The organism is Winogradskyella sp. 4-2091, from assembly GCF_045765065.1.
Classification (GTDB): Bacteria; Bacteroidota; Bacteroidia; order Flavobacteriales; family Flavobacteriaceae; genus Winogradskyella.
In genome coordinates, this window is record NZ_JBJKOD010000003.1 from 57,672 (window position 1) to 114,762 (window position 57,091).

The window sequence follows — 57,091 nt, forward strand, 5'->3', positions numbered from 1 at the left end:
TATAAGCATTACTTTATTCAATGTTCCAGCCATAATATTGTAGTTTTAAGTAGCAAAGTTACTCAATTGAGCAATCACTACTTTAAAAGTAGTAAAAAAATGTGATTTCTTTAGGGTTCTAAAAATTGAATTTTTCTATAAACTCACTAATAAGTACTGGTGTAGGTAATTTTTTTAATGATTTAATTGAGACAGCATCGTTTGGTAGTTCCTTAACATTTATAATCCAAAACTTAGTATAAAGATGTTGATGCGATAATTTGTGTACAATATCTTCATCATTATATAATGAGTAATCAAAATCAATATGATTTAAAATAGTGTCTGTTAGATCTAAAACATCAAAATCACTTGAAGAAAGACTTTTTTTAGATTCAATCAACGGAAACTGGTAGAGGTTTTGCCAAATGCCCTTATGGGTTCGTTTTTCAAAAAGCGTTTTACCGTTATTGTCTATATACACTAAAAAGTTAAAATGCTTAACGGACACTTTGGTTTTCTTTAACTTTATAGGAAGTGTATCAACCTTTTTTTTCTGAAGAGCAATACAGCTTTCATTAATAGGGCAAGAATTGCAATCTGGATTTTTAGGTTTGCATTGCAACGCGCCAAACTCCATAATGGCTTGGTTATAGGTGTCAGGTTCCTCCTTATCTATTAAAGTAGAAGCTAAAGTTTTAAATTCTTTAATTCCTAAAGTTGAGTTTATTGGTGTGTCAATACCAAAGTAGCGCGATAAAACTCTGTATACATTACCATCAACAACAGCGGCAACTTCTTTAAATGCAATTGATGAAATAGCACTAGCTGTATAATCGCCAATACCTTTTAATTTTAATAAATCTTTATAGTTGTTAGGAAAAACACCATTAAAGGTATTTACAATATGTTTTGCAGTGGCATGAAGGTTCCTTGCTCTAGAGTAATATCCCAAACCTTGCCATAATTTTAGTACCTCAGTTTCAGAGGCAGATGCAAGGTCAAATATTGTTGGGTATTTTGCGACGAAATTTTCATAATATGGAAGACCTTGTTTTACTTGAGTTTGCTGTAAAATAATTTCTGAAAGCCAAATATAATATGGATTCTTAGTCTCTCGCCAAGGCAGTTTTCTCTTGTTATCTGAGTACCAGTTAATTAATTTGTATTTGAAATCCATTTTTCATTTTAAGTGTTAAAGCAAAATTAAATGTTTATCATCTTAAATTTTAATTAATTACGTTTGAAATATTGAAATTAAATTACATATATTTGCAATCCCTTAGAATTAAAAAGTAACCCTAAAACTAATAGTAATGACAAAAGCCGATTTGGTAGCAAAAATATCTGATAAGTTAGGTATTGAAAAAGGAGACGTTCAAGCGACAGTTGAAACTTTTATGGAAGAAGTAAAAACATCTTTAGAAAGTGGAGATAACGTTTATTTAAGAGGTTTCGGAAGTTTCATCATTAAAACAAGAGCTGAAAAAACAGGTCGTAATATTTCAAAGAATACTACAATAAAAATTCCAGCTCACAACATACCAGCATTTAAGCCTGCAAAAGTATTTTTAGAAGGTGTTAAATCTAATGTTGAGGTTAACTAGAAAAAATTTAAACTAAATATTAATTAAAAAGCATTATTTATTATGCCAAGTGGTAAAAAAAGAAAAAGACACAAGGTAGCGACGCATAAGCGTAAAAAACGTAGACGCGCTAATCGTCATAAAAAGAAATAAATTGTTAAAAGTAGTTTTAGAACTACTTTTTTCATTTTTAAAGAAACGTTCTTTGATATAGAATTGACAACATTTAATAGAGTGTTGTATAATTTGTTGGATATTAATCCTGTGTCAAATAATTTAGTAAAATCCATCTACCTCAATGAAGAGTTAGATATAAATTAACATTATGAACAAAGAATTAATCGTAAGATCGAGTTCAGATATTGTTGATTTTGCCTTATTAAAAGATGGAAAACTTATTGAATTACATAAAGACGAAGAGGATAATGACTTTGCTGTTGGTGATATTTTTATTGCCAAAATACGCAAAGTTATGTCTGGTCTAAACGCTGCGTTTGTTAACGTTGGCTACGAGAAAGATGGTTTTTTACACTATCATGATCTAGGACCACAATTACCTTCGCTTATGAAATTCATTAAACGTGTAAGCACAGGGAAATTAAGGGATTACACCCTTAAAGACTTTCCTATGGAGAAAGATTTAGATAAAAATGGCACTATTGCTAATGCTATTAAATCTAATCAATCCATATTAGTACAAGTAGTAAAAGAACCAATCTCAACTAAAGGACCTCGCATTAGCTCAGAATTGTCTATTGCAGGTAGATACATTGTCTTAGTACCTTTTTCTAATCGTATTTCAATCTCTCAAAAAATTGAATCGCAAGAAGAAAAAGATCGCTTAAAAAGACTTGTTAAAAGTATTACACCTAAGGGATTTGGAGTTATTATACGTACAGTAGCAGAAGGCAAAAAAGTTGCCGAGCTCGATAGTGATTTACAAAATTTGCTGGATCGATGGACAGCAATGTGTAAAAAATTGTATAAAGCACATCACCCAACTAAAGTATTGGGAGAAATGAACAAAGCATCCTCAATTTTGAGAGATATATTTAATGATTCATTCTCTGGTATTGTTGTAGATGATGAAGAATTGTACATACAAGTAAAAGATTATGTGCAGCAAATTGCACCAAACAAAGAGTCCATAGTAAAATACTATAAAAATGGTGTTCCTATTTTCGAAAAATTTGGCATTGAACGCCAAATAAAAACATCATTCGGACGAACCGTATCTATGGCAAAAGGCGCTTATTTGGTTATTGAACACACCGAAGCCCTTCATGTTGTAGATGTAAACAGTGGTAATCGCTCTAACAAAGAGAAGAACCAAGAAGATACTGCTTTAGAAGTCAATATGATTTCTGCCCAAGAAATTGCTCGCCAATTGCGCTTACGTGATATGGGAGGAATAATTGTTATCGATTTTATTGATATGGGTAAAGCAGAGAACAGAAAAAAGCTTTTCAATTATCTTAGAGATGAGATGAAGGATGACAAAGCAAAGCACAAAATATTGCCGCCGAGTAAGTTTGGATTAGTGCAAATAACCAGACAACGCGTTAGGCCAGAGCGCAATATTAAAACAAAAGAAGAAAACCCAAACCTTGTAGGAGGTGATGAAATCGAAGCACCAATAAAAGTGGTAGAACGAATAAATCAAGACCTAGAGCGTGTTTTCAAAAAAGACTATAAAAAGGTAACACTCAATACACACCCTTTTATAGCAGCCTTTTTAACCAAAGGGTTTCCATCAGTACGTTCAAAGTGGTTTGTTGAACACAAAAAATGGGTAAAAGTTTTACCTAGAGATGCTTACACTTATCTTGAATACCATTTTTATGATAAAGATGGTAACAAAATCAAATAATATCTATTAACAAAGCCCAATTGAATTTTCAATTGGGCTTTTTGTTTTTAAAGTAATTTCTATACTTATTTAAAACGTCGTTTAGTATTCCATACCATAGAACTAGCATTTCCAAATTTTAATGTCTTAGTTCCTACTTTACTTTCTACAACTACTCTGTTATTTGTTTTCATAATCTAATTGTTTATTCCTTTGTTTGGGGTTAAATAAATTCGGGTGCAAATTTATGAATGATGTAAGCTTTAGAAAACAATAGAATTGACAAGATTGTGTGTTATTTTAACTTTTATATCGGTTTTTTGCTTGTTTTGGGTTAAAATAAAATATTTATAGAAAAAGCCCAACTAATATTTTTAGTTGGGCTTTTATATATTTTTGGATTTCTATTTTAATCTCTAGACATAAATATTCTAAGAATGTACCAAAACAACAACATTAAAGAAGCAAATAAGCCTAATGCTGCAGGTATATAATCCTCAACACCATACGTGTTTACTAAATTAGATGTTTGGTATAAAATAGAACCTCCTGCGAGTAAACACATACCAACAGAGAACCATAAACCTAAATTAAATCCGAAAAGTGATCCTGCTATAATTAAACCAATAGCAATAAAGAAACCAATGGTTAAGCCTGTTTTTAAGAACGAAAAATCAGTTTTGGTTAGTAAAACTGCGGCAGATAAGCCTGTGAATAGTGCTAAAGTAACTATTGCGGCTTGCTGAAGGATTTCTGGTCCAGATTCCATATATCCTGCGGCTATTGCAATCATAGGAATAAAAATTAAGGCTTCAAAAAATATATAAATACCATAGGCTAAGTACTGTATATTTTTATCGGTAGTTTTCATAGCCATACTTTCCGCATAGTTTGTTGCTAGCATAAAGCCACCTAACATTAATAGCCATTTATAACCTTCGGTCATAGAAAACATAAAGTTTACTATAGTGTCACTTTGAAGTAATAAGTATTCAAATAATACAAAAACAAGTACACCGCCCGCAACATGAGCATAAGTTTTTTTATAAAATGCAGCACGCTCTACGTCTGAAAGGTGCCCAATCAGAACTTTTCCAGTTGGATGGTTTGGGATTTGATTTTCCATAAATTTATTTGTTTAGGTAAGAATTGATATAAATGTAGGTGTTTTCGGTATTGAAAACAAAATAAAAGCTTTGAAAAAATCAAAGCTTTTAAAGATATTATTAATATTTAAATTGATTTTTTTTAAACCATTATCTTCTGTTTAAAAATATACTTACAAAGTAGAGTAGTGTTGCCAAAGAGCCTAATGCGGCTACTAAATATGTTCTTGCGGCCCATCTAAGTGCATCTTCAGAACCTTTATATTCTTCTGGTGTAACCATGTTTTTGTTCTTTAGCCAAGCTAAAGCTCTGTTACTAGCATCGTATTCTACGGGTAAAGTAATAAATGTAAACAACGTAGTAACACCAAACAATACAATACCAATTAAGAACACTGTACTTCCAAATACAGTACCAGAGGCAGATAAAAATAAACCAGCCATAATCACAATGTTAGAGAGTTTACTACTAATACCAACTGCAGGTACAATAGCAGATCTCATTTTTAACCAGTTATAAGCTGTTGCGTGTTGTACAGCGTGACCAACCTCATGAGCAGCAACGGCTGCAGCAGAAGCATTACGTTGATTATATACAACTTCACTTAAGTTAACGGTTTTATTTGCAGGATTGTAATGATCTGTAAGTTGACCAGGAGTAGAAATTACCTCTACATCATAAATGCCATTATCAGCAAGCATTTTTTCTGCTATTTCTCTACCACTAAGTCCATTTCTAAGACTTACTTTAGAGTAATACTCAAACTTACTTTTTAATTTTCTACTTACAAAAGTACTTACTAAGAAGATAACTCCTGCAATGATATAATAACCCATCATAATTTTAATCGAATTTTGAATTTACAATTGTAAAGATAACAAATAGTAAGCCAAATTTGAGTTAGGTAATATTGTCAGTTAAAATTATGACAGGATAAATTTATTACATAGCGTCTACTGACCAGTTAAAAGCTTCTGCGATCTCTTCATATACTATTTTGCCATCAACGATATTTAATCCTTTTGCTAACATGGCATCTTTTTCACAAGCCTGCTTCCAACCTTGGTTGGCTAAACGAAGCACATAAGGTAAAGTTACATTAGTTAAGGCTAATGTTGATGTGTAAGGTACAGCACCTGGCATGTTTGCCACACAATAATGTACAACATCATCAATGATATAAGTTGGATCTTCATGTGTCGTCGCTTTCGTAGTTTCCATACAACCACCTTGGTCAACGGCAACATCTACCAAAACAGTTCCTGGTCGCATATCTTTAAGCATATCTCTCGATATCAATTTAGGCGCTTTTGCACCTTTAAGTAAAACACCACCAACAATTAAATCGTGGTCTTTAATACGTTTTCTTATATTGTATTCACTAGAAAATTCCGTAACTACATGACTAGGCATTACGTCATTTACATAACGTAATTGTTTCATGTTAATATCCATAACGGTTACATGTGCTCCTAATCCTGCCGCCATTTTTGCAGCTTGGATGCCAACAACACCAGCTCCTAAAACTAATACACGTCCTGGAGGTACACCAGGAACACCTCCTAATAATACACCACGACCTTTAATTGGTTTTTCTAAATATTTTGCACCTTGTTGTATGGCCATTCTTCCGGCAACTTCAGACATTGGTGTTAATAATGGTAAAGAACCATCTTCATCTTCTACAGTTTCATAGGCAATACAAACGGCTTTGCTTTTTAACATAGCCTTTGTTAACGGTTCGCTAGAGGCAAAATGAAAATATGTAAACACGACATGGTGTGATTGTATTAAAGGATACTCTTCAGCAATAGGTTCTTTTACTTTTACAATCATATCACTAGATGCGTAAACGTCTTCAATAGTGTCTAAGACAATAGCACCTGCATCAATATAGTCTAAGTCTGAAAAGCCACTGCCAAAACCAGCACTTTTTTGAACATAAACAACATGTTTGTTTTTTGTTAATTCAAAAACACCAGCTGGTGTCATACCAACTCTGTTTTCATTGTTTTTAATTTCTTTTGGGACTCCAATTTTCATTTTTGTAGATTTTAATAGATTAATAGCTTTTGAAAATTACTATTAAATAAGGCGTATTTCCAAATTTGAGTATGAATTTGATTCCATTTTTACGAAATTAGTATTATTGTGTTAATATTTTAGAGACTTCTAAAAACCGTGTAGATTTTTAGTGTAAAGTGATATTCGACCAAAGTTAAAAAGTTTCGATTACCGTAAAAGTGCTCATATTGAGTTAGTTAGTGCTTGGTAATAATAAGACCTTGATAACCTTGTTATTTTGAAAGATTAAACTAAGCATTGCGGTTTGGTCGTTAGAAACTTTAAGACCTGTACCGATATAATAATTATATTGCTTGTTTGTAGAAGAATTTAATATTCTGGGTTGCCCTAATTTAGAAATCACGACTTGTTTAGAATCATTTATAAAAAGATCTCGATCGATAATATCATCTACCATTTGGTAGCGTTTCATAGGACTTTGTTTCCAACTTTTTTCAGAAAAGCGTTCGTCAAATACATATATGAGCGAACTGCTTATTATAAAAGATATAAATAAAATGAGACCTACTTGATTAATTTGACTGTTGCCATATTCAAAATAATCTTTGAAACTTTTTCGTTTTTTTTTAATTGGTGATTCTTCTTCCGAGGGTTTGTCTAAATACATAACATTACGCTTTTATAAGTTCAGCGTAACTCAGAAAATAGTGATCTTCGCAAGGCGTCATTGCATGCGGATAATTCGGTATAAGAATAACACCTTCTGAGGTTAAATTCCATGTCTTGTATTGCCAATAACTGTCGTCTACAAAAGTTTCACACTCTTCATCTGCAACATCATTTTCAGAATCTTGATATTTGTCTTTTAATTTCTGAAAGAAATCAACCTTTGGATATAAAGATTCTACGTCCTCAAGGACCTCTAATGTTTTAAGGTTAAAATTATAACCTACGTTGCCATGCGAAGGATGTGCTCCACCACAATAGACACTGTATTGTTTTAAATAACTTATAAATTTATCATTGACGAGGTTGATTTCGTATGAAATCTCAAACCAAGAATTACAGTCTAAATTATCTTTAGCATCTTCAAGGTGAATAGCATCTAAAATAGGATTGAACTTAGCTCTTTGTGCTTTTGTAAAACCGTTGCCTAATCTAAATAATGGTAATTTTGAATATTTCTCTGTAAACCAAACCAACTGTTTGTCCTTGAAATTAACAACACTATCTTTTACAAAAGTTAGTTTAGGATTTCTAAAATCTTCTAATGGTTCTTGTTCTGTTTCGGTTAAAATGACTTTATAAGTATCATCTTTTAAAGTGAAATTGCCTATAAGTTGATTGCCTTTTTTTGTTAAGTCAAAAACTTCGTCGGCATCAAAAACCTTTTCATGTGAGAAGTAATATCCATCAATTAAAGCGACACTTTCTTTATTAAAACGACCACAAATAGGAATACTTATTAATTTAGAATCGTAAAAATAATAACCTTCTAATTCGCCAGAGGTTGAGTCTTTTTCATGTGGATAAACGTTGACTTCTAAATGAATAGGATAATTACCAATAGTACCAACATAACTTTGAGACCAACCTATAATTGGTAACAAAGTTATGATGATATGTTTTATCAGTTTACCCAACAATATTTACAATTTTACCAGGCACTACGATGACCTTTTTAGGTGTTCTGCCATCTAATTGCGCTATGGTTTTCTCGTGTGCCATAACGGTTTTTTCGATATCGTCTTTGCTCATATCCATTGGTAACTCTAAAGTAAAACGCATTTTACCATTAAATGAAATAGGATATTTTTTACTGCTTTCTACTAAATGACTGGCTTCAAATTCCGGAAAATCTACAGTGGATATAGAGCCTTCATGTCCTAATTGCGACCATAATTCTTCAGCAATATGCGGTGCATAAGGCGAAATTAAAACCAATACTGGTTCTAATATATCTTTACTTGTACACTTTTGAGCCGTTAATTCGTTTACAGCAATCATAAAGGTAGAAACAGAGGTGTTAAAAGAGAAATTCTCAATATCTTCTTGTACTTTCTTTATGGTTTTATGTAAGGTCTTTAAGTTGTCTTTTGTTGGTTCTGCATCGTTAACTTTTAAACCATCTTCGCTAACATATAATTTCCATAGTTTCTTAAGGAAACCGTGAACTCCTGTAATACCAGCCGTATTCCAAGGTTTGTATTGTTCTAATGGACCAAGGAACATTTCATAAAGTCTTAGGCTGTCTGCGCCATAATCTGCTACAATATCATCTGGATTAACGACGTTGTATTTTGATTTCGACATTTTTTCAACGTCTCTTCCAACTTTGTAAACACCGTCTTCAAGAATAAATTCAGCATCAGCATAATCGTCTCCGAATTCAGAATCTTGTTTTAACCCTTCAATATCTAATTCATCTGAAGCGTTGATGTATTTAACCTTTACATGAATTGGAAGCACATTTTTATCTTCAGTTAATCCTTTAGATAAGTATGTATTTGTGTTTTCTTCTCTATAAACAAAAGCACTAGTCCCCAAAATCATTCCTTGGTTAATTAGCTTTTTAAAAGGTTCTTCAACATTTACAAAACCTCTATCTTTCAATAATTTTACCCAAAAACGAGAGTACAATAAATGACCTGTTGCATGTTCGCTTCCTCCAATGTATAAGTCTACATTTTCCCAATACTTTAAGGCTTCTTCACTTGCAAAAACGCCATCTCTATTGGCTGCATCTTCCATATAACGGAAAAAATACCAAGAACTTCCTGCCCAACCTGGCATGGTGTTGAGTTCTAAAGGATGAATAGTTGTATGGTTTATCTTATCATTAGAAACCACAGCATTATTTTCTGTATCCCAAGCCCAAACGTCTGCACGTCCTAAAGGTGGTTCGCCTTCTTCTGTTGGTAAATATTTTTCAACTTCTGGCAATACAATTGGTAAATGTGCTTTATCAATCATTTGAGGCATGCCATCAACATAATATACTGGGAACGGTTCGCCCCAATAACGTTGACGAGAAAATACTGCATCTCGTAAACGGTAATTGGTTTTACCTTCGCCTTGTCCTAATTGCTCAAGTTCATAGATAGCTCGTTTGCTTGCTTTTTTATAGTTCATTCCGTTAAGGAAATCGCTATTGGCAATTTTTACATTGTCTTTAGAAGCAAAGGCTTCTTCAGAAATATCTACACCTTCAAATATATTTGGTATTGCTATGTCAAAATGTTTTGCAAAATCAAAATCGCGTTGGTCGCCACAAGGTACAGCCATAACTGCTCCTGTTCCGTAGCTGGCTAAGACGTAATCGCCAATCCAGATTGGAATAGGTTCTTTAGAAAACGGATGCTCTGCATAAGCGCCTGTAAATACACCAGAAATGGTTTTTACATCTGCCATACGATCGCGTTCGCTTCGTTTTGCTGTTTTTTCTATGTAAGCTTCAACTTCTGCTTTTTGTGCTTCGGTTGTAATTTTTGATACTAATTCGTGCTCTGGTGCTAAGGTCATAAATGATACTCCAAAAATGGTATCTGGTCTTGTGGTAAATACGTCTATGGTATCATCATGACCATTCACATTAAAAGTAACAGAGGCTCCAACTGATTTTCCTATCCAGTTTTTCTGAATGTCTTTTAAAGCATCTGTCCAGTCAATAGTATCTAAACCTTGCAATAAACGTTCTGCGTAAGCTGAAATTCGCATGCTCCATTGTGTCATTTTTTTACGCACAACAGGATGTCCTCCTCGTTCTGAAACTCCGTTTACAATTTCGTCATTGGCTAAAACGGTTCCTAATTCTGGGCACCAGTTAACTTCAGTTTCTGCTAAATAGGTTAATCTGTATTTTAAAAGAATGTTTTGTTTTTCAACTTCAGAAAAAGCGTTCCATGCTTCAGCAGTGAACGGTTCTATATTTTCATCGCAAGCAGCATTTACTGTGGTATTACCTTCAGCTTCAAATTTTGAAATTAAAGTTTTTATGTCTTCAGCTTTATTTGATTCGTTGTTGTACCAAGATTCAAATAATTGAATAAAAATCCACTGCGTCCATTTGTAATATTCAGGATTACTAGTTCTTACTTCTCGGCTCCAATCAAAAGAAAAACCAATTTGGTCTAACTGTCTTCTGTAAGTTGCAATATTAGCCTCTGTTGTTACTGCAGGATGCTGACCAGTTTGAATGGCATATTGCTCTGCTGGCAACCCAAAACTATCGTAACCTTGTGGATGTAAGACGTTAAATCCTTTATGGCGTTTATAACGTGCATAGATATCACTAGCAATATAACCTAAGGGATGACCAACGTGTAAACCTGCACCAGAAGGATAAGGAAACATATCTAATACGTAGTATTTTGGTTTGTCGCTTGTATTTGAAGCTTTAAACGTTTGGTTTTTTGCCCAATGGTCTTGCCATTTTTTTTCAATGGTATTGAAATCGTACATCATTATATTTTGCCTTGTATTGAAGTCGCAAATTTAAACTTATTGACTGATAATTAAAGGGAGAAGCGTAAAAATTATAGTATCGATTTCATTCAAAATTATAGAGATTATTACTTGCGTGGCTATAATATTTATTAATTTCGTGGTACGTAACCTTAGCGCATAAAAATGAGCGAAAAATTTGAATCTATTCTTTTAGAGCACGAGACTCTAAACAAGCTTATCACGGAAAAAGACCTGAATACGTTTGTGAAATTTCCATCTTTTGATACGTTTAGTACAGAATTTATTGATTGGCTAAGCCCTAAATATTATGAGGCTTTTGTTGAAATATACAACACGCATTTAGGTACAAAGAAAGAAGCAAAGGTTGTTAAGCTTATTAATTCTACTTGGTTTTGTAATGCAGAAACAACAAATCGAATTGTAGAATTTTTATCTGAGCGTTTAGATGCTACGGTAGAATTATCAAAACAATTAAATAAAAAAATTACAGGAAATAAAAACCTTGAAGACATTATTAATGTCAGTGCAGCAATGGTAAACGATGTTTTAAATTACATTAATAAGGCCATTTTTGAAAAAAACCTTCCTGTAATTACAAAGAAAAAGGATGAAATTTTAGATAATAGTTTGGCTGTTTGTGAAGAACTAAAACAATATAAAGCATCGAGGGAAGTAGAATTTCAGATGTTTAATGGTATTTTGGATAGACTAAAAAGTATTAAACTAAACCCAGAACAACAAGTGCGTTATGATGCATGTATTTCTAAATCGAAATCATCATCTAATAAATACGTAATAATAACCGTTATTCTTGTAATTCTATTTATAGTTAGAATGATTGCGAGGTTTGCGAATTAAATAATAAAATTTACAGAATAAAAATATGGCATCATCTTTTGACAAATATCAAAAACGTAAACTTATATCTTCTTACATATCTGTGGTAATTAGTATTGCTTTGGTATTGTTTCTTTTAGGTTGTTTAGGCCTTTTAGTAATTAATTCTAAAAAAGTAGCAGATCACTTTAAAGAGCAGGTGATAATGACGATTTACTTAAACGATACAGCAAAAGAGGTCGAGGTAAATCAGCTAAAAAAGAGTTTAGCGATGGCAGATTATACTAAAGATGCCCTTTATGTCTCAAAAGAAGAAGCTGCCGAGTTTATGAAAGCTGAAACTGGTGAAGATTTTATGGATTTTGTAGGATACAATCCATTAAAGAATTCAATAGACGTGCATTTAAAAGCCGATTTTGTAACCACAGAACAATTAACAGAAATTACAGAGAGTTTATCTAATAAAGCTTTTATTGAAGAAATTAGATATGATAATGATTTGGTTGAATTAATGAACGATAACGTAAAGAAAATTACATTTTGGGTATTGCTCATAAGTGGCATATTTACCTTAATTGCTGTTCTGCTGATTAATAGTTCAATCCGTTTGGCAGTTTATTCTAAACGATTTATAATTAAAACGATGCAAATGGTTGGCGCAACAAAACGCTTTATTCGTAAACCATTTGTTTGGAAAAGTGTACAACTGGGCATTATTGGTGCTTTAGTAGCTTTAGCTGGTATGGCTGTGGTTTTGTATTATTTAGATATTTCATTTCCAGAATTAGAATTACTTAAAAACACTGTTTTAATTGTTGCTCTTTTTGTTGGAATTTTCTTGTTAGGTATTCTTATCACTTGGATTAGTACGTTTATTGCAACACAACGTTTCTTGAACTTAAAAACAGATCAGTTGTATTACTAAGAGAGAAAATAAAAATGTTTGCTTTTCGTTATTACTGAAAACGCCAACAATGAAATCCTCAGTTAGAAATGCCATTATTATTGTTTTGTCTTTAGTTTTAGTACCAGTTCTCTTTTTTAAGTCGTGTGTAATTCAAAACCCAAAACCATCAGAATGTAAGGTGGTAACAGCAAAAATAATCGAACTTAGAGCAGGACCAACATTCGATATTGGTTTCACAGGAGATCAAGGAGAACGATTTTATATTAATAGAGGTATAGAGTCTGGTTTAAATTTAGATTCCCTTAACGCAAAAGTTTTAAATAAAACCGTTACTTTGCATCTACCAATTTTACTGTATGGACCAACAAGACATATAGCACAGTTGGAGATTGATGGTCAAATCCTTTATTCAGAATTTAAAAACTAATGGGAGAGCAAAAAAGAAAAGAAGAATCTAAATCCGAATTTATCTTTGGAAAGAAAAACTACAAATTCTTATTTATAGGTTTAGCATTTATCGTTATTGGGTTTATCCTAATGTCTGGTGGAGGAAGCGATGATCCTAACGTTTTTGATGAATCTATTTACAGCTGGAGACGTATTCGTTTAGCACCAACTTTAGTGCTTATTGGTTTTGGTATTCAGGTTTATGCTATTCTTTTAAATCCAAATAAAGAATCCAAAAAATAACACTCAATTTGTTTACTTTTGCTACGTATCTTCCCTTAATTGATACTTTAGTCCCATGGAAATTATAGACGCTGTTATTTTAGGAATTATCCAAGGACTTACCGAGTTTTTGCCTGTATCATCTAGTGGTCATTTAGAGCTAGGAAAAGCCATTCTTGGCAGTGATGCTATACCAGAAGAAAGTTTAATGTTTACCGTAGTTCTTCATTTTGCTACGGCATTAAGTACTATGGTTATCTTTAGAAAAGATATTCTAGAGATTATTAAAGGTATAATTACTAGCATAACGACATTAAAGTGGACAGAAGAATCTAAGTTTTCACTCAAGATTATTGTATCCATGATTCCTGCAGTGATTATTGGTTACAAATACGAACGCGTTTTTGAACAACTCTTTGGTAATAATATTCTGTTAGTAGGTGCAATGCTTATAGTCACAGCATTATTACTGTTTTTAGCAGATAGAGCTAAGAAAACACATAAAAAAGTATCATTAGCAGACGGATTTATAATTGGGATTGCTCAAGGCATAGCCATGTTACCAGGTATTTCTAGATCTGGTGCTACTATCTCTACTTCAGTTCTTCTAGGAATTGACAAAACCAAAGCGGCTCGATTTTCATTTTTAATGGTTGTGCCATTAATATTTGGAAAAATAGCTAAAGATGTTTTATCTGGCGAATTAACCTATAGTAGTACAAGTTTTACTTATTTAAGCGTTGGTTTTATTGCAGCTTTTGTTTCGGGTTTATTCGCTTGTACCTGGATGATTGCTTTGGTTAAGAAAAGTAAATTAACCTATTTTGCTATCTATTGTGTAGTTGTAGGTGTAATAGCAATAATCTGGACTCAAATTTAATGCAAACAAAAGACGATTTTTTAAACGGCCAAGTCTTACTTATAGATAAGCCATTGACCTGGACTTCTTTTCAGGCTGTAAATAAACTGCGTTGGGAAATAAGGCATGCTTTCAATATTAAAAAAATAAAAGTCGGTCATGCTGGGACTTTAGATCCTTTAGCAACAGGTTTGTTAGTGATTTGCACAGGTAAAATGACTAAGCAAATTAATACGTTTCAAGGACAAGAAAAAGAATATACAGGGACTTTTGTTTTAGGTGGAACAACACCTTCTTATGATTTAGAAACAGAAGTCACGGAAACTTTTCCAACAGAGCATATAACAGACGAATTAATTCACGAGGCTACGCACCAATTTATAGGAAAGATAGATCAATATCCTCCAGTTTTTTCAGCGCTTAAAAAGGACGGAAAGCGATTATACGAGTTTGCAAGAGCAGGAGAAGAGGTTGAAATTAAATCGAGACAAGTAGAAATCTCAGAATTTGAAATTACAAAGATTGATGGTTTAGAACTCCATTTTAGAGTGGTTTGTAGTAAAGGAACTTACATAAGATCTTTGGCAAATGATTTTGGTAAAGCCTTAAACTCTGGTGCTCATTTATCGGCTCTACGTCGCACAAGGATTGGAGATTTTAAAGTTGAAGATGGATTAACTCCTGAAGAATTTATAGCCGGTTTACCTTCTAAAGATTGATTTAACAAGGGTTTAATATTGGTATTTAAACTATTTCGTTGTTATATTCGTATATAAAATATCATATAAATCGCTTACTACTCTGAACTTACTTGATAAACATAAGGCATTAATTATTACAATTCTTCTTTCAGGAATTGTAGTTCTTGTATTGTTTAGTGCGCAGTTAAAACTTAAAGGAGATCTCATAAGTGAAAGCTATTATCTTCTAGAACCCGAACCAGAAAAAACGGAAGAAGACATTAAAAAGCTTGAAGATTTAAATGCTGAGTCTACCAATAAAGCTTTTAACGAAGATCAGGAATACAAGGACATGATGCGCAACTTTAAATCAGTTAGTGCAAATGATTTTGAGCGAACGACTAAAGCCATAGAAGAGGCAAGAGAAAGCGCAGAAGAGACTGAAGAAACGAGTGCTAGTAAATCGTATGCTAATTCAGGTGAATATGCTTTAAATACTGATGAAACCAGTTCTTACAAAAAACTACAAGAAGAATTACAACAGCGCTTAAAAAACAAAAAGCAAGCTGATGAGCATGCTAAAAATAAAGGTACATTAACCTATTCGCTCAAAGGGAGAACTTTAGCATATTATAAGATTCCGCGTTATCTCTGTGAGGTTGGCGGAAAAATAGTAGTTAATATTAAAGTTAACGGCTCTGGTAATGTTTATGATGCTTATGTCAATGGTTCGTCTAACTCTAGTAATAAGTGTTTAGTAGACCATGCAATTGCTTACGCAAAGTCTGTTGAGTTTAATAGTTCTGATAGAAACGATCAATTAGGAACAATAATATTTTTGTTTAAAGGCAAATAGAATTTAACCAATCAAATTTGCCAAATCTTCTAAAGTAGATTGCCCTTTGTCTTTATTATACCAACGTTGAAGGTCTTCTTTAAATTCTGCAGTAATAACACCATGCGCTTCTTTATAAGCTTTAACCATATTAGTTGCAACTGTTGGTCTTGGACCAAAAGTATTTAAGACCTCATTGGTTTCAGAATCTAGCATTATTAACTTAGGTATTGCTTTTCCGCCATTAGTTAAAAACTGATTCATTAAAGACTCATTTTCATCTCTTAGTACCACTTTATAATCAATATTATCATTGAGTTCTGCAGCTTTATGAATAATTGGCATTATGTGAGCAGCATCACCACACCAACTTTCCGAAATAACTAACCAAGTGATTTTCTTATCAAAATCTTTAAATTTGGTCTTTAAGTCTTCAGCAACTTTTCCAGTTTTATCCCAACGTCTCATTCGTCTATCGTTTAACTGTGTGTAATTTGCCATTGCTTCAGATTTGTCATTACCAGTGGAAGAGTTTTCTTCAACTAAGTTTATAACTAATGCTCTGTATTCAGGATAAGTCATACTTTTTTCTAGACTTTCTGAAATAATTGTATTTATTGCGAGTGTATCTGTGTTCATATAACAAAAATAAGATTGCATTGCATTTTTTTGTGCAACTGTTGTTACATTAGTAGCACTATTTTAAAATCCTTACAATATGAATAAAAACAGATGTGGTTGGTGCGTTGGTAACGATTTATATGAAACCTATCATGATGAAGAATGGGGAAAACCTGTTTATGATGATGATACGTTGTTTGAGTTTTTAATGTTAGAAACATTTCAAGCTGGTTTAAGCTGGATTACTGTTTTAAAAAAGCGAGAGAATTTTAGAAAGGCTTTTGATGATTTCGACTACAAAAAAATTGCCAATTATAAAGCTGATAAAGTTGAAGCTTTATTGCAAGATGCTGGCATAATTAGAAATAAATTAAAGGTAAATGCCACCGTAACTAATGCTCAGGCTTATATGAAAATTCAGGAAGATTATGGTTCTTTTTCAAAATATATTTGGGATTTTGTAGATGGAAAACCTATTAAAAATAAGGTTGGAAATTATAAAAATGCACCTGCAAATACGCCAATTAGTGATGCTATAAGTAAAGATTTAAAAAAGCGAGGTTTTAAATTTGTTGGTTCTACGGTTATCTATGCGCACATGCAGGCGACAGGTATGGTAAACGACCATGAAACATCTTGTTTTAGATATGATGAAGTTTAAACTATTTGCTTCAAGCAAAATTGAAACTAAATTGAAAGCTTATTTTAAAGAAATTGAATAAATTCTGATCGCGAAATATGCTTAGCACCTAAACTTTCTAAATGCTTGGTGTGTAATTGACAGTCAATCAGTTTGTAATTAGAGTTTTGAATAAAAGTAATAAAGCCAACCTTACTAGCATTACTAACTTTAGCAAACATACTTTCTCCACAGAAAACGGAATCGTTGGTTTCTATGCCATATAATCCGCCAACAAGTTCATCATTTTGCCATACTTCTATGGATTTTGCGTAACCGAGTTCATGTAATTTTAAGTATGCTTTTATCATATCGTCAGTAATCCATGTGCCATGCTGATTTTCGCGTTTAGCTATTGCGCAATTTTCAATAACAGCTTTAAAAGCTTTATTTATGGTCACCTTAAAAGTGTCTTTCTTTAAAATTTGCTTCATGCTTTTAGAGACTTTTAAGTCTTCTGGAAATAATACAAATCGAGGATCTGGTGACCACCAAAGAATAGGTTCTGCAGGATCAAACCACGGAAAAATTCCGTTGTTATATGCATTTATAAGGCGCTCCGTAGATAAATCGCCTCCAACAGCCAAAAGCCCATCTGCAGAGGCTTCAGTAATATCAGGAAATTCTATTTTTTGAGTTAAAAAGTGCATTGTTATTAACGGAATTCGTTACCTATTAGTGAAATTAAGGCTTTTTTAGCTTTGAAACTAACAGAATTTTCACCATATTTGAGTTAATCTTTATAAATTAAATTTTTGTTCATCATTGCTTTTTTTAATTTACTTATAAAGGTTAAACCTAAAACCAAAATACTAAGTCCTGACTAACCATCGGGACTTTTTTATTTTAATGACCTTTCCTAGTTAAACGGCATAAAAAAAGACTTGTTTTTATAAAAAACAAGTCTTACTTATATCTATTTGATTAACGACTTAGAATGGTAAATCGTCGTTATCACCTTCGTTTAAATCACTTACTGGCTCAAAAGCTTCCGTTGGTGGTACAGGTGGCATATCTCCACTTGCAGCCGCTTGTAAAGCTTCTATTCTCCAACCTTGGATAGAGTTAAAGTATTTAGTTTCTCCTTGTGGATTAACCCATTCTCTTCCTCTTAAGTTGATGTTTATTTTAACTTGTTGTCCTTCTTTATAGCTGTTAAGTAAATCACACTTATCTTGAACAAACTCCACCATAATGTGTTGTGGGTATTGCTCTTCTGTAGTGACTACAACTTCTCTTTTTCTAAACCCATTACTACCAAAAGTTTGAGTCTCTCCTACCATTTTAATACGTCCTTGTACTTCCATTTTTGCTTAATCTATAATTTATATAATTCTTTTTTAATTTGAGGCTACGAAAGTAATAACTTCCAAGCACTTTTTACGTCTCCAAAGCTCAAATAATTTCGAGCCAATTTATGTTTCTCTCTATGCGATGCTGATTTAATGTCTGGATAACGTTCAGAAATATCATCAACAAATTTATTTATTTCTTCTTTAGTTGGCAAAGCTTCTACATTAGCAAGCATACCAAGATTATTACCAGTTAAAATCATGCTATTCCTTACATGTTCTGGTATATTATCTACACCAATTCCCATTTTTTGTAGTGGTTTAGGGATTTCAAAAAAGCCTTTTTTTGCCCTACTGTAATAACTTCCACCAGCTCTAGCAACCAAATCTAATGCTTCTTGGTTAACTGTTTGGTCGTCATTTAAAACCTCTTCAGTAATATGAAGTTTTACGACTTCGCAAATTACTAAATTACCTGCGCCACCTTCAGTTCCTAATTTTACAATTTCATTGACTTTACATTCTAATTGTATAGGTGATTCTGCAACTCTAAATGGTTTTATAAGGTCTGATGCTACCATTGTTAAACCGGCTTTGTCAAACTCATTAGTCCCTTTAGGATACTCAGTGCTTGATAAAGACATTTGCTGAACAATATCATAATTTACAACATTTATAACCACTTCCTTTGTGGCTTCAACATTCTCTAAAGTATGTTTTATTGTGTTGTCTCTAACACGTCTAGCAGGCGAAAATATTAGAATTGGAGGATTAGCACTAAAGACATTAAAAAAGCTAAATGGCGAAAGATTAGGATTGCCGTCTGCATCCATAGTGCTTGCAAAAGCAATAGGTCTCGGCGCAACAGCACTTAATAAATAACCGTGTAATGTGCTTGTTTTTAAGTCTTGAGGGATAAATGAAACCATGTATTTGACTGATTTTCAACAAATATAATTAATATCGATAGCCAATAAAAGTATTTAGTGCTTATTAAAGAACAATAATATTAACATATTTACATTATATTTAAAATTGAAATTATTCTCTCTAATGACTTTTAGCTTAAACCGAAATGTAATCCGTTGGGTTATAATTATATCTTCTTTTGTTATTATTTCCCTTATTCTTTGGAATACCTATACGTTTTTTCAAAATTTTAAGATTGAAGAACGATCAAAAATGAAAACGTGGTCTGTCGCTCAAATAGATCTCAACAGCATGGATAATTTAGATACAGACGTCAATCCTGTTACATCACACGTCGTTACTCAAACCATAATTAGTACACCAGTTATTGTGCTTGATGAGAACGGAGAAGTTAATAGATCTAGGAATATTGATAGTTTAACTCTAACGAGTCCGAAAAAATTGGAGTCGCTGGTCAATAAGTTTAAAAATGAAAATCAACCAATACCTGTTGTTATAGGTAAAAAAGTAAAGCAAACAATTTATTATGGTAATTCTCCTTTATTAAATAAACTTAAATATTATCCATTAGCCCTATTACTCATAATTTTTCTATTTGCTGCCGTTGTGTTTTTCTTTTACAGAAGTTCTAAAATTGCTGAACAAAACAAATTATGGACTGGGATGGCAAAGGAAACAGCACATCAAATAGGTACACCATTATCCTCACTTGTAGGTTGGGCAGAAATTTTAAAATCCGAACAGGTTAACCCTGAATATATAGTAGAAATCGAGAAGGATATAGACAGACTACAAACCATTACTGAGCGTTTTAGTAAAATAGGTTCTGCACCGACGTTAAAACAAATGGATATTGTAGAGGTAACAAAATCGTCTTACGAGTATCTAAAGTCACGTTCTTCCAAACTTATAAATTTTGATATCGTAATTCCTGATAACCAAATTCATGTTAACTTAAATGAACAACTCTTTAGCTGGACGATAGAAAATTTAGTTAAAAATGCTATCGATGCTATGAAAGGAAAAGGCGATTTAAAACTAGAATTATCACAACAAGAAAGTCAAATATTTATTAATATTTCTGATACAGGAAAAGGAATTCCAAAATCGTCTTATACTAAGATTTTTGAACCTGGCTATACGACTAAAAAGCGAGGTTGGGGACTTGGCTTGTCTTTAGCAAAACGAATTATTGAAGATTATCACAGAGGTAAAATTAAAGTCTTAACTTCTGAAATAGGTAAGGGGTCAACAATTCAAATAGTGTTAAAGCAGGTTTAAGTAATTATAAATCAGATAATAGACTTTAATAATTTTGAACGGTGTATCGAAAAATTAACTAAATTTGAACATGAATTCGTTCAATTTTTTCACATTAAAAGAAGCCAGAATTAACAACAATTGCCCTGAGTGTTATTCTAACGATAGTTTAGAACTTATTTTTGAGCAAAAGTTAACAGAAACAAGGTTTTATAAAGCAATTACAAACGAAACACGCAGCGAGATGAGATGTCTAAATTGTGAAGTTCAAATTTTTCCTGTAATGTGGACAGACGGAATAGAACAAGTTGTAGATTATCATAAAAGAGGTTTACATACAAAACCTAAATCGCTAAAATTAAAACCAATTTCTTGGGCAATAATCACATTTGTGTTGGTCGTGCTAATTGCCATTATTTTATTAATAAGTGGCGTAATTTCTATTTAAATTATAAGTTTGATGCGATCTTTTTTGCGATGTCCTCAAATTCTTGAGGTTCTAATTTTTGTTTGTTAGAAAAACGTGCATCATCCATACTGTGTAATGGAATTAAGTGAACATGTGCATGTGGAACTTCTAGACCAATAACAGACATGCCAATGCGCTCACAAGGAATAGATTTTTCTAAAGCAATGGCTACTTTCCTCGAAAACTGCATTAATCGTGCATATGTATCTTCATCTAAATCAAAAATTTTATCAACTTCCTTTTTAGGTATGCATAGTGTGTGGCCTTTTGAGTTGGGATTAATATCTAAAAAAGCATAGAAATCTTCAGTTTCGGCAACTTTATAAGATGGTATTTCGCCAGAAATTATTTTTGTAAAAAGTGTTGCCATAATTTTAAATGTTGAGTCTTTTATAAATATAAAAAGATTCCTCTAATAAGGAATTTTTTTACGTTATAACTATGGTAATATTACTTTATTAGTGATTTATTATCTCGAAATTTCTAATATATCAAACTTCATTGTGCCACTAGGTACTTGTATTTCGGCAACATCTCCAACAGATTTTCCTAATAAACCTTTACCAATTGGTGAATTGATAGATATTTTACCTGAAGCTAAATCTGCTTCACTTTCTGCCACCAAAGTATAGGTCATTTCCATGCCATTAACTTGGTTTTTTATTTTTACAATAGATAATGCTAAAACTTTAGAAGTGTCTAATTGAGATTCATCTATAACGCGAGCACCAGATAAGGTTTCTTCCATTTTAGAAATTTTCATTTCTAACATACCTTGCGCTTCTTTTGCAGCATCATATTCTGCATTTTCACTTAAATCACCTTTATCTCTTGCTTCTGCAATGGCCTGTGAAGCCTTTGGACGCTCAACGTCCTTAAGTTGGTTTAACTCTTCTCTTAATTTTTTTAAACCTTCAGCTGTGTAATAAGATACTTTACTCATAATTCCTTCGTTTATTATCATAAGATGTTGAAATACAATCAACATAAAAAAAATCTCGCGCTGACGAGATTGTTATACAAATATATAAAATATTTACGGCATAGTTGAATTAATCGTAAATTGCCTTTTAAAATTGAAGATGAAAAAAATACTCTTAGCGCTTAGTTGCATCGTGATATTTTCGTGTAGTAATACGGATGATAATAACAACTGTAATTTTTTGTTAGATGTAGGTGTTAACCTAACCGTAAATACTAATTTTCCTCAATTTAGTCAATTGCAATTTACAGGAAATGCTGTTTATGTCTCTGGATATGGAAATAGCGGTATTTGGCTCTATAGAGCTAGTACATCAATTCTTTACGCTTGGGATGCAGCAGATCCAGGATTAGTGCCTTCTTCTTGTACTACCTTAGTGTCAACAGGCGTTGGCGATATTGTAGAAAATAATTGTAATGACGCCAATCAATTTAGTTTAGCAACTGGAGTAGGATTTAATAATAATTCTCACTCCTGCACGTTGTTGCCGTACAGGGTTGAGAATATTGGTAATAATACGTATTTGGTAAGTAATTAAAACTTTAAAGTTACACCAACCAAAAAGTTTCTAGTGGCTTGTGGATAAAAACCAGCACCTTCTATAGTAGTAATACTTCCTGGATTAGACCAGCTATCATCATAAGTATAGTAGTATCCATTAGAAATATATTCTTCGTTAAATATATTATTCACTAAGCCAGAAAATACAATTTCTTTAAAAACAGAATTTGTTTTTAATGTGTAATTAATGTTAAAGTCATTGATAAAATAATCATCTAATAAAGATGATTTAGCTTGAGTATTACTCATAAATTGTTCACCAACAAATTTGCTTAATAATGACATTTGAAGGTTTTTAATAGGTTGAAAAACAACGGCATTTGCAGCAACTAAATCTGGAGAAAAAGAAATATCAGTTTTTCCTAAGTTTTGTAACTCACCATCAAAGTCAATTATCGTTTCTTGATTTTTATTAGTGCTAATTGTTACATTAGGTTGCAATGTTAATTTTGAAGTTACTGGTATTATAGCTTCTAATTCTAAACCTAAACGGTAACTTTTACCACTGTTTGTTCTAATTGGGTTACCAACGTCATCTAATCTTCCGGATAACACTAATTGCTCATTATAACTCATATAATAAGCATTGGCATTAAACGTGAAGTTGCCTTTGTTCTGTCTCCAGCCTAATTCAAAATCATTTAATTGTTCTGCTTCTATATTTTCGTTGCTTTCAAAATCAGTTCTGTTTGGCTCTCTGTTAGCTCTAGCATAAGAGAAATATAGATTGTTTTCATTGTTTAATTCGTAAGTAATTCCGGCTTTAGGATTAAAAAATGTAAAGTCTTTATCTACAGCAAATTCTACTAAGTCAGATGTTGTTCCTGTCGTTTTATAAGTTACATTTCTCACTTGCACATCGCCATACAGACTTATTTTATCGTTTAGCTTATAGTTTGCTTTAGTAAAAACAGAAAGGTCATTCTTAACACTGTTTCCATTGTAATAACGATCTCTAATTTGAGACTGACTTGCATACTGAGCCCATATCACTTCACCAAAATGGTCACCATCGTAATGACTATAAGATCCACCAAAAATAAGGTTGATCATGTCATTTTTATAGTTGGCATTGGCATTAAAAACGTAAAAATCATTATCTAACCAACGTCTTCTAATTAAATTGGTTTCGTCTACTATTTCGCCATTAAAATCTAAAGGTTCAAGACCGTAATCTGCAAAGTCCTCACCTTCTTTATATTGTTCAAAATAACCACTTCCTTTTGTGTAGTTTAGTCCAAGTGTTGTAGACCATTGGTTGGTAATACGTTGATTCCAATGTAACTGATAATGGTTTTGCGTATAATTATCTACTTGATTGTCATGAAAACGAGTAACACCATCATAATCTGTGTACTCTCCTGCAGTATTGTACGTACGATCGTTTTCTAATTTATCTAAATCTTCAAGTCCATTCCAAGCTTGGTATGTAATTTCCTTTCCACCAAAAGTGATGGCTTTTATTAAGGTATTATCATCTACATAAGAGCCTTGCAAAAAGTAAGATTTTAAGTCTGAAGACGCACGATCTATATAACCATCTGAAACAATGTTAGATAAACGACCAGCAATTTCAAAGTGATCATTCATTAAACCTGTACTAAATTTAACCGTGTGCTTTCTTGTGTTATAACTACCAAAAGAATTTGAAATTTCTCCAAATGAAGCTTTAGAAACAGCATCTGTTAAAACATTGATACTTGCTCCAAAAGCACCAGAACCATTGGTAGATGTACCAACACCACGTTGCAATTGTAGACTTTCTGTTGATGACGCAAAATCACCTAAATTAACCCAAAACGTCCCTAAAGATTCAGCATCATTGTACGGAATTCCATTAATAGTTACATTGGTAGATTGTGAGCTAATACCTCTAACTCTAATGCCAGTGTAGCCTACACCTGCACCTGCATCTGTTGTGGTAACCACTGATGGTAAAAAGTTAAGCAACATTGGGATATCTTGTCCCAAATTACGTTTTGCCAAATCCTTCTTACTCACATTGCTATGGGTAATTGGTGCTTTTGCATCTACACGTACTGCTTTTACTAAGACTTCGTCTAGTTTTTCAACTTTGGTTGAATCTTTTTTTTGTTGTTTTTGGTTTTCTTGCGCTGAAGCGCTGACTGATAACACTAAGAGTGTTAAAAAAAGAAATAAATTTTTCATTACGATTGTTTTAAAATCGAATAAAAAGAGGTAATTATTCTTTATTATTAATAATTAATTGTTTTGAGCTACAGGTATAAGCAAAGCTAAAAAATGTCTTTTTCTTTTGAAATTTATTCATTGCATATACAATGAAAATAAATTAGAAGTAGAAAAATAAACATTGATAACTGTTGCGTTTACCAAAAACAATATACTATCGTTTTCTTTACGCTCGTTTCCTAAACAGCATTACCTGTTCTAGGTTCAATGGGTATGATCTCAGCCGCAAATAGGCACCCCTTTTTTGAGAACGCGGCAAAGATAAGGTAGATTTTAGAATTACGAATTATGAATGATGATTTTTTTGTTGCAACCCAAAATTGTATGAAGAAGCTATAAAGTTTATGTGCCATTTTTATATTAAAGGCGTGGCTTCTCTAATAATATCTGTAAAGCTTTGCTTTGCGTCTTTGTGAGATAACTTTAATCTTATTCAATAATTGGTCGTTTACGATTTGCCTTTTTATCTGCATTGATTCGTTTATTTTTTAAACGTTTCTTTTTTACACTTCTTGGAACTCTTGTTGCAATACGGATTTTATCTTCTTTTAAGCCTTCTTTAATTAGTTCTAAAAAGCGTTGTGTTACTAAAGCTTTATTTCTAAACTGACTTCTACTGTCAGAACAAGCCAACATTAAAACTCCGTCTTTTGTTAAACGCGTATTAAAGAATTCTGAGAGTTTTTCGCGTTCTTCTTCAGTTAAAGCATTTGAATTTTTTAGGTCAAAATACAATTCTGCTTTAGAAGATACTTTATTAACGTGTTGTCCTCCACTTCCTGAGCTTCGGACGTATTTATAGGTTATTTCAGATTTTAGTAAGCTAGTGTCCACTATTTTTTAATTTGATGTGGTGCTTTTAGCAAATCGTTTACTGTTTTTACAGGATTGAAAGTAATAATGGGTACTTCAACAAATATGGTGGTCCAATCTGCCATACTTCCGTTCCAAAGTCCTGGTAATTCTAATGCTTTTAAATCTTTTCCGTTTTTAGTTTTCTGAGTTATAAAAGCAGCATTGTAATCTACGTAATTTTCTAAATCAAACTTTTCTCCTTTGTAGTTTTTTACACCACAAACTAAATCTACAGGATTAAAGTGAGTTGCATTTTTAAGTAGATTGGCTTGCTGAGAGTCCTCTAAATTTATTTGTGCAGATTCTACAATTTGAAGCGATTGATTAGATTTTTCATCTTTAACCCAAAATGGTCCTCCTCCTGGTTCGCCTTCGTTTTTAACCATACCACAAATACGGATTGGACGATTTAGTTTCTCTTGTAAATATTCAATTTTATATTGATCAGCATATTTTTTATACTCATCAGTTATCTTAATGTTTAAACCTGAAGTTAAGAATTCTTCAATAGATTTAAATGTAGCTTCAGAAATAGTATTAGCATCTAAAGTATGTAAATATTCAAAAGTTTTAGCTTGTAATTTTAGAAGTATACCAGCTAATACCTTTTTGTATTTCGCAATGTCTTCTTTGTATTTATAGACTACAACATTATCAATGTTTTTTACAAAAATGATATCAGCATCTAAGGTGTTTAGATTTTTTAAAAGAGCACCATGACCAGATGGTCTAAATAAAATAGAACCATTAGATTCTCTAAACGGTTGGTTGTCTAAAGTTACAGCAATGGTGTCTGTAGATTGCTGTTGGTAAGAGAATGAGATATCAAAAGTTACACCAGTATTCTCTTCAACGTCTTTCTGAATTTTAAGAAATTCGTCTGTAAATTTATCTTTATGCGTTTCTGAAATTGTAAAGTGTAATTTTGCTAAACCTTTGCTAGAAGCATACAATGCGGCTTCGTATAAATGTTCTTCAAAAGCTGTAGAAACATGGTCTGTTTTATACTCATGGAATGGTAATAAACCTTTGGGCTGGTTTCCAAAATTCAATTCATCTTCATCTAGCATAGTTTTAGCAAAAAGCCAAACTTGTTCATGTTTTGGTAAGGTTTCAAAATCAGTGCCTTTAGACTTAAGTACTTCTAATATTTGATTGTAAAATGGAAATTTCTCCATACCAACCATAAATAGAGATAATTCCTTTATTTTGTTCTTATTGATGTAAGCATTAAGAGATTGTTCATCTGCATTATATTCATTTACAAATTGAAATAAAAACTTAAACATTCTAGTAGCTGCACCAGATGCAGGTACAAATTTTAGTAACGATTTATTATCCTTTTCGTTATTGAATTCCTCAAGGTATGTTTTAATAGTGTCGTCATTTAAAGCAATGATTCCATTGTTTATAGTTGCTGCTTTAGAAATATTAGTAAACGGAATTCCTGTTTTAAAAAGTTCAATTTGTGCTTTTATCTTTTCGGAATTTAATCCTTTAGACGCAATCTGATTTATATCTTCTTTAGTGAATTTCATCTGTTGTTTTCTAATAATTTATCGATATGTTTAGTCGCTAATTCTAAACGCTCTTTTTTGTTTCCTTTTAAAAGTATATAAGGTCTATTATGCATTTCTAAAGCTGATTGAAAAGCTTTAAACATACGTTCTCTCTCATTGGGTTTATCTCTAAGGTCATCTGCTTCCCAAGGCGTGTCAATATATGTTAAAAAATAAAGGTCGTAAGAATTTTTTAGAGCATATGTATCTAAAATCGGGTCACAAGTACCTAAGTAATATGCTTCGCTATATACTTTAGTTTCAAGTAAGTCTGTGTCACAAATTAATACTGAGTTGGTTTTTTGGGCTAAACTGTTTTCAAGGTTCATTTGCCCTATTGCTATTGGCAATAAATCATTGGGTTCGCAAGTTTTACGCTCATTATTCCACTTGTTTTGAAGATATTCTCGAGCATATTCGGGAACCCAAACGGAATGATAATGCCTTGCTAGTTGACGAGACAAAGTTGTCTTTCCTGTTGATTCTGGGCCAAATAAAACTACTTTTACGCAGCTACTGGGTTGTTGTTTAAGCTTTTCTTCCATGCTAAATATCCAAAAATGGCAATTACTGTGAATCCTAAATATTGAAAACTTGTGAATGTAAAACCTTTGTAAAAATACAAAGGAATTGAGATAAGGTCTCCAATTATCCAATAAATCCAGTTTTCTAGTTTTCGTTTTGCCATTAACCACATACCTACAAAAAAGGTAGCTGTTGTAATGGTATCAACATAAGCAACCCAGCCTGTCCATTTATCAAAGGCTTTATAAACTACAAAAACAAATACTAATGTTGCTATAAATATAGCGAGACTAATTTGTTTTTCCTTTTTTGTGGTTCTAGATATGGGTGTTTCGTGTTTTGCATCTACCATTCTTGTCCATACATACCAACCATATACGCTCATAATAAAATAATAAGCATTAATCATCATGTCTCCTAAAAGTTGCCATTTTAGTAACAGATATACAAAAATACATGTGCTTATCATACCTGTTGGAAACACCAAAATATTATTCTTTTTGGAAAACCAAACTGAAAGAAAACCGAAAATTACAGCAACAATTTCTAGTATAATATCCGCGGTTTGGTAATCGGCATATTGACCGAAAAAGAAATCAAAAATCTGGTTCATAATCACTTCTATTAGTTTTAACCAACTTAATGGTTAATACAGAAATATCTACTTCTTCAAAAGATCGTTTTATTTCTTTGGTTAAAAAAGGCATTAGCTCATCGTAATGTCCAAAAATTTGAGTGCTTAAAGGATTTTCTAAAACTTTAAATTTAGAATCTCGTAAGGCTTTTATAAAATTAATTACATGTATTTCGTAATCATTTTGTAAAGGTGAAAGTGTTAAATCTACTGATATTTCCATGTTTTTTGCCGTAAAAACGGTAATCTTTTTAATTAAACAATAGGTTATAAATTGACTTCGACTGCCTACATTTACAATAGGTAAAAACTCAGTCTGATTTCTTTTTCAGTTCATTAAAGAAAGTTTCGTCTTCTTCAAAAGCGTTTCCAATAACTATTAAATCTGCACCAGCTTTATAAATTGCATTCATTGTCGCTTTATTTCTAATTCCTCCACCAACAATAAGTGGAATATTAATCTGTTCAGCTACTTTTTCAATGATATTAGTATCAATGGCGTGTGTTGCACCACTTCCGGCTTCTAGATAAATCAGTTTTTTACCAAGTAATTCTCCGGCTTTTGCTGTATGAACTATTTGGGTTATATCCTCTCTTTTTATTGGTTCAGTTTTACTAACGCGTTGCACAGATGTTTTCTTTCCATTTTGAATTAGGATATAGCCTGTTGGTATAACTTCAAGATTAGAATTTTTTAATTTTGAAACCGCTTCAACATGTTTTCCTATTAAATAATCTGGATTACGACCAGATAATAAAGAAAGAAACAAAATCGCATCCGCTTTTTGAGTTATTTGAGTGACATCGCCAGGGAAAATGACAACAGGTAGATTGGTGTGTTTTTTAATTTCAATAACTAAAACCTCAGTTGCATTTTCACGGACTTCACTTCCTCCAACAAAAATGTGAGTTGCTACGGATTGATTTACCTTGGCTATAAAGCATGAAACATTAGTTGGAGACATCTTATCTGGATCGATAAGAACGGCTAACAATTTTTCGTCCTTAGCTTTAGAGTTTATTATATTTAGGAATATAGTATTCATTAAGGGATTACGTATGCACAAGTAAATCCTTCAAATTCTAAAAATGCTGTATTATACCTGTACTTTTTATCTTTATAATCTATCCAAGCAACAGTAGTGCCATCTTTCATAACAAATGGAATGACAAGAAAATGTTCTTTAAATAACATGCCTGGCGTAGCAAAAAGTTTGTAGAGTGATTCTTTAATTCCCCAAATAACAGTGAGTTTATTTATGTAATCAGTATCAGTAGATTTTAAATAATTGTATTCATAATCTATAAATTTGTGAGCGATGACACCTATTTTATCACGCTGCTTTTCTATATCTATACCAACTTCTTTATCACTAACAATAACGCCAGCAAACGTAAAAGAATGCGTTACGGAAATTTGTTTACCATCTTTTAGATGAGGTTTTCCGTTTTCATCATAATACAAGTCATGATCTGAATAGCCAAATTCATGCAATAAATGTCTTACGCTTAAAAATCCTCGCTGATGAAGTTCACTTTTCATGCCTAAAACACGAGATAAACTTTGTGGTTTTAAGTCTAAAGGTTGAAATAAAGCATCGTAGGATTCTTCAATCTTCCAGATTTTAACAGTAGTTTGTGAGTTTACACTAATGGATTTGTACAGTGGCATTTAATATTCTGAATCCTAATGATTATCTTTGCATCGCCTAAGGCGAATTTGGCTTTTTTTAATATAGCGAATTTAGTTATTTAAGCCAAAAACCCAAAGGCAAGTACAATTTTAAAAAAAGATAAAAAAGATATGAGTACAAAAACTGTTGCTTACGTACCTAACAAGGTAAAAGATATGTCGCTTGCGGCTTGGGGAAGAAAAGAAATTAATTTAGCCGAAGCAGAGATGCCAGGTTTAATGAGTTTACGTGAAGAATATAAAAACGAGCAACCTTTAAAAGGTGCACGTATTGCTGGTTGTTTACATATGACGATTCAAACTGCGGTTTTAATTGAAACATTACAAGCTTTAGGTGCAGAAGTGACTTGGAGTTCTTGTAACATTTTTTCTACACAAGATCAGGCTGCTGCTGCAATTGCAGATGCGGGTACTGCTGTGTATGCATGGAAAGACATGACAGAAGAAGAGTTTGATTGGTGTATTGAGCAAACTTTATTTTTTGGTGAAGACAGAAAACCATTAAACATGATTCTTGATGATGGTGGAGATTTAACAAACATGGTTTTAGATAAATATCCAGAATTAGCTGATGGAATTAACGGTTTATCAGAAGAAACAACAACTGGTGTTCACAGACTTTACGAACGTGTAAAGAATGGAACGTTACCAATGCCAGCGATTAACGTAAACGATTCTGTAACGAAATCGAAATTTGATAATAAATATGGTTGTAAAGAATCTGCAGTAGATGCAATTCGTAGAGCAACAGATATTATGTTAGCAGGTAAACGTGTTACTGTTTGTGGTTATGGTGATGTAGGTAAAGGTACAGCGGCTTCTTTTAAAGGTGCTGGTTCTATTGTTACTGTTACTGAAATTGACCCAATTTGTGCATTACAAGCTGCAATGGATGGTTTTGAAGTGAAGAAATTAGAAACTGTAGTTGGAAATAGCGACATCGTTATTACTACAACAGGAAATAAAGATATCGTTAGAGCTGAACATTTTGAAGCGATGAAAGACAAAACTATTGTTTGTAACATCGGACACTTTGATAACGAAATTCAAATGGCTTGGTTAAATGAAAACTTTGGCGATACTAAAGATACTATTAAACCACAAGTTGATAAATATACGGTTAACGGAAAAGAAATTATTATTCTTGCTGAAGGTCGTTTAGTAAACTTAGGTTGTGCAACTGGTCATCCAAGTTTTGTAATGAGTAACTCATTTACAAACCAAACGTTGGCACAAATTGAACTTTGGAACAACAAAGAAGCCTACGGAAACGATGTGTATATGTTACCAAAACATTTAGACGAAAAAGTAGCAAAATTACACTTAGAAAAAATTGGTGTTGAGCTTACTGAATTAGCAGATTACCAAGCAGAATATATTGGTGTAACTGTTGAAGGTCCTTACAAGCCTGAGCATTATCGTTATTAATGTTATTCCTGCGAAAGCAGGAATCTTATTAATTGAAACCTAATTATAAATAAAACCCTTACAGAAATGTGAGGGTTTTTATTTTAATTATCTTTCGGTAAAATTAACCATAATGAAGGCATTAGATATTGCAGTTTTACAAAAGGCACTAAATGATATTGAGAGTTATTTACCGAATAGTGAGGTTATGAACTCTAAGATTTCAAAAGTTAAAGTCGCTTGGCATTTAGATCATAGTTTAAAAGTTTTTAACGCTGTTATAACTAATATGCAAAACTCTAATCCAGAATTATATAAAGATGATTTTAGCTTTTTAGGTAAGTTACTGTTAACATTTCGGTTTTTTCCAAGAGGAAAAGCGAAAGCACCAAAACATGTAATGCCATCAGAAACAATTTTTATAGATGATATAAAAACTCAATTGGTAAAGGCAAGACAGAACATTAAGTTAATTCCAAGTTTAGATAAAAACGCTTATTTTAAACATCCTTTGTTTGGAAATGTAAATACAACACGAGTTATTCAATTTTTAGATGCACATACAAATCATCATCTTAAGATTGTTAAGAGTATACTGAAATAGATTAATTACCTGTAACCAACAATCTTCTAGCGCCATTTATGCCACACTTCTGATATTTATGATAAGCTTGTGCAGCACGTTCTTTAACTTGACCATCAGTTTCATCTAATATCCAACCATCAATCGCAGATTTTAAAGTATAAGCTTCTGGAGCCATTAAACCTGTGGTCCAGATTAATGGATTGACTTTAGTTTTTTCAAAATAAGGTTTAAAGTAAGATTTACTGATGCATGCCAATACAATTGCATCGCGTTTTATATTATTAATAGGAGAAAAATTACCTTCTACGTTAAATTCCATTAAACCATCGTGGCCAACGTAAGATAGAAGACTTGATTTTCCGCCAAATTGTAATTCTGTTTCATTGTATGAAACAGAAATAGGGTTTTTTCCTGCTGTTGCTTCAATAAAATCTATGGTAGTTTGCTTTATATATTTTCCGTCATAAGCATCAGCAAGCATATAGGTATTGGATGTTTTGTGTTTAAATAAAAGACGCTCTAAAATATTTGGATTATCTGATGTAATAGTTTTTATCAATGACCAATCTTTACTGTTTTTAAAATGGGTTTTTACACCATATAATGCGCCCCAATATAAATTGTTTTTAGGGTCTTGGCCATTACCTATTTTACTTGGAACAGGAACTATGCCTTGATTTTCATTATCACATAAAGCGACAAAAACATGTACGGTTTTTATAGGTTTTTCTTGTTCGGAATATTTATTAATTGATAGTAGGCAAAAAATAGCGAGTAATATATTTTTCATATTTACGAAACGAAAAATAAATTGATTTCGTATTGAAATGTAAAAAGACCTCAAAGTTCAAAAAACAATGAGGTCTTATATTAAAAATGTATTAACTATAAACTAGTTACCAACAACTAATCGCGTTTCTTACGATTTTTCTTCTTCTTTTTCTTAGAACTAGAATCATCCTCTTTAGGATGCACCAAAGTCATTTCGTCAATTAAATGGGTGGCACCTGCATATTTATCGACAATAAAAAGGACGTAGCGTATATCTACCATAATGTTTCGGCAGATTTCTGAATCGTAGTTCATGTCGCTCATTGTACCTTCCCAAACACGGTCAAAGTTTAAACCTACTAAATTCCCTTCGGCATCAATAGCAGGACTTCCAGAGTTTCCACCAGTGGTGTGGTTGGTACCTAAAAAGCAAACTGGTACTTTTCCATTTTTATCTGCATATTGTCCGTAATCTTTAGCATCGTATAAATCTCTTAATTTTTGTGGTACATCAAACTCATAATCGCCAGGAATGTATTTTTCAATAACACCATCTAAATAACTCACAGGATTGTAATACACCGCATCTCTAGGCGAGTAACCTCTCACTTGTCCGTAAGTCACACGAAGCGTGCTATTAGCATCAGGGAAATAACGTGCATTTGGTAAGGCTTCCATTAATGCCGTCATATACTTAGTTTGTAATGCTGTAATTGGTTCGTTTTTTTGTTGGTATTCAGGATTTAGTGTATTAAAAAATTCATCAATAATTGGTTTTGCATACGCAAAAGCAGCATCATTGTTTAGGTTTTTTATAACGGTTTTTGCATCGCCTTCAAGTAAACTTAAAGCAGAATCTAAATTAGTGAAAGCTGTTTTATCATAGATAGAAGCATCAACGTCTTTGCCATATAAAGGCATCACATTGAGGTAAACACCTTTGTCTAATTCAGCGTTGTAATTTTTATGAATGCCTTGTAATTGACCAGTTAGAACTTCTTTTCCTCTTTCTAAATTATCAGGATTAGCAACTAGAGCTTGTTCAACTTGGTAAGCTCTAAAGGTCATTTGCATTAATTCATTGGTAATTAAAAAGACTTCAATAAAGTTTCTACGTTTAATATTTATTGGCGCGAAGTCCTTGTAAAGTCTATCAAATTCCGGAAGAATGTTTCCATATTTATCCTCTAGTCCTTTTTCTTTCAAGGCTTTAGTAAATGTAGCTTCAAATGCTTTTCGTTTTTCAACAGCATTACTTTTCTCAATACCTAAGTTTTCGCCAATCCATTTTTTCCAAGCATTCGCAATTCGTGCTTGTTTAGATGCGTATTTAATTCGTACGTCATCACTTTCTTTCATTTTTTGGTCAATGACTTTTAAAGCCGCTTCTCGTATGGCAATATTTGTAGGATTAAATTCTTTTGTAATATGCTCAATGGCAACAGCAGGTAAATACTCGCTTGTTGTTCCAGGGAAACCAAAAACCATTGTAAAATCGCCTTCTTCAACACCATCTAAAGACACTGGAAGGTAATGTTTTGGCTTATATGGCTTATTATCTTTACTATATTTTGCAGGTCTATTATTGGCATCAGCATAAATTCTAAACATAGAAAAATCGCCAGTATGTCTCGGGAAAACCCAGTTGTCTGTGTCGCTGCCAAATTTACCAATACTTGTTGGTGGTGCACCAACTAAACGAATATCTTCAAAACGTTCAGTAACAAAAAGGAAGTACTGATTACCTTCGTAAAACGCTTTTGTTTTTACATCTTGCCAAGCTTCTTTCGGCCAGGTTTTTAAAGCTGCGTTTGTGTTTTTTGAGATTAATGATTGCTTTTCAGTTTCCGTCATGCTATCAGTGATGCCTTTTAAAGCAACTTCTGTTACATCGTGAATACTGACAATAAATTCAATAAATAAACCTTTATTTGGCAATTCGTCTTCAAGAGACATTGCCCAAAAACCGTCTTTTAAATAATCGTTTTCTAAAGAGGAATGTGATTGAATTTGTCCAAATCCACAATGATGATTCGTTAACACCAAACCTTGGTCTGAAATCACCTCACTTGTACAGCCACCATTAAAGTGACCAATGGCATCCTTTAAACTAGAATTGTTAACATCGTAAATATCTTGAGCTGTTAATTTACTGCCCAAACTTTGCATTTCAGTTTCGTTCATACCTCCTAAAAGCGAAGGAATCCACATGCCACCTTGTTGGGCAGACACTTGAAAAACAAAGAATAATAATAGAATTTTTATAAAGCGCATAACCTATATTTTATTAGTTTTTGTAAAGATAGAAAAGCTTGTTTTATATCTTTAATGTTTTACTAGTTAAAGTATGCATATGAATCACCAATCAAAATTACCAGACGTAGGCACCACAATATTTACTGTTATGAGTGCTTTGGCGAACGAGTATAGTGCTATTAACTTGTCTCAAGGTTTTCCTAATTATCCGAGTTCTCAAAAATTGAATGATTTGGTAACCAATGCTATGAATAATGGTTACAATCAATATGCACCAATGGCAGGCAATTTAGATTTGCGTTTGGTAATTGCTCATAAATATGAGTTGTTGTATAAAAGCACCTATCATCCTGAAAAAGAAATCACAGTAACAGCAGGTGCCACACAAGCTATTTACACTATAATTTCCGCATTTGTAAGACCAAATGATGAAGTTATCATTTTTAAACCAGCATACGATTGTTACCAACCAGCCATAGAACTTAATGGTGGAAAAACGATTTCCATTCAATTATCTGCGCCAAATTATAATGTGAATTGGGATGAGGTGGCTTCAAAAGTTTCCTCTAAAACCAAGATGATAATTATAAACACACCTCATAATCCTAGTGGAACTATTTGGTCTAAGGATGATATGCTTCAACTTCAAAAATTAACCAAAGACACTGATATTATAGTATTAAGTGATGAGGTCTATGAGCATATTGTATTTGATGAAGCTCAACACCAAAGCACATGCTTATTTAATGATTTAAAGCAGCGCAGTTTTATAACGGCGTCTTTTGGGAAGACATTTCACAACACAGGTTGGAAAATTGGGTATTGCTGTGCGCCAGACTATTTAATGTATGAGTTTAGAAAAGTGCATCAGTTTAATGTGTTTTCTGTGAATCATCCCGCACAAAAAGGAATTGCCGATTATATGCAAGATGAATCAACGTATTTAGGTTTGAATACCTTTTTTGAGCGTAAGCGCGATTTGTTTTTAAGCTTAATTTCAGAATCCCGTTTTAAATTCCAACCTTCAAAAGGGACTTATTTTCAAGTTTTAGATTATTCTGAAATCACTGATGAATATGATGTTGATTTTGCCAAGCGACTCACTAAAGAATTCAAAATTGCGTCTATTCCACTTTCCGTTTTTAACGAAAATAGCAAAGATGATAAAGTGTTGCGATTTTGTTTTGCTAAAACTGACGATACCCTAATACAAGCCGCAAACGTATTAAAGCACATATAAGTTTTATATCAGTTAACATAGTTTTTAGCCTTGGTTTATATTGAAAATATAATTAAAAAATAAGAAACTATGAAAATTTTAAAGAGACCAGCGATACTTTTATTACTTATTGTTTTTGCATCATGTGGAAGCAGTCAACGAGTTATTACAGATGATGGCAAAGTGTATGAAGTGGAGAAAAAAGCCATAAAAAGTAATGGTGTAGATGTTACTGATGATTTAAGTGCGGCAGAAAAAGCATCCATAAATAACTTGATTAAGGAGAAAGAAGAAGTGAAAAAGGCTTATGATAAACAGTATGAAGAATTAGAAAAAGCTATTGAAAAGCAAAAAAAGGTTAAAGAAGAAGCTGAAAACAATCAGAAAAAATTAGAAGAAAAATTAAAAAATTTAGAATCTTATCTTGAAGAAAAACAAGATAGCAGAGATGATTATGCGACTGCGAAAGAGCGTTATAATAACAAAAAAGCTAAGTTTAAAAAACTAAAAAAAGAAGGTAAACTCTCTCCTAATGATATTGAAGATTGGAAGGGAAAATTAAAAGATTTAAAGGACAAGGTAAGAGAAGCAAAAAACAGTTTAAAATAATTAAAACAAGCTGTTACCTTTTGTAATTTTGTGTGTCTTAATACTGAACAATTAAAACAAAAACAATGAAATATTATATCGTCTTATTATTCTTAAGTTTATCACTTTCAACATTTGCACAAGAGGTAACAAAAGAAGGGAAAATTTACGAAGTAAAAAACGAAAAAATCTTTTTAGAAGGTGTTGACGTTACCGAAACTTTAAAATTAGAAGAAAGAACTTTAATTTTTAAAGAGGCTGCTTTAATTACGGAAAAAATGAAGGCTGCAGAAATTGCCAAAAAAGCAGAAGAGAAAGCAAAAATGGAAGCAGAAGCAGCACAGAAGGAATTAGAAGCAGCTAAAAAAACTGAAGAGAAGGCAAAGATTGAAGCTGAGAAGTTAAAAAAGGAAGAAGAGAAGGCTCAAAAAGAAGCTGAAAAGCTAAAGAAAGAAGAAGCAAAGGCCTTAAAGGAAAAAGAAGAATTAGCTGAAAAATTAGAAAAAGAGACTAAAAAAGCAGAAAAGGCACAGAAAAAAGCCGAAAAAGAGCAAAAGAAGGCAGAAAAAGCTATTAAGAAAGAGGAGAAGCTTCAAAGTAATTTTGAGAAAGCAGAAAGCAATCTTGAAAAAGCACAAAAGAAGTACGAGAAGCTTAAAAGAAAAGGTAAATTATCTCCAGTTGACGAAAACAAATGGATGGATAAAATTGAAAAGTTAACAGATAAAGTAACTAAAGCGAAGAGCAAACTATAATAAATAATAGAGTTCTATTATTGAGCGCGCTAAAACAAAAACTTAGGTTTACGTTTTAGCACGCCTTTTTTATGCCTTTTTCTTAAATGTAATTTGTAATTTTAAAATATGAATACAGATTTAAAAGTAGCTCTTATTCAAACCGAATTGGTTTGGGAAAATCCATCAGAGAATAGGCGAATGTTAAATGATAAGATAAATGCTGTTTCGCAAGATGCAGACCTTATTGTTTTACCAGAAATGTTTACATCTGGTTTTACTATGAATCCTGAAGCTGTTGCAGAAACTATGGAAGGTAAAACCATAGTGTGGCTTAAAGAAAAAGCGAAAGAACACCAAGCTGCAATTATGGGAAGTTTGGTAATTGCAGAAAATACTAACTATTATAACCGCTTGGTATGTGTAGAGCCTTCAGGTAAAATTACGAGTTACAATAAACGTCATACATTTACTTTAGCAGGCGAACATAAAGTTTATACAGCTGGTACCGAAAGGGTAGTTTTTGATTATAAAGGTTGGGAAATTTGTCCATTGGTTTGTTACGATTTACGGTTTCCAGTTTGGGCAAGAAACACAGAAGATTATGATTTGTTAATCTACGTAGCCAATTGGCCAAAAATAAGAATTGATGCTTGGGATGCTTTACTAAAAGCCAGAGCTATTGAGAATATGACGTATTGTATTGGTGTTAATAGAGTAGGGTTAGATGGTAATAATTATCAGTATTCAGGCCATTCTGCGGCTTATGATATATTAGGAAAACGATTAAGCAATCTATCTCACAATGAAGACACTATAGAAATTGTAACTTTAGAAAAAGCTGCGATTAAAAAATACAGAGAAAAATTAAATTTTCTTAATGATAGAGATAATTTTAGTCTGTAAATTGAAATTCTATAATCCAATCAAAATTTGCTCTAACTTCCTCAATTGGTTCAGAATATATAACTCTTTCTGGTTGAATACCTAATAAGAAATTTCCAGTATCAAATATCTTATTTTTATTAGTATCCACAATTACACGCAATTCATATTTACTAGGAGAAAGGTCTGTAAAATCTACTACAGGAGAATCACTAGCATAGTTCTCATATTTTATGTCTCCTTTACTATTTATTAATTGTACAATTAATGGGAGTTTTGCATTTCTAAGGTTTACTCTAATATTTCCGTATTCAGATTTTAATTTGGTATTTAATGAATAAATTAAAGTGTCTTTATGTGTGTCATCATAAAAATCGGTTAGAGTACCTGGTAATAATCTAAATTTATAGGTTTGTCCTTCTTGTTTATCAATCAGAAATTTATATCTGTTGTAAATTGAATCGTATTTTACAGTGTAAGGAACAGCTAAGGAATCTTTATCAATAAGAGTTATTTTGGTCGTATCAATTTTTGATAAAGGAATATTACCCTCTAAAGAAAAATCTTCATTAAAATTTAATGTACCTGAAAGCAAAGATTTTATTTTTAACGAATCCTTTTTTATGGTTCTAAAGCGATGTTTAAAGGTGTCAACCTTTATTCCGTTTGTAACGATGAAAAACGTGGAGTCTGCTTCAAATTTTGGTTTATACCAATAGTAAAGCGTGTCTGTTTGTGTATCTTTTATTTTTCGGGTTTTGTAATCGTCTGGTTTTTCGCCTAAAACACTTATGCGAATATCTTCATAGCTTCCTTCATATGGAAAAATAATTCTAGATTCGCCATCTTGTATAGGCTTAATCGCCTTAAAATTTACTTTCTCGTTAAAGAGTTTTAATTTATAAGTTGTGTCTGTTGGTACAGTAATAAACCCTTGGTGAAAACCAATCTTCTCCTTTTTTTGATTGAATAGGTAATTGGAATTTTCATCCTTTAAGGCAATCAACTTGTAAGTGCCTGCTTTTATATTATCAATACTAAATGTCGTTACACTATCTAACGTATTAGTGATGTATCTTGGTTTTTCTTTAAATACAATAGAATCTGAATAAGTAGAGTCTTTTTCATAAAGCATCACAGAAATAAATGTGTCTGGCTCCTTTAGTAATGCATCTTCTACAAAACCCTTTACTGATAGTGAGTCAATAACATTTCCTGTAGAAAACACATAGCGATAATACGGAAAAGGATTACTTTCATTATTATCTACAATACTTTCTCCAAAATTAAACGCATAAGTCGTATTTGCTTTTAGCGTATCTATGATTTTAATGGTTATAGTTTTACTTGCGCCACTTGCAGGTGTAACAATAGGCGTATTATCCATAGGTGGAGAAATAATGAGCTGTTTTCTAAGATCCTTTATTTTTACATACTCGTTAAAATTAATAATGATCTCATCGCTTTTAAAATTTGTTGAATAATTTTCTGGTTGCGCTTTTAAAATTTCAGGTGGTTCAGTATCTATTTCGCCTCCATTAGGTGTGCCACGATTTGCACAACTGGCCAAGGTTATTGTAAGTAAGACAAGATAAAAAATTCGTATTAAAGGTACACGCATCTATTCAATATAATTTAGCACAAAGAAACAATATTATTACTCAAATTCAATAAGTTTAAAGCATTGAAACGAAAAAATCAATCTGCAATTGCCATTGTAGCAACACTTAACTTAATATTATCAATTTTTAACAAAACTGTAGTACAAGCTTCTATGGTTGCGCCACTTGTTATTATATCATCTACTAACAGTATGTGCTTACCCACTAAAGATTTATTTTCAGAAATATCAAAAATGGCGCCATCATTGTTCCAACGCGTTATACGTTCTTTAAAGACTTGCGTTTTAGTTGATTTAGTTTTAATAAGTACAGTGTCGTTATAATCTGCATGTAATGCTTTGGCAATATTTTTTCCAAATTTTGCCACTTGGTTATAACCACGTTTTCTAAGTTTAGTTTTGTATAAAGGCACAGGTATAACAACATCAATATCTGCATAGTCATCTATAGTCGCTAATTCTGCACCAAACCATTGGCCAAAAAAAGCACCAATTTCTTCATGACCACGATACTTTAAATTATGAAGTATTTGTTGCACAATTCCTTTTTTAGAAAAATGCAATAAAGCCGAAGCATTTTCTAATTTAACTCTACCGTAAAGTATTTTTTTTACAGCCTCTGGATTGTCAAAATGATAATTGGTTGTCGGTAAATGATGTCTACAAGATGTGCATAAGGTGATCTCATTATCTGATAAAGACGAGTTGCAAGCTTCACAAACCTTAGGAAAAATCAAGTTTAACAAGTATTTCATCACTTAATCGATTAAAACAATACTGGTTTATAAATAATTATAATTTCGCATTAAATTAAGAAAAAAATTAATGATAGTTAACCCTCAATTATTTAACTACAGATTAATTATAAGTTCTTTATTGGTCGTTTTAACTGTTTTAGGCATATATAGCTATACTAAATATAAGTCTAATGAATCCTACGAAGCATTTTTAAAACAAGAAAAAGTTTTGATAGAAACTGAACTGTCAGAATTATTATCGAGTTACGACGATTTAAGCAAAGACTATAATCTTATGGCTTCGCAGCTCCAAGAAGCTAAATTAGAAACTAGGAATGCCCTAGATTCTTTAAGATTATTAAATAGTGATTTACCAATTATCACTAGGTTTAAAGATCAACTTATAGTTTTAAGGTCTAAAAGTAAGGTGCTTTTAAACACCATAGATTCTTTGAATTCTGCGAATATAAAATTGCAGTCAGAAAATCGTTATGCTTTAAACACAATTAAAAACAATAAACTAGAGATTACTGGTTTAGAGGAAATTAATGGTAATTTATCTGCTGCTAATGATTCTTTGCATATTTCAATTGACAATGCAGCCATCTTAAAAGCGAGCAATCTTATTGCGCAATCTTACAAATTAAAGTCAGGTAAAAAACGATTAACAGAACGTGCTAAACGTGCTAATGCTATCGATGTTTGTCTTACTTTAAATGAAAATCCATTAACATCTAAAGGAAAAAAAGATATTTATATACAAATTGTTGGTCCTGATGGTAATGTGGTTTCAGATAAAGGCGAAATTACTTTCGGTAATACCTCGTTAATTTATAGTAAAAAGGAAATTATAGATTATAAAAATGAAAACTTAGAAGTTTGTACAGAAATTGTAGCGGACGAGGATGATAAGCCATTTCAAAAAGGCTATTATTTTATCAGTGTATTTCATAGAAACGATAAGTTAGGAGGTACCAGTATTCTCCTAAATTAAAATAAGAAATTAATTAACGATATAATTTTTGAAAAACCGTTCTGTTAATCAGAGCGGTTTTCTATTTTTGCAACATTATGGCAAACGAAGATCAATTTAAAAAGGTAATCTCTCACGCAAAGGAGTATGGTTACGTGTTTCAGAGTAGTGAAATCTACGATGGACTAAGCGCAGTATATGATTATGCTCAAAACGGAGTAGAATTAAAGAAGAATATTAGAGACTATTGGTGGAGAGCTATGGTACAGATGAATGATAATATTGTAGGTCTTGATGCTGCAATATTTATGCATCCTACAACTTGGAAAGCTTCTGGCCACGTAGACGCTTTTAGCGACCCCTTAATAGATAATAAGGATTCTAAAAAACGATATAGAGCAGATGTTTTAGTAGAAGATTATTGTGCTAAAATTGAAAACAAAATAGAAAAAGAAGTTAAAAAAGCACAAAAACGTTTTGGCGACGCTTTTAATAAAGAAGAATTTGTTTCTACCAATGGTCGTGTTGTTGGTTATCAAGAAAAAATTGATACTATATTAAAACGTTTAGGTCAATCTTTAGAAAAAGAAGATTTAGCAGATGTTAAGGCTTTAATTGAAGAGTTAGAAATAGCTTGTCCTTTAAGTGGAAGCAGAAACTGGACAGACGTTAAGCAATTTAACTTAATGTTTGGGACTAAATTAGGCGCTTCAGCAGAATCTGCTATGGATTTATATTTAAGACCAGAAACGGCACAAGGTATATTTGTGAATTTCTTAAACGTTCAGAAAACAGGACGTATGAAGATTCCTTTTGGTATTGCACAAACAGGTAAGGCATTTAGAAACGAGATTGTTGCAAGACAATTTATTTTTAGAATGCGTGAGTTTGAACAAATGGAAATGCAGTTTTTTATTAAACCAGGTACACAAAAAGAGTGGTTTGATTATTGGAAAGACACACGTTTAAAATGGCATAAGTCACTTGGTTTAGGAGAAGATAATTACCGTTTTCACGATCATGAAAAATTAGCGCATTACGCAGATGCAGCTACTGATATAGAATTTAAATTCCCATTTGGTTTTAAAGAATTAGAAGGAATTCACTCACGTACTGATTTTGATCTTAAACAACACGAAGAATTTTCAGGTAAAAAATTACAGTATTTTGATCATGAAGATAACGCAAGTTATACACCTTACGTTTTAGAAACCTCTATTGGTTTAGATAGAATGTTTTTAGCGGTATTTTCTAATGCTTTAATGGAAGAAGAATTAGAAAACAATACAACAAGAACAGTTTTAAAGTTACCAGCAGTGTTAGCACCAACAAAAGCAGCCATTTTACCTTTAGTTAAAAAGGACGGTTTACCAGATGTTGCCAAGAAAATTGTTGAAGATTTAAAGTGGGATTTCAACGTTACTTACGATGAAAAAGATGCAGTAGGTAGACGTTACAGAAGACAAGATGCTAACGGAACACCATTTTGTATCACAGTAGATCACGATACTTTAGAAGATAATTCAGTTACTATACGTCATAGAGATACTATGGAACAGAAGCGTGTTAAAATTGAAGATTTAAAAGATATTATAAAAGCTGAGGTTGATGTGAAACATTGGCTCCAGAAGATGTAACACTAATTCCTGCGAAAGTAGGAATCTCAAAATAAAAACGCCCAAACTTAATTGTTTGGGTGTTTTTTTGTTCTAAAAATAAGCTTTCAACTGAATGGTTCCTGTATGAATTGTTTTTGAAGTTTCAGATTTTCTTCCGAAGTAAGTTAAATTTAAATCTAAATATTTTGTTAGTTTTTTTTGAGCGAGTAAACTCCAAGTATAGTTTTTACCAGCTTGTAAACCTTCTAACATTTGGTAACCAACAGGTGTGTTTGCATCACCTTCAAAATCATTTTGAAAGAAATTAAACTCACCTGTTAATGCTATTTTCTGAGTGTTATTGTATGTGAATGATAAACCGTAATTATTCTGAGCTAAGGACTCTAAACTACCAATGGTATTTTCTTTTGATGTGTATTGGTAAAAGACATCAAACTGCGCATTTTCGCTGAACAAATAACTCAGTTTAGGTTTAAATTGGTAGTTGTCTATAGTGTAATTTCGGCTCGTGTAATTTTCACTTCTGCTATCGTCTGTTCCTAAACTTGCTATGGAGTTTACTAGCCAGTTCGCATTAAATTTATGAGTAAAATTGAGTTGATGACTATTCGTTTTGTTTTGCTGAAATCCTATAGATAATAGATTACGGCTCTTATTGGTTAAAAAGGTATAAGACGTGGTGTAGCGTTGTTTTCCTCTATTTAAAAACAACACATTCCTTAAACTGTAATTTAAGGATACATAGTCTTCAGTGTCTAAATCGTCTTTTAAAGCTTCAAACGGATTTAAGTTAAAAGAATTTCCATTTTTAAAGGTTTTACTATCCACAATAAAAGAGGCTTGGTCATAGAAATGCGACCAAAATTGTTTCGATTTGTCTTTAGAAACACTCCAGATTTGCGGATTTATAGTTACCGTTTGCCCAAATCTATTCTGATGCGTTTGCACATAAACTTGATTTGGCAATAAGACTCTAATATAACTGCCTTGGTCTGCAAATTGCGCAATTTCAAATTCGTCTAATTCTTGAATGTTGTTTTCATTATAATCTATCCATGTGTAAGCTCCTTGACCAGCTTCTACTTCAACATAAGTAAAATCTTGCTGTGCTAAGGTGCCAGAATTGGTTTCAAAATTTGTGTTAAGAATAATAAGGTTTTTGAATAATTTCTGATTAAAAGTTAAGCGGCTGTTTAAACTTTGTTCATCCTCTATATTAGTGTCCTCAGACTTTAAATCTCTATAATTAGCATACAATTGAAGCGTTGTATTTTTATTCTGAATTAATCTCGAATTTAAATAATAGGTATTAGAGCTATTAACACGTTCTAGACTATTGTTGCGTAAACTGTCATTAAAACGTTTTATATACCCGACTTCTGCAAAAACTTTAGTGCTATCTCCAATACCAACAAAAGCTTCGTAGGCTTTATATTTTTGACTCAAAGGAGTTAGTGAATCATTAGATATTGCGCGTTGTTCGTTGTCTTCTGTAGAGAATTTTACGCCAGCCCATTTTTTGTCTTTTCCATATACAACGCTATTAAAAGACCTTACAAAAGTGGATTGATTTATGGTGCTTTCATTATTTAAAACACTAGAGTTTGAAAATATTTTAAAATTTCCCAAATGCAAATTGGCTGCAATGTTATGACGATTTCCATTAAAGTTTTCAGAATAGTTGAGATGTTCAAAATTATAAGTAGCATAACCTTTTTTTAAATGCGATAATTTTAAGCCAGAAGTAAAAAGAAGTTGGTTGCCATAGTCAATATTACTATCATCTGTGATTTCAGAGGTATCTAAATTCCAATCACGATTAAATTCTGCTCTGTACAAACGTTGAATGGTATTAAAATTTTTCTGAATATAATCGGCATCAACAAGAGCAGAAAGATTCCAGAGACTATCCGATTTAATTAAATTTTGTTTCAATGTAAATTTTCCAGCATAACCATCATTGTTGGCATCATCTAAACTCGAAAATAAATTCTCATCCTTTTTACTTCCTGCTAATTCAAAAAAGACAGCTGTTTTTTCGCTTGGTTTATATTGACCATTTATAACGGCAATTTGTAAACGTTCTGGTGCTATTAATTGTGTAATAGGTTCGTAATTTCCTTGCGGAACACCTGCAATTGGCGCAATGTATTCATAAATATTAGTAATAGCATTGGTATTGCTTAGTATATAATTTCCTTGGTTGGTACCAACTAATGTAAAACGAACATTGTACAATTCGTCTTCAGGATCATTAGAAAACACAAAAATTTCTTCAGTGCCAAATACTTCTTTTTTATAGAGAATTCGGTTTTCAGAATAGGAGGTTAGGGTTTCAGAAGGTGCTGTCATTAAATCTACATCATCTCCTGCTTCAGCTAAAATTTGGGTTTGTTCTGTAGATAAGTTTTGTTGTAAAGGTTGATTTTTAGCATCACTCTCGGAATACACAGAAACATTCAGTTTTAATTTTTTGGTTTCATATTTGGCACCTCCAAAAACGGTAAATCTTGAGTAATTCCGTTCGCTAAACTGGTAATCTACTGTAATTCGCATTTCGGAAGTGATAGGATATGTGGAATTAAAAATAATTTCTCCAGCATTGTAATCAATAATATAATCATTGTTTTCGCCACGTTCTAAAGGTACTCCATTGACGTAAACGGTTTCACTTCCCGAAACCACAAGGACATACAATTCATTATTAGATCCACGTAATTTGTATGGTCCTTGGTTACCCTCTTCTGCTGTAAATTGTGTGGTTGTAAATTGACCTCTAACCAAAGCACCAGAAGCAAAAACGGAGGTTTTTTCACTTAAATTAGCATTGACTAGTAAGCCTTGCACACGTTTAGAAAAATTAGCGAAATAACTATTAGTGTTTACTAAATCAATGTCTCCTGCTCTTATATTCCAATCGTCACTATAGAGTTCAATAAACACTTGGTCAAACTCATCTAAACGTTGCGAATACCCACTTTCTTGCAGCGGAATATTAGCATCTTGAATTGAAGCACGTAGTGAAACTTTATCGCTCAATTTACCTGAAATCTGTAAATCGAGTTCACTATTCAGTACTGAGTTTTGATTGTTTCCTATCGTTACACCTCTCGAAATGCTTCCAGACGTGGTTAAGCCATCAAAAGGCGTATACGTACTTTTATTAGAAGCGTTTTGTAACGTATACAATTGTTGATTTTGAGACGAACGGTCTACAATAACACCATCATCTAATTGTCTATATACTTGAGTTAAAAATTTAGGATAACGTAAGTATTCAATATGAATTGTATCGATTTCTATTGGTTGCTTAAACCGTAAAATGGCTTTTGCAAAATCAACCGAATACAACGTAGAATCTATGAGTTTGTTGTCTTTTGTTTTAACTTTAAATCTCGAAGGATTAATGCTAATGGAATCAATTTTAATCGAATCTGAAACCGCTACTTTCTTTTGCCTAAGATTACTATCCTGCTCTTGAGAAAAACCCAAAAATGTGGTAAGTAATAATATAATAAGTAACGAATTCTTCATGTATTGTAATAACTGCGGAATACTTAAATTATTTTATCGTTAAAAGCAGTATAAATTTATAGGGTAAAAGTACAGTATTATTTAATTTAGCAGTTCACGGAATGTTTAACTTAAAAAGAGATTTTTACTAAGGTAGAAAATGGGTATGAAAATAGTTTCTTATAACGTCAACGGAATTAGAGCAGCTTTAAAAAAAGGTTTTATAGAATGGTTAGTAGCAACAGATGCAGATGTAGTTTGTCTGCAAGAAATTAAAGCTATGGAAGAACAACTAGACCTGAGTTTATTTACAGAAGCGGGTTACGAGTATAATTATTGGTTTAGTGCACAGAAAAAGGGTTACAGTGGTGTTGCGGTTTTATGTAAAACGAAACCGAATCATATAGAATTTGGTACTGGTATTGAATCTATGGATTTTGAAGGTAGAAATATTCGTGTAGATTACGATGAGGTATCTGTAATGAGCATGTATTTGCCATCTGGTACCAATGCAGCTAGATTATCTCATAAGTTTGAATACATGGATTTAATACATGATTATTTAAACGAATTACAAAAGGAAAAGCCAAACTTAGTTGTCTGTGGCGATTATAATATTTGCCATGAAGCTATAGATATCCATAACCCAAAAATGAAAGGTGTTTCTGGTTTTTTACCAGAAGAGCGTGAGTGGCTTGGTAATTTTATAGATAGCGGATTTACAGATAGTTTTAGATACTTGCATCCAGAACGTCAGGAATATTCTTGGTGGAGTTACAGAGCAAACTCTAGAGCAAATAATAAAGGTTGGCGTTTAGATTATGCCATGGTAAGCGCACCTTTACAAGATAAAATAAAACGTAGCGTTATCTTAACAGAAGCCGTTCATAGTGATCACTGTCCTATTTTATTGGAATTGGATGTTAAATGCTGAAATCAAATTTTAAAAAAACGAAACAACTTAAAGACTATAAAAACATCATGAAAAAACTCTCAATACTAGTCCTTACAATTACATTATTTACATCTTGTGTGTCTAAGCAAATTTATACAGATCTCGAAGATAAATATGCGAATCTTAAAAAAGAGAATCGCAGTTTAACTGATGAAATGGAAGCCTTATCTCAAGAAAAAACAAAGATTTATAACGATTTAAATGCGTTGCAATCTGCTTATGAGTCTGCTGTTTCCGAAAGAGATAAGCTTCAAGCAGATTATGCAGCTTCACAATCAAATCTTGAAACTTTAAAAGCATCATACAAAGCGTTAGAAGAAAATAGTTCAGCTTCAATTGCTAAAAATTCTCAAAAAAACAGAGAGCTATTAGCCCAATTAGAAGCTAAGGAATTAGCATTGGCTGCAGAGAACGAACGTTTAAATTCTTTAAAACAAGAATTAGAAAGTCGTTCTAAACGTGTTGCAGAATTAGAAAATGTAATAGCATCAAAAGATGCTGCAATGAATAGTTTAAAAGACGCTATTTCTAAAGCATTAACCAATTTTGAAGGTAAAGGATTAACTGTAGAGCAACGTAATGGAAAGGTTTACATTTCTATGGAAAACAAGTTGTTGTTTCAATCAGGTAGTTGGTATGTTGGTTCTCAAGGAAAACAAGCCGTAAACCAATTAGGAAACGTATTAGCCGAAAACCCAGAAATTTCAGTATTAATTGAGGGTCATACGGATAACGTGCCATATAAAGGAAATGATCAATTAAGTGGAAACTGGGATTTATCTGCAAAACGCGCAACAGCGATTGTAAATATCCTCAGAGAAAATGAAGCTATCAATCCTGAAAACTTAACAGCAGCTGGTCGAGGTGAATTTGCACCAATAGCTTCAAATGAAACATCTGAAGGCAAAGCAAAGAATAGACGAATTGAAGTTATTTTAACACCAAAATTAGATGAGATTTCTAAACTATTGAATGATATATAATCATTTGTAATAATAACAAGACATCTATATTTAATTAAGAAATAGACCTTTCAGGTTTTCAAAACCTAAAAGGTCTTCTTATTTTTACAGTGAAAGATCCGTTTAACAAAAAATGATTTCTGCTTTCGCAGAATTTGATATGAAATACACAACACTACCAAACACAGATATAAAAGTTAGTAAAATATGCCTTGGCACTATGACTTGGGGAAATCAAAATACCCAAGAAGAAGGTTTTGCTCAAATGGATTATGCTTTAGATAAAGGTGTGAATTTCTTTGATTGTGCAGAATTATATCCTGTGCCAGCTACAGCAGAAACTTATGCCGAAACTGAACGTATTATTGGTAATTGGTTTGCCAAAACAGGTCATAGAGACAAAGTAGTTTTAGCATCTAAAATTGCAGGAACAGGCGATTATACCGCTCATATTAGAACTAGTGGTTTTAGTAAAGAGGCATTAAATGAAGCCGTAAACAATAGTTTAAAACGTTTACAAACGGATTATTTAGATCTTTATCAATTGCATTGGCCAGAACGTAAAACTAATTTTTTTGGTGTTAGAGATTACAAGCATATTGAAGATGAACAATGGGATGATAATTTTAATGAAATTCTACATAATTTAAATGACATTATTAAATCTGGTAAAATAAGACAAGTTGGTATTTCTAATGAAAATTCTTGGGGAACGATGCGTTATTTACAAGAATCGAAACAACATAATTTACCTCGAATGATAACCATTCAAAATGCTTATTCTTTAATTAATAGAGTATTTGAAAGCCAGTTATCAGAGGTGTCACATAGAGAAAATATTGGATTACTAGCCTATTCACCAATGGCTTTTGGTGTATTATCTGGCAAATATATAAAAGGAACGGCAGGAGAAAATGCGAGGTTGAAATTGTTTCCAAGATTTGCACGTTACAGTAATGATCAAGCTACAGAGGCTACAAAGCGTTATTTAAAAATAGCAGAAGACCATAATATGTCATTGGCTCAAATGTCATTAGCTTTTGTGAATGAAAGACCTTTTTTAACAAGTAATATTATTGGTGCAACAAGTATAGAACAGCTCAAAGAAAATATTGATAGTATTAATATGTCGTTATCCGATGAGGTAATGAAAGCCATAGATGCTGTACACGCTGAAATCCCTAATCCTGCGCCTTAGTCCTTCTTAAATTAGATGGAACAATCAGAATTTAAATATAGATTAACAGAATCAACGAAAGAATTAATTGAGTTTACGCAAACATTGGTTGTTAATTCAATTTCTACTAATGTTGAATATCTAATAGAACCTAATTCAAGAGAAGTAAGTACTCATTTGAATGAACAAGAATTAGATAAACTAAATGAAATTAATCTATTAGAAGGTAAACCTCAATTTCATAAACAAGTTGTAGATAGTTTGTATGATTTTGGACGAGTTCCATTATGGGTGAACGCAGAAATTCATTATTCTACAAAAAGAAAAACTATAATTAAACTTACTTGTTCTCGACGATTTAGAAATGAGAATGATTTAAATAAGATAGTCAATAAATTTCCTCCATTTAGTATTAAAATTCCTTTGCCACCTTGGTATATAAAAGGTGAAAGGTTTAATATTAATTGGAAGCATCAAAAATTAAAGCGTAAATGGCATGCTTTAATTTGGAGGTGGAAGTATGGCAAGAGGTTAAAGACCTAAGTTATATCTTAATTTGACGATTGATCTGTTGTTGCAAAGAAATAAACGTTTCCGTTCTAGAAACCCCTTTTATACTTTGAATTTCAGAATTAAGTACATGCATTAAATGCTCATTATCCTTGGTAAGGATTTTAATAAAAATAGACCAATTTCCTGTGGTGTAATGGCACTCAATAACTTCTGGTATTTTTTGTAATTGCTTTACGGCTTCTGGATTACTAATAGCTTTATCTAAATACACACCAACAAAAGCCATTGTGGTATAACCTAAAGCTTTTGGGTTTATAATAAATTTTGAACCAGCTAAAAGACCAGATTTTTCTAATTTTTTTAATCGTTGATGAATGGCTGCGCCAGAAATGCCAACATTACGAGCAATTTCAAGAATTGGTGTTCTGGCATCTTCCATTAATGCTCTTAAAATTTTTTTGTCTATTCCGTCAATATAAATGCCGTTGTCGCTTACTTTCATGTTTCGAAAAGATTGTAATTTGAAAGTTAAAGATAAAAAAAGCGTTTCATATTGAAACGCCTTGTGCTAATTTTCTATTTAAATTATAAATTTAATGGGTTGTAACCTAAATATGGGACTTCGTGTTCTTTGAAAACAATATCATAAGATTCTAATTCTTTTAAAATGGGTGTATAAACTTCATTTGTAATAGGAATTTGAACGCCTGGTGTTTTAATCTTTCCGTTTAGTATTGCTAATGTTGCAATTGCTACTGGTAAACCTACTGTTTTTGCCATTGCTGTATAAGTTTGATCCGTGCCTAACGTTACCATAGTGGCATCAATTTGATATTTTTTTCCATCAAGTTCATAGCCAAATTTATGATACATAACTATCATGTCTTTATCATCAGAGCTCAGTGACCAACTATCCATTAATATTTTTTGAAGAATTTGAGCAGGCGTCGCTTTGTCTAGATTAACCATTTTTTCAGAGTTGAAAATATCGAGTTCTAAAAACTTATCCCAAACGATATCATCTTGATCAATCTTAAGTGCATGTCTAAATTTAAGTTCAACAGAATCTGTAGGACTGTATGGCAAAAATGAATTAACAAAATCACGATAACTCATATTAATACTGTCGTCAATAGTGTAGCTGTCGTCTGTCATTCCTAACTGCACAAAAACATTCCAGGCTCTACTAAAACCAACACGTCTCATAGTGCCTCGATAAAGCGTCTTTATATGATCTAAACCATATACGGTTTGATATTTTAATGAATCTCTGTTGGCATAAGCTTCAAAACGGCCAAAACCATCAACATCTAAAAATTCAGTACGTCTAAATAATCTGTGATACGGAATGTATTTAAATTGGTCTTCTTGTAAAAATTTGGCAGCACCACCTTGTCCTGCAACAACAACATTTCTTGGGTTCCATGTAAATTTGTAATTCCAAAGATTGTTGTCACTTTCGGGAGCCACTAGGCCACCAGTAAAAGATTCAAACAAAATCATTTTACCACCTTTATCTCTAATGCGGTCTATGACTTGCATGGCACTCATGTGATCAATACCAGGATCTACACCAATCTCATTCATAAAAACGAGATTATTGGCAATAGCATCTTCATTTAAAGCATGCATTTCTGGACTGACATAAGAAGCCGTTACCATATGTTTTTTATAAGTAATACAGTCTTTGGCCACTTCAATATGAAAGCGTGCAGGTAGCATTGAGACTACAATATCGGCATTTTTTACAGCCGCAACTCTAGATTGAGCATCAAATACATCTAAATGAATAATGTTTGTATTTGGGTGGTTGCCAACTAATTTTTTGGCATTTTCTATATTAAGATCTCCAACGGTAATTTGTAGTTGTTCTGTTTCTGACTTATCAAGTAAATATTTTATAAGATAAGAACAGGATTTACCTGCTCCTATGATTAAAATTTTGCGCATTATAACTAATTTTGTTGGTACGAATGTAACAAATAGAAAATCGACTTTAAACCAAAATTGAGTTTTAATATGAACAAAAAGTTATTAATTACTGGATCATTTTTAGGAATTTTAGGGATAATTTTAGGCGCTTGGGCTGCTCATGGATTAGAGAAATTAGTTGATGAAAATGCCGTTAAATCCTTTGAAACCGGAGTGCGCTATCAAATGTATCATTCGTTTTTATTTTTGATTTTAGGGAGCACAAATTTTATCAATTTAAGAGCGAAAAAAGCAGTGTTTTTTTTAGTGATTTTAGGTGTTTTTTTGTTCTCAGGATCTATTTACGGATTATCAACTAACACAATTTATAGCTTTAATTTTAAGATTTTCGCAATTTTAACACCATTTGGTGGTTTATCGTTAATAATTGGTTGGATTGTTATGTTAATCGGAATATTAAAGACAAAGGACGATAATTGATATTCTGCGCTGTAGTTTTAAAATAAAATCATAATTTTGTGATCTAAAACAACACAATAATTATGGTAAACCATACACAATTTTCGAAAACGATTTCGTTAGATCAATATGGAATTAAAAATGCAAAAGTTAATTTTCAATTATCTTCAGAAGAGCTTCATGCTGAAACCATTGCAAAGGGACAAGGTGTAGAATCTTCGTCTGGTGCTATCGCAGTTAATACTGGTGAGTTTACTGGTCGTTCTCCAATGGATCGTTTTATTGTTAAAGATGCCATTACCGAAGATAAAATTTGGTGGGGAAATATCAATATTCCTTTTGATAGTGATAAGTTTCAGAAGCTTTATGATAAAGTAAGTGATTATTTATCTGAGAAGGAATTATATGTAAGAGATAGTTATGCTTGTGCAGACGAGAACTACAAGTTAAATATTAGGGTAATCAATGAGTACCCTTGGAGCAATATGTTTGCTTATAACATGTTTTTACGTCCTACAGAAGCGGAGTTAGAAAACTTTTCTCCAGAATGGACTATAGTCAATGCTCCAGGTTTTATGGCAGATCCAGAAGTAGATGGTACACGTCAACATAACTTTGCTATTTTAGATTTTACGCGTAAAATTGCTTTAATAGGAGGAACTGGTTATACAGGTGAAATTAAAAAAGGTATTTTTTCTGCTTTAAACTTTATTCTTCCTGTATTTAAAAACACTTTACCTATGCACTGTAGTGCTAACGTTGGTAAAGATGGCGATACTGCTATTTTCTTTGGATTATCAGGAACAGGGAAGACAACACTTTCTACAGATCCCAATCGTAGTTTAATTGGTGATGATGAGCATGGTTGGACAAATGAAAACACTGTTTTTAATTTTGAAGGTGGTTGCTACGCTAAAGTTATTAATCTTTCACAAGAGCAAGAGCCAGAAATTTATGCAGCTATTAAAAAAGGAGCTATCCTCGAAAATGTAGTTATGGATGATAATGGCAAAGTTGATTTTGCTGATACTTCAATAACACAAAATACAAGAGTAAGTTACCCAATTTACCATATAGATAATATTAGAAAGCCTTCAGTAGGTGAAAACCCAAAGAATATCTTTTTCTTAACAGCAGATGCTTTTGGTGTACTGCCTCCAATTTCAAAATTAACACCTAATCAGTCTGCATATCACTTTATTTCTGGTTATACAGCTAAAGTTGCTGGTACAGAAGCAGGTGTAGTAGAACCAGTACCTAGTTTTTCTGCTTGTTTTGGCGCACCATTTATGCCATTACACCCAACTAAGTATGCTGAAATGCTTAGTACAAAGATGAAAGAAGCAGGCGTAAATGTTTGGTTAGTTAATACAGGTTGGACAGGCGGACCTTACGGTGTTGGTACACGTATGAAATTAAAGTATACGCGTGCTATGATTAATGCAGTGCTTAATGGAGATTTAGGTGCATACACATACGAAGATTACCATATTCATTCTGTATTTGGAGTGGCACAACCAAGAACTTGCCCTGGAGTACCAACAGAAGTTTTAAGTCCTAGAGCTACTTGGAATGATGACGAAGCATATTATAAAATGGCATTTAAATTATCTAATGCTTTTAGAGAAAACTTTAAGAAGTTTCAAGATGATGCTAATGAAGATATACGTAGAGGAGGACCTCAACGTTATGCATTTTAGTAAAAGTTATAAAAACCAAAAAAGCGATTCTAAATTTAGAATCGCTTTTTTTATGTTATAATCTTAATAGTTTATTACTATTTTCCTTTATTAACAGAGTCAATATATTTCTGTAAAGCCATTGTCATAGAAGGTGTTTCCGGTGTCGGTGCAGAAATATCTACTCGCAATCCTTTTTCCTTCACAGCCTTTACTGTTGTATTACCAAATACAGCAATACGTGTTTCGTTCTGCTTAAAATCTGGGAAATTATGGAATAATGATTCTATACCAGAAGGACTAAAGAATACTAATATATCATAAGTTACATTAGATAAATCTGATAAATCACTAATTACGGTTTTGTAAAAAGTAGCCTGTTTCCATTTTATACCAAGTTCGTCTAATGTTTCAGGTATAATAGGTTTTACTTTGTCCGTTGTTGGTAATAAAAACGATTCGTCTTTATATTTTTTAATTAACGGCATTAAATCTGCAAACGTACGCTTACCAACATAAATTTTACGTTTTCTGTAAACTACGTACTTCTGTAAATAATAGGCAACAGCTTCAGACTGACAAAAGTATTTCATGGCATCTGGTACTTTAAAGCGCATTTCATCGGCTACTCTAAAGAAATGATCTACAGAATTTCTACTGGTAAGAATGATGGCAGTAATTTTGCTTAGATCAACTTTTTGTTGTCTTATATCCTTTGAGGATACGCCTTCCACATGAATAAAGGGTCTAAAGTCTACTTTAACTTTTTGCTTCTCTTGCAAGTCAAAGTACGGAGAGTTCTCTACTTTAGGCTCTGGTTGTGATACTAAAATCGTTTTCACTTTCATACGTAAACCTTGTGTTTTAACCGTTATACTCTCTAATAACCTTATATAAAAGTACATAAGGCCCAATTTCGAGAGCGCAAAGATACAACAAAAAATAGAAAAAATTAAGATTAATTATTTTTTGATAGGTTTTGAAAGATGTTAAAAATCCAATCGTATTTATGATACAGACCAATGAAAAAGCAATAATGAAAATAATTTCAATAGAAACCTTAGTGTATAAGAAAAACAAATTAGCAATGAAAAATACCAAACCAGATAGGTTTTTAAAGGTGGTTTTCTGAAATAGGTAGTAATCAATTATATGATCCATTTCAAACAGACTACCAATAAGCCTTTCAATTAAAGTTTTTATAATAATTATTGTTGAAATCGTAAAAAGTAATTTTAAGAAAGTAACAAGATCAAAGGTTAAAGGAGAAACGTATGTAGAATATACGAAGTAAATAAAAATGCTTAACGATAAACTAAGGTTTACAAAAAGGAAACTATCAAATTGATCAATAAACTTTTGTTCTTTAGAGTAAATCTTTAAATATTTAGAATTACCAATAACATACAGAAAATCATTAAATCTCAATGTGTTAATATATTTAGCGACAACAATAGTGCACAAGCTTATAATTGTAAAAATAGTAAACCAATCGAATGTTATGAAATTTCGCATACCGCTAAGTTATAAAGAAATTTAAGCAATATTTAATTAAATTTCTAAAGGATAATTTATTCTTATTTTAAATTCTAAAATCATGAAAATTAAAGTACAATATTAAGTATTATTCTAAATTTATCTTAATTATAAAGATATACATAAAACGAATCTATCAAAAACGTTAATTTCAATTATTATCTCATTAAAAACTTTACTTTTGTTAAAATTCAAAACCTGCTAAATAGCGTATTTTAAAATTGAATTAATGTCTGACGCACTAGTAATAATCCCTACATATAATGAGATTGAAAATATAGTATCTATTATTAGTGCTGTGTTTTCTCAAAGCAAAGACTTTAATGTACTTATTGTAGATGATAACTCGCCAGATAAAACAGGTAATAAGGTTAGAGAGTTGCAAGAGGTTTTTAAAGATCAGTTATTCTTATTAGAACGAACGGAAAAAAGTGGCTTAGGTACAGCTTACATTGCTGGTTTTAAGTGGGCTTTAGAGAATGACTATCAGTATATTTTTGAAATGGATGCAGATTTCTCACACAATCCAAACGATTTAATAAAGTTATATGAGGCTTGTGCAAAAAATGGTGCGGATATTTCTGTTGGCTCTAGGTACGTAAGAGGGATTACGGTTGTGAACTGGCCTTTGTCTCGTATTTTATTATCTTATGGTGCATCTCGTTATGTTAGATTTATTACTAGGATGAAGGTAAAGGATTCCACAGCTGGTTTTGTTTGTTATAAAAGAAAAGTTTTAGAAACTATTAATCTTAATAAAGTAAAATTTGTTGGTTATGCGTTTCAAATAGAAATGAAATTTAAAGCCCATAAAAAAGGATTTAAAATAGTTGAAATACCAGTTATATTTAAAGATAGAACTAAAGGAAATTCAAAAATGAGTGGAAGCATTATTTCC

At 32.2% G+C, this 57,091-nt stretch carries 59 protein-coding genes (2 of these 59 only partly in view); 28 read left to right on the top strand and 31 right to left on the bottom strand.

Translation table 11 applies throughout. The features are described from left to right. Together ACJBCC_RS04805 and mutY are read right to left on the bottom strand one after the other, a co-directional pair. On the bottom strand, nt 1–33 hold the 5' end (the start) of the coding sequence (locus tag ACJBCC_RS04805) for a single-stranded DNA-binding protein (RefSeq protein ID WP_299102393.1). The gene continues 420 nt to the left of window position 1, outside the view; the window shows 33 of its 453 coding nt (coding positions 1–33); its start codon is at nt 31–33; its stop codon lies beyond the left edge, outside the window. Nucleotides 34–118: 85 nt separating this feature from the next. Beyond that, nucleotides 119–1,159, bottom strand: a complete 1,041-nt coding sequence (gene mutY / locus ACJBCC_RS04810; protein ID WP_299102390.1) for an A/G-specific adenine glycosylase — start codon at nt 1,157–1,159, stop codon at nt 119–121. A 136-nt stretch (nt 1,160–1,295) separates the two neighbouring features. Here mutY and ACJBCC_RS04815 point away from each other — a divergent pair, with 136 nt between their 5' ends. Then, nucleotides 1,296–1,586, top strand: a complete 291-nt coding sequence (locus tag ACJBCC_RS04815; RefSeq protein ID WP_008270198.1) for an HU family DNA-binding protein — start codon at nt 1,296–1,298, stop codon at nt 1,584–1,586. A 304-nt stretch (nt 1,587–1,890) separates the two neighbouring features. After that, the gene (locus tag ACJBCC_RS04820) at nt 1,891–3,435 is read left to right on the top strand and encodes a ribonuclease E/G (protein WP_299102388.1); all 1,545 of its coding nucleotides are present in this window, start codon (nt 1,891–1,893) and stop codon (nt 3,433–3,435) included. Between the two features lie 388 nt (nt 3,436–3,823). On the opposite strand, the gene ACJBCC_RS04825 is transcribed toward ACJBCC_RS04820, so the two are convergent. The 6 genes from ACJBCC_RS04825 to leuS all read right to left on the bottom strand — a co-directional run bounded on the left by ACJBCC_RS04825 (nt 3,824) and on the right by leuS (nt 11,010). Continuing rightward, a complete protein-coding gene (locus tag ACJBCC_RS04825) occupies nt 3,824–4,540 on the bottom strand; it encodes a Bax inhibitor-1 family protein (protein WP_299102387.1) in 717 nt (238 codons plus the stop codon). A gap of 130 nt (nt 4,541–4,670) precedes the next feature. Continuing rightward, entirely contained in the window at nt 4,671–5,360 is a 690-nt protein-coding gene (locus ACJBCC_RS04830) for a zinc metallopeptidase (protein WP_299102385.1), read from the bottom strand. 103 nt (nt 5,361–5,463) lie between these two features. Beyond that, on the bottom strand, nt 5,464–6,564 hold the full coding sequence (gene ald, locus ACJBCC_RS04835) for an alanine dehydrogenase (RefSeq protein WP_299102383.1): 1,101 nt from the start codon (nt 6,562–6,564) through the stop codon (nt 5,464–5,466). Between the two features lie 214 nt (nt 6,565–6,778). Then, nucleotides 6,779–7,213, bottom strand: a complete 435-nt coding sequence (locus ACJBCC_RS04840; RefSeq protein WP_299102381.1) for a hypothetical protein — start codon at nt 7,211–7,213, stop codon at nt 6,779–6,781. 4 nt (nt 7,214–7,217) lie between these two features. After that, nucleotides 7,218–8,156: a hypothetical protein gene (locus ACJBCC_RS04845; protein WP_299102379.1), complete on the bottom strand. Its 939-nt coding sequence runs from the start codon at nt 8,154–8,156 to the stop codon at nt 7,218–7,220. 25 nt (nt 8,157–8,181) lie between these two features. Further along, nucleotides 8,182–11,010, bottom strand: coding sequence for a leucine--tRNA ligase (gene leuS, locus ACJBCC_RS04850; RefSeq protein ID WP_299102377.1), 2,829 nt, complete (start codon nt 11,008–11,010; stop codon nt 8,182–8,184). Nucleotides 11,011–11,175: 165 nt separating this feature from the next. Between leuS and ACJBCC_RS04855 the strand changes: the two genes are divergently transcribed. From ACJBCC_RS04855 to ACJBCC_RS04885, 7 genes are all read left to right on the top strand, one after another. Further along, nucleotides 11,176–11,871, top strand: a complete 696-nt coding sequence (locus ACJBCC_RS04855) for a hypothetical protein (protein ID WP_299102375.1) — start codon at nt 11,176–11,178, stop codon at nt 11,869–11,871. Between the two features lie 25 nt (nt 11,872–11,896). Beyond that, nucleotides 11,897–12,775: an ABC transporter permease gene (locus ACJBCC_RS04860; protein ID WP_299102373.1), complete on the top strand. Its 879-nt coding sequence runs from the start codon at nt 11,897–11,899 to the stop codon at nt 12,773–12,775. A 49-nt stretch (nt 12,776–12,824) separates the two neighbouring features. Next, entirely contained in the window at nt 12,825–13,184 is a 360-nt protein-coding gene (locus tag ACJBCC_RS04865; RefSeq protein WP_299102372.1) for a hypothetical protein, read from the top strand. Beyond that, nucleotides 13,184–13,447, top strand: a complete 264-nt coding sequence (locus ACJBCC_RS04870) for a DUF3098 domain-containing protein (protein WP_299102370.1) — start codon at nt 13,184–13,186, stop codon at nt 13,445–13,447. The genes ACJBCC_RS04865 and ACJBCC_RS04870 overlap by 1 nt, the downstream gene beginning before the upstream one ends. Nucleotides 13,448–13,502: 55 nt before the next feature. After that, nucleotides 13,503–14,306, top strand: coding sequence for an undecaprenyl-diphosphate phosphatase (locus tag ACJBCC_RS04875; RefSeq protein ID WP_299102368.1), 804 nt, complete (start codon nt 13,503–13,505; stop codon nt 14,304–14,306). Further along, nucleotides 14,306–15,004 (top strand): tRNA pseudouridine(55) synthase TruB, encoded by a 699-nt coding sequence (truB, locus tag ACJBCC_RS04880; RefSeq protein WP_299102366.1) that lies wholly within the window; start codon nt 14,306–14,308, stop codon nt 15,002–15,004. The genes ACJBCC_RS04875 and truB overlap by 1 nt, the downstream gene beginning before the upstream one ends. A 151-nt stretch (nt 15,005–15,155) precedes the next feature. Then, nucleotides 15,156–15,821: a hypothetical protein gene (locus tag ACJBCC_RS04885; RefSeq protein ID WP_407556548.1), complete on the top strand. Its 666-nt coding sequence runs from the start codon at nt 15,156–15,158 to the stop codon at nt 15,819–15,821. Nucleotides 15,822–15,824: 3 nt separating this feature from the next. Here the strand turns inward: ACJBCC_RS04885 and ACJBCC_RS04890 are convergent, their stop codons facing one another. Then, a complete protein-coding gene (locus tag ACJBCC_RS04890) occupies nt 15,825–16,439 on the bottom strand; it encodes a thioredoxin family protein (protein ID WP_299102362.1) in 615 nt (204 codons plus the stop codon). A 79-nt stretch (nt 16,440–16,518) separates the two neighbouring features. On the opposite strand from ACJBCC_RS04890, the gene ACJBCC_RS04895 reads away from it, so the two are divergent. Then, the gene (locus ACJBCC_RS04895) at nt 16,519–17,082 is read left to right on the top strand and encodes a DNA-3-methyladenine glycosylase I (protein WP_299102360.1); all 564 of its coding nucleotides are present in this window, start codon (nt 16,519–16,521) and stop codon (nt 17,080–17,082) included. Nucleotides 17,083–17,126: 44 nt separating this feature from the next. Here ACJBCC_RS04895 and aat read toward each other — a convergent pair whose 3' ends face one another. From aat to ACJBCC_RS04910, 3 genes are all read right to left on the bottom strand, one after another. After that, a complete protein-coding gene (gene aat, locus ACJBCC_RS04900) occupies nt 17,127–17,750 on the bottom strand; it encodes a leucyl/phenylalanyl-tRNA--protein transferase (RefSeq protein WP_299102358.1) in 624 nt (207 codons plus the stop codon). A gap of 282 nt (nt 17,751–18,032) precedes the next feature. Then, the gene (locus ACJBCC_RS04905; protein ID WP_299102356.1) at nt 18,033–18,407 is read right to left on the bottom strand and encodes a DUF3127 domain-containing protein; all 375 of its coding nucleotides are present in this window, start codon (nt 18,405–18,407) and stop codon (nt 18,033–18,035) included. A gap of 44 nt (nt 18,408–18,451) precedes the next feature. Then, entirely contained in the window at nt 18,452–19,321 is an 870-nt protein-coding gene (locus tag ACJBCC_RS04910) for a flavin reductase family protein (protein WP_299102355.1), read from the bottom strand. Between the two features lie 124 nt (nt 19,322–19,445). Between ACJBCC_RS04910 and ACJBCC_RS04915 the strand changes: the two genes are divergently transcribed. Together ACJBCC_RS04915 and ACJBCC_RS04920 are read left to right on the top strand one after the other, a co-directional pair. Beyond that, nucleotides 19,446–20,603 carry a HAMP domain-containing sensor histidine kinase gene (locus ACJBCC_RS04915; RefSeq protein ID WP_299102559.1) on the top strand — a complete coding sequence of 386 codons (1,158 nt, stop codon included), beginning with the start codon at nt 19,446–19,448 and terminating at the stop codon, nt 20,601–20,603. 70 nt (nt 20,604–20,673) lie between these two features. Next, a complete protein-coding gene (locus tag ACJBCC_RS04920) occupies nt 20,674–21,030 on the top strand; it encodes a hypothetical protein (RefSeq protein WP_407556549.1) in 357 nt (118 codons plus the stop codon). 1 nt (nt 21,031) lies between these two features. Here ACJBCC_RS04920 and ACJBCC_RS04925 read toward each other — a convergent pair whose 3' ends face one another. Both ACJBCC_RS04925 and greA read right to left on the bottom strand, forming a co-directional pair. Beyond that, nucleotides 21,032–21,421, bottom strand: a complete 390-nt coding sequence (locus ACJBCC_RS04925) for an HIT family protein (protein WP_407556550.1) — start codon at nt 21,419–21,421, stop codon at nt 21,032–21,034. Nucleotides 21,422–21,520: 99 nt separating this feature from the next. Continuing rightward, on the bottom strand, nt 21,521–21,994 hold the full coding sequence (gene greA, locus ACJBCC_RS04930) for a transcription elongation factor GreA (RefSeq protein ID WP_299102345.1): 474 nt from the start codon (nt 21,992–21,994) through the stop codon (nt 21,521–21,523). A 139-nt stretch (nt 21,995–22,133) separates the two neighbouring features. Here greA and ACJBCC_RS04935 point away from each other — a divergent pair, with 139 nt between their 5' ends. Next, a complete protein-coding gene (locus ACJBCC_RS04935; RefSeq protein ID WP_299102343.1) occupies nt 22,134–22,571 on the top strand; it encodes a hypothetical protein in 438 nt (145 codons plus the stop codon). Here ACJBCC_RS04935 and ACJBCC_RS04940 read toward each other — a convergent pair. From ACJBCC_RS04940 to ACJBCC_RS04975, 8 genes are all read right to left on the bottom strand, one after another. Further along, nucleotides 22,568–24,763, bottom strand: coding sequence for a TonB-dependent receptor (locus ACJBCC_RS04940; protein ID WP_407556551.1), 2,196 nt, complete (start codon nt 24,761–24,763; stop codon nt 22,568–22,570). The two genes, ACJBCC_RS04935 and ACJBCC_RS04940, sit on opposite strands and share 4 nt — an antisense overlap. A 471-nt stretch (nt 24,764–25,234) precedes the next feature. After that, nucleotides 25,235–25,639, bottom strand: coding sequence for an alternative ribosome rescue aminoacyl-tRNA hydrolase ArfB (arfB, locus tag ACJBCC_RS04945; protein WP_407556552.1), 405 nt, complete (start codon nt 25,637–25,639; stop codon nt 25,235–25,237). Continuing rightward, nucleotides 25,639–27,198, bottom strand: a complete 1,560-nt coding sequence (locus tag ACJBCC_RS04950) for a DUF4301 family protein (RefSeq protein ID WP_299102337.1) — start codon at nt 27,196–27,198, stop codon at nt 25,639–25,641. The genes arfB and ACJBCC_RS04950 overlap by 1 nt, the downstream gene beginning before the upstream one ends. Continuing rightward, nucleotides 27,195–27,764, bottom strand: coding sequence for an ATP-binding protein (locus tag ACJBCC_RS04955; protein WP_299102335.1), 570 nt, complete (start codon nt 27,762–27,764; stop codon nt 27,195–27,197). Before ACJBCC_RS04955 ends, ACJBCC_RS04950 begins: the two co-directional genes overlap by 4 nt. Next, entirely contained in the window at nt 27,725–28,357 is a 633-nt protein-coding gene (gene pnuC / locus ACJBCC_RS04960; RefSeq protein WP_299102333.1) for a nicotinamide riboside transporter PnuC, read from the bottom strand. Before pnuC ends, ACJBCC_RS04955 begins: the two co-directional genes overlap by 40 nt. Continuing rightward, a complete protein-coding gene (locus ACJBCC_RS04965) occupies nt 28,341–28,601 on the bottom strand; it encodes a hypothetical protein (RefSeq protein ID WP_299102331.1) in 261 nt (86 codons plus the stop codon). The genes pnuC and ACJBCC_RS04965 overlap by 17 nt, the downstream gene beginning before the upstream one ends. 88 nt (nt 28,602–28,689) lie before the next feature. Next, entirely contained in the window at nt 28,690–29,424 is a 735-nt protein-coding gene (locus ACJBCC_RS04970) for a geranylgeranylglyceryl/heptaprenylglyceryl phosphate synthase (protein ID WP_299102329.1), read from the bottom strand. After that, nucleotides 29,424–30,050 carry a 4'-phosphopantetheinyl transferase superfamily protein gene (locus tag ACJBCC_RS04975; protein ID WP_299102327.1) on the bottom strand — a complete coding sequence of 209 codons (627 nt, stop codon included), beginning with the start codon at nt 30,048–30,050 and terminating at the stop codon, nt 29,424–29,426. The genes ACJBCC_RS04970 and ACJBCC_RS04975 overlap by 1 nt, the downstream gene beginning before the upstream one ends. Before the next feature lie 132 nt (nt 30,051–30,182). On the opposite strand from ACJBCC_RS04975, the gene ahcY reads away from it, so the two are divergent. After that, nucleotides 30,183–31,499: an adenosylhomocysteinase gene (gene ahcY / locus ACJBCC_RS04980; protein WP_299102325.1), complete on the top strand. Its 1,317-nt coding sequence runs from the start codon at nt 30,183–30,185 to the stop codon at nt 31,497–31,499. A gap of 112 nt (nt 31,500–31,611) precedes the next feature. Further along, nucleotides 31,612–32,082 (top strand): DUF1569 domain-containing protein, encoded by a 471-nt coding sequence (locus tag ACJBCC_RS04985; RefSeq protein WP_299102323.1) that lies wholly within the window; start codon nt 31,612–31,614, stop codon nt 32,080–32,082. A gap of 1 nt (nt 32,083) precedes the next feature. On the opposite strand, the gene ACJBCC_RS04990 is transcribed toward ACJBCC_RS04985, so the two are convergent. Beyond that, nucleotides 32,084–32,854: a hypothetical protein gene (locus tag ACJBCC_RS04990; RefSeq protein WP_299102321.1), complete on the bottom strand. Its 771-nt coding sequence runs from the start codon at nt 32,852–32,854 to the stop codon at nt 32,084–32,086. A gap of 116 nt (nt 32,855–32,970) precedes the next feature. Next, the gene (locus ACJBCC_RS04995; RefSeq protein WP_299102319.1) at nt 32,971–35,109 is read right to left on the bottom strand and encodes a S46 family peptidase; all 2,139 of its coding nucleotides are present in this window, start codon (nt 35,107–35,109) and stop codon (nt 32,971–32,973) included. A 79-nt stretch (nt 35,110–35,188) separates the two neighbouring features. Between ACJBCC_RS04995 and ACJBCC_RS05000 the strand changes: the two genes are divergently transcribed. The 4 genes from ACJBCC_RS05000 (at nt 35,189) to ACJBCC_RS05015 (ending at nt 38,538) form a co-directional block, all read left to right on the top strand. Next, a complete protein-coding gene (locus ACJBCC_RS05000; RefSeq protein ID WP_299102317.1) occupies nt 35,189–36,331 on the top strand; it encodes a methionine aminotransferase in 1,143 nt (380 codons plus the stop codon). 69 nt (nt 36,332–36,400) lie between these two features. After that, entirely contained in the window at nt 36,401–36,919 is a 519-nt protein-coding gene (locus ACJBCC_RS05005; protein WP_299102315.1) for a hypothetical protein, read from the top strand. A 65-nt stretch (nt 36,920–36,984) separates the two neighbouring features. Further along, nucleotides 36,985–37,653 carry a hypothetical protein gene (locus ACJBCC_RS05010; protein WP_299102313.1) on the top strand — a complete coding sequence of 223 codons (669 nt, stop codon included), beginning with the start codon at nt 36,985–36,987 and terminating at the stop codon, nt 37,651–37,653. Nucleotides 37,654–37,761: 108 nt separating this feature from the next. After that, complete coding sequence (locus ACJBCC_RS05015) at nt 37,762–38,538, top strand: amidohydrolase (RefSeq protein ID WP_407556553.1); 777 nt, start codon at nt 37,762–37,764, stop codon at nt 38,536–38,538. On the opposite strand, the gene ACJBCC_RS05020 is transcribed toward ACJBCC_RS05015, so the two are convergent. Both ACJBCC_RS05020 and ACJBCC_RS05025 read right to left on the bottom strand, forming a co-directional pair. After that, nucleotides 38,528–40,087: an Ig-like domain-containing protein gene (locus tag ACJBCC_RS05020; protein WP_407556554.1), complete on the bottom strand. Its 1,560-nt coding sequence runs from the start codon at nt 40,085–40,087 to the stop codon at nt 38,528–38,530. The genes ACJBCC_RS05015 and ACJBCC_RS05020 overlap by 11 nt on opposite strands. Nucleotides 40,088–40,215: 128 nt before the next feature. Continuing rightward, nucleotides 40,216–40,893 (bottom strand): ComF family protein, encoded by a 678-nt coding sequence (locus ACJBCC_RS05025; RefSeq protein ID WP_299102307.1) that lies wholly within the window; start codon nt 40,891–40,893, stop codon nt 40,216–40,218. Nucleotides 40,894–40,963: 70 nt separating this feature from the next. Between ACJBCC_RS05025 and ACJBCC_RS05030 the strand changes: the two genes are divergently transcribed. Beyond that, nucleotides 40,964–41,869, top strand: a complete 906-nt coding sequence (locus ACJBCC_RS05030) for a hypothetical protein (protein WP_299102305.1) — start codon at nt 40,964–40,966, stop codon at nt 41,867–41,869. Between the two features lie 77 nt (nt 41,870–41,946). Next, entirely contained in the window at nt 41,947–43,485 is a 1,539-nt protein-coding gene (locus ACJBCC_RS05035) for a glycine--tRNA ligase (protein WP_407556555.1), read from the top strand. Nucleotides 43,486–43,557: 72 nt separating this feature from the next. Here ACJBCC_RS05035 and ACJBCC_RS05040 read toward each other — a convergent pair whose 3' ends face one another. Further along, nucleotides 43,558–47,001, bottom strand: coding sequence for a hypothetical protein (locus tag ACJBCC_RS05040; RefSeq protein ID WP_407556556.1), 3,444 nt, complete (start codon nt 46,999–47,001; stop codon nt 43,558–43,560). A 145-nt stretch (nt 47,002–47,146) separates the two neighbouring features. Between ACJBCC_RS05040 and ACJBCC_RS05045 the strand changes: the two genes are divergently transcribed. From ACJBCC_RS05045 to ACJBCC_RS05060, 4 genes are all read left to right on the top strand, one after another. Continuing rightward, complete coding sequence (locus ACJBCC_RS05045) at nt 47,147–47,914, top strand: exodeoxyribonuclease III (RefSeq protein ID WP_299102299.1); 768 nt, start codon at nt 47,147–47,149, stop codon at nt 47,912–47,914. Nucleotides 47,915–47,961: 47 nt separating this feature from the next. Beyond that, nucleotides 47,962–48,918 carry an OmpA family protein gene (locus tag ACJBCC_RS05050; RefSeq protein ID WP_407556557.1) on the top strand — a complete coding sequence of 319 codons (957 nt, stop codon included), beginning with the start codon at nt 47,962–47,964 and terminating at the stop codon, nt 48,916–48,918. A gap of 139 nt (nt 48,919–49,057) precedes the next feature. Beyond that, nucleotides 49,058–50,095: an aldo/keto reductase gene (locus ACJBCC_RS05055; RefSeq protein WP_407556676.1), complete on the top strand. Its 1,038-nt coding sequence runs from the start codon at nt 49,058–49,060 to the stop codon at nt 50,093–50,095. A gap of 15 nt (nt 50,096–50,110) precedes the next feature. Next, nucleotides 50,111–50,617, top strand: a complete 507-nt coding sequence (locus ACJBCC_RS05060) for a hypothetical protein (protein ID WP_299102298.1) — start codon at nt 50,111–50,113, stop codon at nt 50,615–50,617. Between the two features lies 1 nt (nt 50,618). Here ACJBCC_RS05060 and ACJBCC_RS05065 read toward each other — a convergent pair whose 3' ends face one another. Further along, nucleotides 50,619–51,089 carry an Lrp/AsnC ligand binding domain-containing protein gene (locus ACJBCC_RS05065; protein ID WP_299102296.1) on the bottom strand — a complete coding sequence of 157 codons (471 nt, stop codon included), beginning with the start codon at nt 51,087–51,089 and terminating at the stop codon, nt 50,619–50,621. An 83-nt stretch (nt 51,090–51,172) separates the two neighbouring features. After that, nucleotides 51,173–52,537 (bottom strand): saccharopine dehydrogenase family protein, encoded by a 1,365-nt coding sequence (locus ACJBCC_RS05070; protein ID WP_299102294.1) that lies wholly within the window; start codon nt 52,535–52,537, stop codon nt 51,173–51,175. Nucleotides 52,538–52,606: 69 nt separating this feature from the next. Here ACJBCC_RS05070 and ACJBCC_RS05075 point away from each other — a divergent pair, with 69 nt between their 5' ends. Together ACJBCC_RS05075 and pckA are read left to right on the top strand one after the other, a co-directional pair. Continuing rightward, nucleotides 52,607–52,999 (top strand): DUF423 domain-containing protein, encoded by a 393-nt coding sequence (locus ACJBCC_RS05075; RefSeq protein ID WP_299102291.1) that lies wholly within the window; start codon nt 52,607–52,609, stop codon nt 52,997–52,999. A 62-nt stretch (nt 53,000–53,061) separates the two neighbouring features. Further along, on the top strand, nt 53,062–54,678 hold the full coding sequence (gene pckA / locus ACJBCC_RS05080) for a phosphoenolpyruvate carboxykinase (ATP) (protein WP_299102289.1): 1,617 nt from the start codon (nt 53,062–53,064) through the stop codon (nt 54,676–54,678). A gap of 77 nt (nt 54,679–54,755) precedes the next feature. Here pckA and ACJBCC_RS05085 read toward each other — a convergent pair whose 3' ends face one another. Together ACJBCC_RS05085 and ACJBCC_RS05090 are read right to left on the bottom strand one after the other, a co-directional pair. Then, nucleotides 54,756–55,505, bottom strand: a complete 750-nt coding sequence (locus tag ACJBCC_RS05085; protein WP_299102556.1) for a uroporphyrinogen-III synthase — start codon at nt 55,503–55,505, stop codon at nt 54,756–54,758. Nucleotides 55,506–55,521: 16 nt separating this feature from the next. Continuing rightward, nucleotides 55,522–56,172, bottom strand: coding sequence for a DUF4271 domain-containing protein (locus tag ACJBCC_RS05090; RefSeq protein ID WP_299102287.1), 651 nt, complete (start codon nt 56,170–56,172; stop codon nt 55,522–55,524). Nucleotides 56,173–56,422: 250 nt separating this feature from the next. Here ACJBCC_RS05090 and ACJBCC_RS05095 point away from each other — a divergent pair, with 250 nt between their 5' ends. After that, on the top strand, nt 56,423–57,091 hold the 5' portion of the coding sequence (locus ACJBCC_RS05095) for a polyprenol monophosphomannose synthase (RefSeq protein ID WP_299102284.1). The gene runs 54 nt beyond the window's last position; the window shows 669 of its 723 coding nt (coding positions 1–669); its start codon is at nt 56,423–56,425; the stop codon falls past the right edge of the window.

What these genes read in the sequence shown, in the direction of transcription:
- mutY (WP_299102390.1), bottom strand. Translation starts at nt 1,159, where the DNA reads ATGGATTTCAAATACAAATTAATTAACTGGTACTCAGATAACAAGAGA.
- ACJBCC_RS04815 (WP_008270198.1), top strand. Translation starts at nt 1,296, where the DNA reads ATGACAAAAGCCGATTTGGTAGCAAAAATATCTGATAAGTTAGGTATT.
- ACJBCC_RS04820 (WP_299102388.1), top strand. Translation starts at nt 1,891, where the DNA reads ATGAACAAAGAATTAATCGTAAGATCGAGTTCAGATATTGTTGATTTT.
- ACJBCC_RS04825 (WP_299102387.1), bottom strand. Translation starts at nt 4,540, where the DNA reads ATGGAAAATCAAATCCCAAACCATCCAACTGGAAAAGTTCTGATTGGG.
- ACJBCC_RS04830 (WP_299102385.1), bottom strand. Translation starts at nt 5,360, where the DNA reads ATGATGGGTTATTATATCATTGCAGGAGTTATCTTCTTAGTAAGTACT.
- ald (WP_299102383.1), bottom strand. Translation starts at nt 6,564, where the DNA reads ATGAAAATTGGAGTCCCAAAAGAAATTAAAAACAATGAAAACAGAGTT.
- ACJBCC_RS04840 (WP_299102381.1), bottom strand. Translation starts at nt 7,213, where the DNA reads ATGTATTTAGACAAACCCTCGGAAGAAGAATCACCAATTAAAAAAAAA.
- leuS (WP_299102377.1), bottom strand. Translation starts at nt 11,010, where the DNA reads ATGATGTACGATTTCAATACCATTGAAAAAAAATGGCAAGACCATTGG.
- ACJBCC_RS04855 (WP_299102375.1), top strand. Translation starts at nt 11,176, where the DNA reads ATGAGCGAAAAATTTGAATCTATTCTTTTAGAGCACGAGACTCTAAAC.
- ACJBCC_RS04860 (WP_299102373.1), top strand. Translation starts at nt 11,897, where the DNA reads ATGGCATCATCTTTTGACAAATATCAAAAACGTAAACTTATATCTTCT.
- ACJBCC_RS04865 (WP_299102372.1), top strand. Translation starts at nt 12,825, where the DNA reads ATGAAATCCTCAGTTAGAAATGCCATTATTATTGTTTTGTCTTTAGTT.
- ACJBCC_RS04870 (WP_299102370.1), top strand. Translation starts at nt 13,184, where the DNA reads ATGGGAGAGCAAAAAAGAAAAGAAGAATCTAAATCCGAATTTATCTTT.
- ACJBCC_RS04875 (WP_299102368.1), top strand. Translation starts at nt 13,503, where the DNA reads ATGGAAATTATAGACGCTGTTATTTTAGGAATTATCCAAGGACTTACC.
- truB (WP_299102366.1), top strand. Translation starts at nt 14,306, where the DNA reads ATGCAAACAAAAGACGATTTTTTAAACGGCCAAGTCTTACTTATAGAT.
- ACJBCC_RS04890 (WP_299102362.1), bottom strand. Translation starts at nt 16,439, where the DNA reads ATGAACACAGATACACTCGCAATAAATACAATTATTTCAGAAAGTCTA.
- ACJBCC_RS04895 (WP_299102360.1), top strand. Translation starts at nt 16,519, where the DNA reads ATGAATAAAAACAGATGTGGTTGGTGCGTTGGTAACGATTTATATGAA.
- aat (WP_299102358.1), bottom strand. Translation starts at nt 17,750, where the DNA reads ATGCACTTTTTAACTCAAAAAATAGAATTTCCTGATATTACTGAAGCC.
- ACJBCC_RS04905 (WP_299102356.1), bottom strand. Translation starts at nt 18,407, where the DNA reads ATGGAAGTACAAGGACGTATTAAAATGGTAGGAGAGACTCAAACTTTT.
- ACJBCC_RS04910 (WP_299102355.1), bottom strand. Translation starts at nt 19,321, where the DNA reads ATGGTTTCATTTATCCCTCAAGACTTAAAAACAAGCACATTACACGGT.
- ACJBCC_RS04915 (WP_299102559.1), top strand. Translation starts at nt 19,446, where the DNA reads ATGACTTTTAGCTTAAACCGAAATGTAATCCGTTGGGTTATAATTATA.
- ACJBCC_RS04920 (WP_407556549.1), top strand. Translation starts at nt 20,674, where the DNA reads ATGAATTCGTTCAATTTTTTCACATTAAAAGAAGCCAGAATTAACAAC.
- ACJBCC_RS04925 (WP_407556550.1), bottom strand. Translation starts at nt 21,421, where the DNA reads ATGGCAACACTTTTTACAAAAATAATTTCTGGCGAAATACCATCTTAT.
- greA (WP_299102345.1), bottom strand. Translation starts at nt 21,994, where the DNA reads ATGAGTAAAGTATCTTATTACACAGCTGAAGGTTTAAAAAAATTAAGA.
- ACJBCC_RS04935 (WP_299102343.1), top strand. Translation starts at nt 22,134, where the DNA reads ATGAAAAAAATACTCTTAGCGCTTAGTTGCATCGTGATATTTTCGTGT.
- ACJBCC_RS04940 (WP_407556551.1), bottom strand. Translation starts at nt 24,763, where the DNA reads ATGAAAAATTTATTTCTTTTTTTAACACTCTTAGTGTTATCAGTCAGC.
- ACJBCC_RS04950 (WP_299102337.1), bottom strand. Translation starts at nt 27,198, where the DNA reads ATGAAATTCACTAAAGAAGATATAAATCAGATTGCGTCTAAAGGATTA.
- ACJBCC_RS04955 (WP_299102335.1), bottom strand. Translation starts at nt 27,764, where the DNA reads ATGGAAGAAAAGCTTAAACAACAACCCAGTAGCTGCGTAAAAGTAGTT.
- pnuC (WP_299102333.1), bottom strand. Translation starts at nt 28,357, where the DNA reads ATGAACCAGATTTTTGATTTCTTTTTCGGTCAATATGCCGATTACCAA.
- ACJBCC_RS04965 (WP_299102331.1), bottom strand. Translation starts at nt 28,601, where the DNA reads ATGGAAATATCAGTAGATTTAACACTTTCACCTTTACAAAATGATTAC.
- ACJBCC_RS04970 (WP_299102329.1), bottom strand. Translation starts at nt 29,424, where the DNA reads ATGAATACTATATTCCTAAATATAATAAACTCTAAAGCTAAGGACGAA.
- ACJBCC_RS04975 (WP_299102327.1), bottom strand. Translation starts at nt 30,050, where the DNA reads ATGCCACTGTACAAATCCATTAGTGTAAACTCACAAACTACTGTTAAA.
- ahcY (WP_299102325.1), top strand. Translation starts at nt 30,183, where the DNA reads ATGAGTACAAAAACTGTTGCTTACGTACCTAACAAGGTAAAAGATATG.
- ACJBCC_RS04985 (WP_299102323.1), top strand. Translation starts at nt 31,612, where the DNA reads ATGAAGGCATTAGATATTGCAGTTTTACAAAAGGCACTAAATGATATT.
- ACJBCC_RS04990 (WP_299102321.1), bottom strand. Translation starts at nt 32,854, where the DNA reads ATGAAAAATATATTACTCGCTATTTTTTGCCTACTATCAATTAATAAA.
- ACJBCC_RS04995 (WP_299102319.1), bottom strand. Translation starts at nt 35,109, where the DNA reads ATGCGCTTTATAAAAATTCTATTATTATTCTTTGTTTTTCAAGTGTCT.
- ACJBCC_RS05000 (WP_299102317.1), top strand. Translation starts at nt 35,189, where the DNA reads ATGAATCACCAATCAAAATTACCAGACGTAGGCACCACAATATTTACT.
- ACJBCC_RS05005 (WP_299102315.1), top strand. Translation starts at nt 36,401, where the DNA reads ATGAAAATTTTAAAGAGACCAGCGATACTTTTATTACTTATTGTTTTT.
- ACJBCC_RS05010 (WP_299102313.1), top strand. Translation starts at nt 36,985, where the DNA reads ATGAAATATTATATCGTCTTATTATTCTTAAGTTTATCACTTTCAACA.
- ACJBCC_RS05015 (WP_407556553.1), top strand. Translation starts at nt 37,762, where the DNA reads ATGAATACAGATTTAAAAGTAGCTCTTATTCAAACCGAATTGGTTTGG.
- ACJBCC_RS05025 (WP_299102307.1), bottom strand. Translation starts at nt 40,893, where the DNA reads ATGAAATACTTGTTAAACTTGATTTTTCCTAAGGTTTGTGAAGCTTGC.
- ACJBCC_RS05030 (WP_299102305.1), top strand. Translation starts at nt 40,964, where the DNA reads ATGATAGTTAACCCTCAATTATTTAACTACAGATTAATTATAAGTTCT.
- ACJBCC_RS05035 (WP_407556555.1), top strand. Translation starts at nt 41,947, where the DNA reads ATGGCAAACGAAGATCAATTTAAAAAGGTAATCTCTCACGCAAAGGAG.
- ACJBCC_RS05040 (WP_407556556.1), bottom strand. Translation starts at nt 47,001, where the DNA reads ATGAAGAATTCGTTACTTATTATATTATTACTTACCACATTTTTGGGT.
- ACJBCC_RS05045 (WP_299102299.1), top strand. Translation starts at nt 47,147, where the DNA reads ATGAAAATAGTTTCTTATAACGTCAACGGAATTAGAGCAGCTTTAAAA.
- ACJBCC_RS05050 (WP_407556557.1), top strand. Translation starts at nt 47,962, where the DNA reads ATGAAAAAACTCTCAATACTAGTCCTTACAATTACATTATTTACATCT.
- ACJBCC_RS05055 (WP_407556676.1), top strand. Translation starts at nt 49,058, where the DNA reads ATGAAATACACAACACTACCAAACACAGATATAAAAGTTAGTAAAATA.
- ACJBCC_RS05060 (WP_299102298.1), top strand. Translation starts at nt 50,111, where the DNA reads ATGGAACAATCAGAATTTAAATATAGATTAACAGAATCAACGAAAGAA.
- ACJBCC_RS05065 (WP_299102296.1), bottom strand. Translation starts at nt 51,089, where the DNA reads ATGAAAGTAAGCGACAACGGCATTTATATTGACGGAATAGACAAAAAA.
- ACJBCC_RS05070 (WP_299102294.1), bottom strand. Translation starts at nt 52,537, where the DNA reads ATGCGCAAAATTTTAATCATAGGAGCAGGTAAATCCTGTTCTTATCTT.
- ACJBCC_RS05075 (WP_299102291.1), top strand. Translation starts at nt 52,607, where the DNA reads ATGAACAAAAAGTTATTAATTACTGGATCATTTTTAGGAATTTTAGGG.
- pckA (WP_299102289.1), top strand. Translation starts at nt 53,062, where the DNA reads ATGGTAAACCATACACAATTTTCGAAAACGATTTCGTTAGATCAATAT.
- ACJBCC_RS05085 (WP_299102556.1), bottom strand. Translation starts at nt 55,505, where the DNA reads ATGAAAGTGAAAACGATTTTAGTATCACAACCAGAGCCTAAAGTAGAG.
- ACJBCC_RS05090 (WP_299102287.1), bottom strand. Translation starts at nt 56,172, where the DNA reads ATGCGAAATTTCATAACATTCGATTGGTTTACTATTTTTACAATTATA.